Raw genomic sequence first — 56,972 nt, forward strand, 5'->3', positions numbered from 1 at the left:
GGTGCGGGAGCTTGCGCGTTAATTAGTTCTTTAGCATCAAACCAAGTATTCTTTTGGTTGATTCGTATCAATCAAACGTTTGATAATCACGGTCTCGGGTTAGTTATAGCCGTTAGTTATTCCCTGGAGGTTTTATTCATGAGTGTGCTCGTCGTGGGCATGTCCCACCAGTCAGCGCCGGTGGCGTTGCTGGAGCGCCTGAGCATGGATGACGAGAAGCGAAACGCCACCTGCCAGGCGCTGGTTGAAACCGGCGCCCTGTCGGAGGCGATGATTATCTCCACCTGCAACCGCCTCGAGGTCTACGCCGTGACCAATTCATTCCACACCGGGGTGCAGGACGTGGTCAAAACGCTGGCGCGGTTGTCCAGCGAGGACGAGGCTAAGCTGCGCGGCTTCCTCTACGTCCGCTATGCGGATGCGGCCGCCGAGCATTTGATGGCCGTGGCCGCTGGCCTGGATTCCATGGTGGTGGGCGAGCAGCAAATCATCGGTCAGGTGCGCACCGCCTACCAGATGGCGTCAGAGATTGGCACCGCCGGCCAGCGCATCCACGCCCTGGCACAGGCCGCGCTTCACGCCGGCAAGCGGGTGCACGCCGAAACTGAGATTGATTCCGCCGGCGCCTCCATGGTTTCCTTCGCCTTCGATCAGGCGCTCACGGCCATGGGGCGCGAAAACCTGGAAGGCTCCACCGCGCTGGTTTTGGGCGCGGGCGCCATGAGTTCCCTGGCCGCCACCCATGCCGGACGCCTGGGCGTGGAGAAGCTGATCATTGCTAACCGCACCCGCGAGCGTGCGGAGCGTTTGGCTAGCCACGCGATCGAGGCGGGCGTGGCCGCGGAGGTTGTGGACTTCGCCGAGCGCGCGGAGGCGTTAAAAGAGGTAGACATCGCCATTTCGGCCACAGGCGCTGACACGTTTACAATCCGCCCCGATGACCTTCCGGCTAATCACCCGCTGATGCTGGTTGATCTGTCCCTGCCGCGCGATATTGATGACGCGGTGGCCCAGGTTCCCGGCGCCGATTTGGTCAACATTGAGCGCCTGTCCAAGTCCCTCCAGGCCGCCGATACCGAGGTGGCAGCGGGCACTAACCCGCACCTGGAAGCGCGCGCCATTGTCGATGAGGAGTTGGCCGCATACGCCTCCGCCGAGCGCGTGCGGGACGTGGTCCCGGCCGTGTCGGCGCTGCGGCGGCGCGCGGCTGACCTCGTCGAGTGCGAGGTGGGCCGTTTGTCCCACAAGCGCCCCGAGCTGACCGAGGAGCAGATCGCGGACGTGGCCCAGGCCCTTAAGCGCGTGGCGGATAAGATTCTGCACGAGCCAACCGTGCGCGCCAAGAAGCTGGCGGCTGACTCCGGCACGCTAAACAATGAGACCGCCCTGCAGGAACTCTTTGGCCTGCAGCTAGAAAGCACGGGCGTGTCCGTACCGGCAGACAAACTGCCCAAGGTAGCCCCGCGCGAACGATGAGATTGAAGGATTTTCCAAGATGAAGCCTCAGATGAAGATTGGTACCCGCGGCTCCAAGCTGGCCACCACCCAGGCCGGTCATGTGCGGGACTGGATCAATGAGCAGGGATTTAATACCGAATTACACATCGTGACCACCGCGGGTGACGTCAACATGGCGCCCGTGGAGCGCATCGGCGTTGGCGTGTTTACCACCGCCCTGCGTGAGGCGCTGGCGGCCGGGGAGTGTGACATCGCGGTGCATTCCTTCAAGGACTTGCCCACCGCGCCCGACGCCCGCTTCGAGCTCATCGTCCCCACCCGTGAGGACTCCCGTGAGGCGCTCATCGCCCGTGACGGAATGACCCTGGCGCAGCTGCCGGAGGGCGCCCGCGTGGGAACCTCCGCGCCGCGCCGCATCTCCCAGCTCAAGGCCATCCGCCCCGATCTGGATATCCGCCCGCTGCGTGGCAACATCGAAACCCGCATGGGCAAGATTGATTCCGGCGAGTTGGACGCGGTCATCCTGGCCTATGCCGGCCTGGTCCGCAACGGCTACGGGGATAAGGCAACCGAGGTCTTTGACCTGGATACCTTCATGCCGGCCCCCGCGCAGGGCGCCCTGGCCGTCGAGGCGCGGATCGATGATCCGGCAATCGAGGCTATCCGCAGCGTCCAAGACGCGGCCGCCCAATCCGCGGCGAATGCGGAGCGCACCGTACTTTCCAGGCTGGAGGCCGGCTGCACCGCGCCCGTGGGCGCAACGTCCCGCATTCGGGAGACCGCCAACGGCGCCGAGCTCACCGTCCGCGGCGGCGTCTTCGCCCTGGACGGCTCCACGCAGCTCATCAAGGAGGCCACCGGCCCGCTCGACCAGGCGGTCCAGCTGGGTGAGTCAGTCTCCGAGGCCCTCTACGCCGCCGGCGCCGCGGAGATCATCGCGGCGAAATAAGGACATTTTTGGTGCCGCGCATCGGGTGACTTAAGGTGTAGATACCATACGATCATTATGCGCGAATGATCCACCCCCTCTTAAGCCGTAACGCGGCGCCCCGGGACCGCACGTGTCCTGGGGTTTTGGGTGTTTAAAACCCGGCTCCTACAACCATCCCTGTGCGCGGCAAGGATTAGAAAAGACTGTCTGTCACTATGAGCAACGCCACCACGGATGCCCAGCTTCCCATGGGCAAGGTCATTTTCGTGGGCGCTGGTCCAGGAAACCCCGACCTGCTGACCGTGCGCGCCCGTGAGGTTTTGGCGCACAACGCTACGGCCATCGTTGACCCGGAGGTCCTAAGCGGCGTCACGGACATCGTGGGATCGGCGCTGCCGGTGCCCGAGGATCGCCTGGCCGCCTACGAGGCGCTGTACGCGCAAATGTGCGCGGACGCCAAGGCGCAGGGCGCGCGCCGCAAGCCACCCCGCCCGCAGGCGCCCACAGCGGCTAACGTGCACACAGCGTCGGACAATCCCGCGACGAACGTCCAGAACCTGTGCACCGCCGTAGAGGAGGCGTATGCGCAGGCGCTTGCCGAGGATCTCCCGCAGTCCCGCGACGTTATTCGTTTGGTCGCGGGCAACCCGCTCAACCGCGAATCCATCAAGCAGGAAATTGAGCAAATCGCCGCCACCGGCCTGGAGTTCCAGGTGGTTCCCGGTATGTCCCTGCCATCGACCGTGCCGTCTTTTGCCGGCCTGGCGCTTGGCTCGACCTACACGGCGGCGGACGTCACCGGCACCGATACGGACTGGGATAAACTGGCCGCGGCCACCATGCCGCTGGTGCTGCAGGCCACCGCCGAGGATCTGGCCGCGATCTCCAAGGAACTTACGTCCCGCGGCATGGGCAAGGACACCGTGGCATACGTGACGGTCCACGGCACCACCCGCCTGCAGCGCACGCACGAGACCACGCTGGGAACCCTCGGAAAGCTCAAGGCGGAGCTGGGCGGCCCGCTGGTGGTCACCCTCGGCCGCAGCTTCGATGACCGCTCCAAGTATTCCTGGTGGGAAAATCGGCCGCTCTACGGCTGGCGCGTGCTGGTCCCGCGCACCAAGGAGCAGGCGGCGTCTATGTCCGCCCGCCTGGCCTCATACGGCGCCATCCCGCAGTCCGTGCCAACCATCTCTGTGGAACCCCCACGCAACCCACAGCAGATGGACAAGGCCATCAAGGGCATCGTGGAGGGCCGCTACACGTGGATCATCTTTACCTCCGTCAATGCGGTCAACGCGGTGTGGAAGAAGATTTCCGCCCTCGGCCTTGACGCGCGCATCTTCGCCGGCGTGCAATTGGCCGCGGTGGGCACCAAGACGGCCGATGCCATCCGCGAAAAGGGCATGGTCCCTGAACTGCTGCCTAAGCCCAATAAGCAAAACGCCGTGGGCCTGGTGGAGGTCTTCCCGGAGTTTGTGGAGGGCATTGACGGCGTCGGACGCGTTTTGCTTCCCCGCGCGGACCTAGCCGGTGACTACCTGCCGGCCGCGCTGATCCAGCTGGGGTGGGAGGTTGATGACGTGGTGGCCTACCGCACGGTGCGCGCCGCGCCGCCGTCAGCCGAGGTGCGTGACGCGATCAAGACCGGTGGGTTCGACGCCGTGGCCTTTACCTCCGGTTCCACCGTGCGCAACCTGGTGGGGATTGCTGGAAAACCGCACAAGCGCACCATCATCGCGTGCATCGGGCCCTCCACCAAGGCAGCCGCGGAGGAGATGGGCCTGCGCGTCGATGTGGTCCCGGAGGTGGCGGACGTCCCGTCACTAATCGATGCGCTGGCCGAACACGTAGCGTCCCTGCGCGCGGCCGGAAACCTCCCCGCGCCGAGGAAGAAGCGCCGCAAGCGCCGTTCTAGCGCTGCTACGCTGGCAGAAGACTAAAATTTTCAACCCTAGGAGCTAGTTACATGAGCACCTTCCCGTCCCGCCGCCCGCGCCGCCTGCGTACCAACCCCGCCATGCGTGAGCTGGTTGCGGAAACAAACCTGCGCCCAGCGGACTTTATCCTGCCGATGTTCATTGCGGACGGCATTGACGAACCGCGAGAAATCAGCTCCATGCCGGGCGTTTACCAGCACACCGCCGACTCCCTAAAGCGCGCCGCCCACGAGGCGCTGGACGCCGGCGTGCGCTGCGTGGATTTGTTCGGTGTGCCCCTGGATGAGGACAAGGACGCCACCGGCTCCCAGTCCGCCGCGCGGGACGGCGTGCTCAACCGCGGCGTGGCGTTGCTGCGCGAGGAATTCGGCGACGATCTGCTGATTATGGCGGACACGTGCCTTGATGAGTTCACCGACCACGGTCACTGCGGCGCGCTATCCACCAACGATCGCGGGCAGGCCATCGTGGACAATGACGCCACTCTGCCGCTTTATGACGCCATGGCCGTAGCCCAGGCGGAGGCCGGGGCCCACATCGTTTCCCCGTCCGGCATGATGGACGGCCAGGTTGCCTCCATCCGCCGCGCCCTGGATGAGGCCGGCTTCCAGGACGTGGCCATCATGGCCTACTCCGCCAAGTACGCCTCCGCGTTCTACGGACCGTTCCGCGAGGCGGTTGGTTCCTCGCTGCAGGGGGACCGCCGCACCTACCAGCAGGATCCGGCCAACTTCCGCGAGTCCCTCTTAGAGGTGGACCAGGACATTGAAGAGGGCGCCGACTTTGTCATGGTCAAGCCCGCCCTGCCATACCTAGACGTGCTCTCGGCCGTGGCGGAGCGTTCCTCCGTGCCGGTTGCCGCGTACCAAGTCTCCGGCGAATACGCCATGATTTCCGCCGCCGGCCGCAACGGTTGGGTGGACCGCGACGCGGTGATGATGGAATCCCTAACCTCCATCAAGCGCGCCGGGGCGGACCAAATCCTGACCTATTTCGCCACCGAGGCCGCCCGCAAGCTAGCCCGCTAAACACAACCCTCTGGAGAGAACCTGCGTGACTACCCCGCCCAACCAGCCCGATAAGAAGCCAACGCTTAAAGAGGCGTCCAAGGCATCCACGGACGCCGCCGCCAAGCGCCCTGAGGCCGTCCAGTACATGCTGCTTATGTGGCTGGCAGCGCTCATCCTAGAGGGCTTCCACCAGCTGGTGTCCATCGCGTTATCCCTGCTCAATTCCGAGCAGCTCATGGCCACCGCACGCCGCGCCGCCGGGGACAATGAGGGGCTACCGGAGGTCAGCATCAAGATTGCGGCGTACGGCTCGGTGGCCTTGTCCTCCCTCATCGCCTTCGGCATCATCGCGCTGCTGGCGTATTTCCTGTCCCAGCTGGCGCGCAATTCGAATCGCGCGGGGCTTGGCCGCCGGATGTGGTTCGCGTTCTCCCTCTACTTTGGTTTCCGCATCATGCTGGTCTTCCTCGCTCGCCCGGCCGGCGCCAATGCGGAATGGCTCTTCGCCGCCGACGGCATGCTGCAGATCCTCATCGGCGTTGTAGCGCTCATGGGCCTGATGTTTTCCGTGAAGGAGGAAACGCTCAAGCACACCGGCGAGTGGGAGGAGATGAAAAAGCTTGAGGCCGAAGCCCGCCGGAAGGCGGAGGACAAGGCCAAGGAGCGCGCCGAAGAACGCCGGCGGGAAGAGGAGCGCCGCCGCGAGGACAGGCGCCGCGATGGCGCCCGTGGCCGGGGCGCGGAGGACCCCGAACGCGCTAAGGAAAACGCCCAGGATTAAAGCGGGGGCCGCGTCACTAACACCGGATCAAACTTTTGAACCATAATGGTTCATATGTCGCGACGTAATCTGACTTCTGCCCCCATTGTTGACGCCGCATGGGGCAAGACCCCATCCCGCCCGCCAGTCTGGTTCATGCGCCAGGCTGGCCGCTCTTTGCCCGAGTACCGCCAGGTGCGCGAGGGCATCGCCATGCTGGACTCCTGCTTCATGCCGGAGCTGCTGGCGGAAATCACCCTTCAGCCGGTCCGCCGCCACGACGTGGACGCGGCCATCTTGTTTTCTGACATCGTGGTTCCGCTCAAGGCCGCCGGCGTGGGCGTGGACATTGTCCCCGGCCGCGGCCCGGTGATGGATGCCCCAATCCGCAGCGCAGAGGACGTAAAGAACCTGCCCATCCTTGATTCGGACACCCCTGAGGTCGCCGCCGGAATCGGAATCATCCTTGATGAGCTCAAGGATTCCCAAGCCCTCATTGGTTTTGTGGGCGCGCCGTTTACCCTGGCCAGTTACCTTGTGGAGGGCGGGCCCTCCAAGAACCATGAACGGACCAAGGCGCTCATGCACGCCGAGCCGCAGCTGTGGCACGCGCTCATGGAACGCCTAGTGCCCACCATCATCCAGTTCCTGCGCATCCAGGTGGAAGCCGGCATTGACGCCATGCAGCTCTTCGATTCCTGGGCCGGCTACCTCTCGGAGGAGGACTACCGCGAATTTGTCCTGCCGTATTCCGCGCAGATTTTGGCCAGCGTGGAAGGCGAAATCCCGCGCATCCACTTCGGCGTGGGCACCGGCGAGCTGCTGGCGTCCATGGCGGAGGCGGGGCCGGAGGTCATGGGCGTCGATTACCGCGTCCGCATGTCCGACGCCGCCGCGAGGATCTCCGCTCGCCTTTCGGCCTGCGGTGCCGCGCCGCGCGCGCTGCAGGGAAACCTAGACCCGGCGCTGCTTTTCGCCGGCGAGGATCCGGTCCGCGCGGCGGTGCGCCGCATCAAGGGCGAGGTTAACGCCGCCGAGGCCGCCGGACATGCGCGAGGCCACATCTGGAACCTGGGCCACGGGGTGCTGCCCACCACGGACGCCGACGCTATTACCCGCGCAGTAGCCATCATTCACGAGGAAGGTTAAACCCATGCGTATTGCCATCATTGGTGCGGGCCTGGCGGGCCTGACCGCCGCATACGAAATTCACCGCGCGAACCCAGACATCCACGTCGATGTCTTCGAGGGTTCGGACCGCATTGGCGGCAAGCTGTACACCGTGCCGTTTAATGATGGCCCTACGGACATGGGCGCTGAGGCGTTTTTGGCGCGCCGCGTGGATGCGGTGGATTTCTTCAAGGAACTGGGCCTGGGGGATTCCCTGGTGGAGCCCTCCGGCATGGCCTCCTCCCTGTATTCCGGCGGCACGCTCCGCGCCATGCCCCGCGGCGGCGTGATGGGAATTCCATTTGAGTCCGCCGGACTTGAGGATGTGCTGCCGGCGGAGGTCTGCGCGCGCATTGACGCCGAGGGCGATTCCGAGGGCATCGATTGGACCCCTGGGCAGGACGTTTCCGTGGGTCAGCTGGTGGCGCAGCGCTACGGCAAGGAGGTCTCTGACCGCGTGGTCTCCGCGCTGCTGGGCGGCGTGTATTCCTGCAACGCCGAGGACCTGGGCTTGCGCGCCACCGTTCCGTTCCTCGCGTCCGCGCTGGACCGCCTGGCCGAGGCCGGCGAAAAGGTCACCCTTTCGCGCGCCGTGCGTGAGATGGTTGGCAAGCGCCAGCACGCCGTGGTGGGTGAGGAGAAAAAGGCCGCGGTCTTTAACTCCTTCAAGGGCGGCTACGCCGAGGCCTACGAGGCTCTCGCGGAACAGTGCGGCGCGGACATTCATATCGAGTCCTTCATCTCCGCGATCGAACCCGCCACCGGCGCGTCCGGGTTCAGGATTAAGGGCGGCGGCGAGGCGGCCCAGGAGCCGTTCGACCGCGTCCTCGTGGCCACCCCGGCGCCGACCACCGCGCGCCTGTTGTCCTCCGTCGCGCCCGAGGCCGCCCAGGCGCTCAAATCCGTCAAACTCGCCAGCTCCGCCGTGGTGGGCTTCCACTTCGATTCCGAGACGGACCCGGAGGGCAATTCGCTGCCTCGAAACTCCGGTATCCTCATCGCCGCCGATGAGCCGGACATGCGCACCAAGGCGTTTACCTTGAGTTCTAACAAGTGGCCACACGTAAAACAGCGCCTGGGGGAGGGGGCCTTAGTCCGGGCTTCCTTCGGCCGTTTCGGCGATGACGCCATTGTCCGCGCCGATGAGGATGACCTGGTGGACTACGCGCTCGACGATCTCAAGAAGATCACCGGCTTCGATGGCCGCGCCGCGGGTGTCTCGGAGATCTTCGTCCAGCGCTGGTTCGGCGGCCTGCCGCGCTTCGACGAGAAGCACCTGGCGACCGTCGCCGCGGTCCGCAGCGGCCTCGCCGGCGTAGACGGCATCGACGTGGCCGGCGCCTGGGCCGCGGGCGTGGGCGTGCCCAACATCATCCAGGACACCAAGGCCGCCGTGGCCCGCCTGCTCGAGGCGTAACCCGGCCGGAAACTCGCCGACGCGTCCCATCGAAAAGGCCGCCCACCCAGGAAAGGTGGACGGCCCAAAGGCTGCGGGTAGTTACTCCGCGGTTGGCTTGTTGCGGTGGACGAAGATGGATGAGAAGTCCTGGTTGCCGCGGCCGGCGGACTGCTGGGCCTCGAAGCGGCCGATTGCGGCCTCGACCGCGGGCAGCTTGTGCATGGAGGTCTCCACCATGAGCTTGGCGTCCTTGCACAGCGCGTCCACGGTGAAGTCACCGGGGTCCGTATCGCGCTCGCCCAGGACGAACGGCGCCTTCATGTTCTTCATGAATGCCAGGCCGGTGATGTCCAGCATCTTCAGCGTTTCCTCGTCACTTAGGCCCTCTGCCTCGCCCAGGCGCAGCGCCTCGAGGACGCCCTCCGCCATGGTGGCTAGCGCCAGGTTCGCTAGCAGCTTGCCGGTTGCGGCCTTGGCCGCGGAATCCACGCCAATCAGTTTTTCCGGCGCGGCCCATGGCTCAACGATCTTCAGCGCTAAGTCGCGGCGCTCAAGGTCCGCACCGCCCACGTACACACCCAGGGTTCCCTGGCGTGCGGGCCCCAGCGTTCCGACGACGGGCGCGTGCACATAACCCTCCACCGCTTCCGCAAACTCGCGCGCCGCGGCGGGGGAGACCGTGGTGGTATCGATCCAGGTCGTGCCGCCGGGGATAAGCCCGGGCTCGATGATGGCCTCACGGACGTCATCGGGGCCAAAGAGGGAGGAGATGACCACGTCGGCGCCTTCCACGGCCTCGGCGGCGGTGGCGGCCTGGGATGCTCCCTCGTCCACTAAGGGCTTCGCGCGCTCGGGCGTGCGGTTCCATACGGTGACGTCATGGTCTCGTAGCAGGTGACGGGCGAGTTCGGTGCCCATCCTTCCGGTTCCCAAAAATGATAGCTTCATGGTGCCAGTGTGCCAGAACTTTAGCGAACACGTAGAAGGAGATATTTATGTCTTGGTTGGTTCTACTTGCCTCCGGCGCCATGGAAGCGGTGTGGGCGGTGGCCCTCGACAAATCCGCCGGATTCACGAGGCTCTGGCCCTCCGTGGTTTTCGTAGTCGCCGCCTGCGCCTCCATGGGAGGGCTCGCCTGGGCGCTCAAATCCATCCCGGTGGGTACCGGATACGCGGTCTGGGTGGGCGTGGGCGCCACGATGACCGTTATCTATTCCTTCGCCACGGGCGAGGAACCGGTAACGGTGCTCAGGCTATTGTTCCTCATCATGATCGTTGGCGGCATCGCGGGCCTTAAATTCGTCAGCTAGGAACCTCGGGGTTAGCCCACGCGGATGACAATCGGCCCGTCCCACCACGGCTCAGGCTTGGGCAGTTCCGGAAGGCGTGGCAGCGGCGCGGGCGCCGGCGGCTTAGGTGGCGCCGGCCGAGGCGCCGGCCGCGGGGCGGGCGCGGGGGCTGGTTCCGGCGCTGGTGCCGGCTGCGGAGCCGGTCGAACTGGCGCCGGCCGCGGGGCCTGCTGGACCGGAGCTTGTTGAGCCGGTGCTTGCTGAGCCGGTGCTTGTTGAACCGGTGCCGGCTGCGGGGCGGGTTGCGGCGCCGGGGTGGGGCGCGAGGTTGAGGTGGCCGGGGTAGACGCGGGCGGGGTAGACGTGGGCGGTGAAGAACTGGTGCCCGGCTCAACCGTGCGCGGTTTGGGGGAAACGGTGGGCTGCCACGCGCCGAATTGGCTGGTGGTCTCCACCGCTTGGGGCTCCGGCGGAGCCGGCGGCGAGCACGCACTTAAGACGGCCGCGGAAAGTATCACAGGTATCGCTGCAGAAAACTTCATTGGTCCCCCAATTATCCCCTCGATGCTGCAGGTGATTCTAGCCCACGCCCGCCCCGCGCGCGAGCATGTCCAACTTTTGTATAGCCCGTAAATCCGTACAATGTAGCGTATGTCTAATACCAGTCCCGTAACCTCTCAGTCCGCCCAGTGGTTTGACCGCGCAACCCACATCACTCCCGGCGGCGTGAATTCGCCGGTGCGCGCCTTTGGCTCCGTGGGCGGCCAGGCCCGCGTCGTGGCGCGCGGTAAGGGCTCCCGCCTGTGGGACGTGGACGGAAATGAGTATGTTGACCTGGTTGGCTCCTACGGCCCGATGATCCACGGCAACGCCCACCCGGAGATCGTAGAAGCCGTTAACAAGGCGGCGGTGGACGGCCTGTCTTTCGGCGCGCCAACCGTCAATGAGACGCTGCTGGCCGAGGCCGTGGCGGCGCGCACCGCCGTGGATAAGGTACGCCTGGTCAATTCCGGCACCGAGGCCACCATGACCGCGGTGCGTCTGGCCCGCGGTTACACCGGCCGCGCGAAGATCCTGAAATTCGACGGATGCTACCACGGCCACGTGGACGCGTTGCTGGCCGCCGCCGGTTCCGGCGTAGCGACCCTGGCGCTGCCCGATTCCCCGGGCGTTACCGGCGCGTCCGCCGCGGATACCATCGTGGTCCCTTACAACGATATCGAGGCGGTAAAGCAGGCGTTTGCGGACAACCCGGGCCAGATCGCCGCCATCATCACCGAGGCGGCCGCCGGCAACATGGGCACCGTCGCCCCGGCGGAAGGCTTTAATGCGGCGCTAAAGGAGATAGCGCACGCCGACGGCGCGCTGCTGATTCTCGATGAGGTGATGACCGGCTTCCGTACCTCCTACAAGGGCTGGTACGGCGTCGACGGCGTGGCCGGTGACTTGGTGACCTTCGGCAAGGTCGTCTCCGGCGGCCTGCCGGCCGCAGCCTTTGGTGGCCGGGCAGAAATCATGGATTACCTCGCGCCCTCGGGCCCCGTGTACCAGGCGGGCACCCTGTCCGGTAACCCGGTGGCCATGGCTTCCGGCCTCAAATCCCTGGAGCTGGCCACCGAGGACCTGTATCCACGCCTCGAGGCCCACGCCGACCGCCTGGCGTCGCTCATCTCCGCGTCGCTGGATGCGCAGGGCGTGGCGCATAACATTCAGCGCGCGTCCACGATGCTTTCCATCCGCTTCGCCGAGGGCCAGGGCACCAACTTCGAGGAGATGAAGGCGGCGGATACGTTCCGCTTCGCCCCGTTCTTCCATGAGCTGCTGGCCGGCGGCGTGATGGTCCCACCGTCCGCATTTGAGACGTGGTTCGTCTCCGATGCCCTAACGGACGCTGACTTCGAGGTCATCGAGGCGGCCCTGCCGGCGGCTGCTCGGGCCGCCGCTGAGGCGGCGTCGGACGAGGCGGTGCGCTAAGCATGAGCACCACCATCGTTCACCTGGTCCGCCACGGTGAGGTCCACAACCCCGACCGGATCCTCTACGGCCGCATCCCGGGCTACCACCTGTCCACGCGCGGCCACCAGATGGCGGCGCGCACGGCGGAGTCCTTCCGCGGGCATGACGTAACTTTTCTCGCGGCCTCCCCGCTCCAGCGCGTGCAGGAGACCGCGCAGCCCATCGCCAAGGTCACCGGCCTGGACGTGGTTACGGACAAGACCCTCATCGAATCCGGCAACCGCTTTGAGGGCCTGCACGTCAAGGGTTTGCGCTCCGCGCTGTGGAACCCAACCCGCTGGCCGCTGTTAAAGAACCCGCTGCAGCCGAGCTGGGGCGAACCGTTTACGGAAATAGCGGACCGCATGATGAACGCCGTGGAACGCGCGCGCGTGGCTGCGGAAGGCCATGAGGCCATCTTGGTATCCCACCAGCTGCCAATCGTGATGGTGCAGCGCACCGCGATGGGGCTGAAACTCCCGCACGCGCCATGGAACCGCGAGTGTGACCTAGCCTCCGTGACGTCCCTGCTGTTTAAGGGCGATGAACTAACTGACATCTTCTACTCTTCACCAGCTCATGAAATCTAAGCGAATCACCACCGCCGCCCTCCTCGCGTCCGCCGCTGTATTCACCGCGGCCTGCGGCCAGAGCGAAGAGGCCGCACAAAACGCCGTGGCCGTGGGCGGCACCTTTGACTTTGTCTCCCCGGGCGGGGAGACGGAAATCCGCTACGCCCCCGAGGACCGCGCGCCGCTGCCGGAGTTTTCCGGCGAGTCCCTCATGGAAGAAGGCGCCACGGTCTCCCTGTCCGATTTCGACGATCAGATAGTGGTTCTTAATTCCTGGGGCCAGTGGTGCGCGCCGTGCCGCGCGGAGGCGGATGACCTCCAGCGCATCCAGGAAAAGATGCAGGCTGATGGCTCCGGCACGGTGCTGGGCATCAACGTCAAGGACTACAACCGCCAGATCGCCCAGGACTTTGTCCTGGACAACGGCCTGGAGTACCCGTCCCTCTATGACCCGCCGTTCCGCTCGGCGGCGGCCCTGGGTGGTGTGCCTACGTCCGTGGTGCCCACCACCATCGTGCTGGACAAGCAGCACCGGCCGGCCGCGGTATTCCTGACGGAAATCACGGATACCAAGATCCTCGACGTGGTTGAGGAGTTGAAGAAGGAAGCGTGAGCCCTCAGCTAATCCTGGCGCAGGCGGACGTCGCCTCCTCCTTTGCCGACGCCGCCCTCGCCGGCCCCATCATCCTCGCCCTGCTCGCCGCCGCGGCGGCGGGCTTGGTTTCCTTCGCCTCGCCGTGCGTAGTGCCGCTGGTGCCCGGCTACATTTCCTACCTGGCCAGCGTGGTTGGCGGGGAAGTAAGCTACGACAGTGAGCTAGGCACCACCGTGGGCAAACGCCGCCAGTGGGCGGTGGTGGGCGCGGCCCTGCTGTTCATCGCGGGCTTTACCGTGGTCTTCGTGCTGGCCACGGTGTCCGTCTTCGGCGCGATTTCCGCGCTGCAGCTCAACGCCGAATTGCTCATGCGCCTCGGCGGGGTGGTGACCATCCTGATGGGCATTGTGTTCCTGGGCGCCATCCCGGCGCTGCAAAGGGATACCCGCATGGCGCCGAAGCGCTGGACCACCTGGCTGGGCGCGCCGCTGCTGGGCGGCGTGTTCGCGCTGGGCTGGACCCCGTGCCTTGGGCCTACGCTGGCGGCCATCATTTCCGTCTCGGCCGGCACCCAGGGCATGACCGCCGCGCGCGGCACCGTGCTCATCATCGCCTATTGCCTTGGCCTGGGCCTGCCGTTCCTGCTGGTGGCTTTGGGTTCGGCCCGCGCCATGCGTACCATCAGCTGGGCCCGCAAACACTCCCGCACCATCCAAATCATTGGCGGGATCGCCATGATCGCGGTGGGTATCGCCCTTCTCACCGGCGCGTGGGCGTACTTTATCAACTGGATTCAACAATGGACCGTGGAATACGGCGCAACGCTGCTCTGAGTGCCCAGGGGCACCTAGAGCTTTGAAGGAGAATCACTCATGCTTTGGCTCAAACGCGCGTGGCATTGGCTAACGTCTATGCGAACCGCTCTGGCGCTTCTATTCCTGCTGGCCCTGGCCGCCATCCCGGGCTCGCTGCTGCCGCAGCGCCAGCTCAACCAGTCCAACGTGGATGACTACATTGCCCAAAACGGCAAAGTGGCTGAGATTTATGACAAGCTTCAGCTCTTTGACGTGTTTTCCTCCACCTGGTTCACGGCCATTTTCGTGCTGCTGACCGTCTCCCTGGTGGGCTGCATCCTGCCGCGCTCGTGGGACCACTACAAGGCATGGAAGACCCCGCCCACCAAGGCCCCGCGCTTTTTGGCGAAGATGCCGCTGCACGCCACCGGCACGTCTGAGCATAGCTTCGAGGAGACCCAGGCCCGCGCCAAGCAGATTTTGGGAAAGTGGCGCGTCGCCGAGTACCAGCCCGATGAAGACCGCGCGGGAGTCTACTCAATCTCCGCCGAGCGCGGCTACGCGCGCGAGCTGATGAACCTCATCTTCCACATTGGCCTGGTGGCCATGCTGGTGGCCGTGGCCGCCGGCCGCCTCTTCTACTACGAGGGCATGGTCATCGTGGTCACGGAGTCCGGCTCCTATGAGGACGCCACCGCCGTGGAGCAGTCCACGGAGTTTTGCAATACCTCCCCGTCCAACTTTGACTCCTTCCGGGCCGGCCGCCTGGTTGATGGGACGGAGCTTAATCCGTTCTGCATCGTGGCCCACGATTTCACCGCGGACTACCTGCCTAACGGCCAGGCGGAGATGTTTACCTCCAACGTGTCCTACGCGCAAGGCGATGCCATTCTGTCCGATCCTTCCACCTGGGAGGATTACGAGCTGAAGGTCAATCACCCGCTGCGCATCGCCGGCGACCGCGTCTACCTGCAGGGCCACGGTTTCGCGCCGACGGTCACCGTTGAGTGGCCCAACGGCGAATCCCGCACCCAGACACTGCAGTTCCGCCCGGATGACTTGGTGAACTTCCTCTCCTCCGGCGCGATGCGCTTCGATCCGCCGGCCGGAATGTACCCGGACCTGTATGAGAGGCGCCAGAACCAGATCGCGATCCAGGGCCTGTTCGCACCAACCGCCCAGTGGGCCGGAGAGAACGGCGAGCTGCTCCAGTCCGGTTTCCCGGCCATGACTGACCCGGCGCTGGCCATCGACATCTACCGCGGCGACGCTGGCCTGGACACCGGTTCCCCGCAGTCCATCTTCTCCCTGGACGCGTCGCTGCTGCATTCCGGCGCGTTGCAAAAGATTGACCGCGTGAACCTGATGCAGGGCGAAAGCGTCACCCTCGATGACGGCACCACCGTCACCTTCAACGGCGCCTCCGAGTTCGCTAACTACCAGGTCTCCCACGACCCGGCCCAGCTCTGGGTGCTAGTTTCAGCGCTGGTCATGCTTTCCTCGTTGGTGGGTTCACTGCTGATTAAGCGTCGGCGCGTGTGGATCCGCCTGGAGCCTCTTAGCGACGGCCGCACGGCCGTGACCATGGGCGGGCTTGCCCGCACGGACCGCGCTGGCTGGTCCGAGGAATTCGATGAGCTCTACCGCGAACTGCTCGAATTGCCGGACCCGGACGAGGTTGAGGAAGACGAGCTCTACGTCCACGATTAGCCAGCCCGGACGCGTCCTCCGAAAGTTTGATACCCCGCTGTGGACGGAGTAGGGTGAAGGTCAACTTTAACCCTTTTAACCTCACTGTTCGGAGCGGAGACATCCATGCTGGCTATCGACCAGAACCTCTCTAACTTCTCAGACATTGCAGTGCTGACCGCCGCGGTTATCTACACCGTGGCGCTGTTTATGTCGATGGTTTATTACGTGCGCATCCAGGCCGTCATTGACGCCCGCCGAGTGCAGGTCAAGCAGAAAGAGCTCGTGGGCGCCGGCGCCCCAATAGAGACCCGCTCCGAATACGAGGAGCCCGTCGATTCCGAGGCCGTCGCGAAGCAGGAGCGCTTCGTCGAAAGGCTCGGCGGAATGCTGCAGTCGCTGATCTGGCTGGGCATCGCCATCCACGTGGCGGGCTGCGTGCTGCGTGGCCTGGCCACCGGCCGCTTCCCGTTCGGCAACCTGTATGAGTACGCGCTGATGATTACCGCCGGGGCCATGCTGGTCGCCGCTATTTTCATCCAGCGCAAGGAACACCGCACGCTGTGGCCGTGGCTGCTCGTGCCGATCCTGGCCCTGGTCTTCTACGCCTACACCGTGCTCTATGCGGAATCCGCCCCCGTGGTTCCCGCGCTGCAGTCCTACTGGCTGCCCGTGCACGTGACCACGGTGGCGCTGGGCGGGTCCATCGGCATCTTCTCCGGTATCGCCTCCGTCCTGCACCTTTTGCGTGAGAGCCAGCCGAAGGGCCGCGAGCACGGATTCCTTGGCAAGCTCGCCAAGCCTTTGCCGTCCGCCAAGAAGCTCGATCAGCTGGCGTACCGCACCGCGGTCATCACCTTGCCGACGTTGGGCCTGGGCATCGTCCTCGGTGCTATCTGGGCCGAGTCCGCCTGGGGCCGCTTCTGGGGTTGGGATCCTAAGGAAACCGTGTCCTTTGCCACCTGGATCCTCTACGCGGCGTACCTGCATGCGCGCGCCACCCCATCGTGGCGTAAGGCCGCGCCGTGGATCAACGTGATTGCGCTGGCCACGATGGTCTTCAACCTCTTCTTTATCAACATGGTCGTCTCCGGCCTGCACTCCTACGCAGGGCTCAACTAAGGGGCGGGGACGTGAGTGAGCACAACCGCACCCGAAACAAGCAGGGCAAACCGGCCGGGGACAACCCCGAACTAATCGAGATGGGCGCGGCCTTTGCCGCCCGACGCCGCGAGCTTGGAATCCTGCAGCAAGCACTGGCGGAAAACGCCGGAGTGTCCCGCTCTACCCTCCACACCATTGAGCATGGAGGCACGGGAGTGCGCTGGGAGAAGGTGGTGGCCGTCGCCGAGGCTTTAGGCCTCGAGATGACGTTCGTGCCTAAGAAGTAGGGCCCTTTTCATCCGGGTCCTGCCTGCGCTTGGCCTGCCGCCTTTTGGCTTCCTCCGCCTCGCGGGCCCGACGCTCCTTAAACCGCTGCTTCTCCAAGTTCCACAGGAATTCTTCATCATCATCAGGGCCCTTAATTTGGCGCGGCTGCTGCTGGGGGCCTACTTGGTTGGCTTTCCATGTGCCCGGCCCGAAGGCCTTCCAGAGCAAAACGGCGGCGAGGATAAACAGCGCGGCTAGAAGAATCTTTCCCATGCCCACCATGATACGGATTCCAACTTTCGTTTGAGTAGACTAGTTCGGGTGAGTGAAATTCAAGAGCCAAAAGTCGATCCTGAGCTGAAGAAGTCCTCCCGCATCGCCGTGATCAAGTACGGCCTGGCGCGGCTGGTGCTGTTCATCGCCCTGACGGTCATCATCCAGGCCATCGCCATGGCCATCGATGCGCCGATCCCGTTGCCGTTCTCCGCCTTCCTGGCGCTGTTCGTTGCGCTGCCTTTGTCCATGCTCATCTTCACCTCGTGGCGCATGGAGGCTACCTCTTCGTTGGCGGAGCTTTCCCGCCAGCGCCGTGAGCATAAAGAGTGGGTCCAGCGCGAACTGTCCGGCCGCTAGGCTCCATACCTGTGGATAGCCGTCACCCGTTCGGGGGAGCGCGGGTTGGTTATCCACAGCCGGCGTGTTGGGGTCTTTTGTTGGTGGGTGGTGGGTGTTTAGGGTGCGGGCATGGACACGTTAGAAGGCCTTTTTAGGCAATTATCGCGGGGTATAGAATTAATCAGCCTGGTCGAGGGCGCTAGCCCGGCAGATCTCGCCGCTTTGGGTGCCAGCGGTGAGGATGCTAAGGACTACGCCCACCTGTGGCAGGTTTATTTTGGGCCCACCGGCTCCACGCGCAAGCAGGCCGCCGCCCGGGACGCGGCGATAACCCGGGGCTTAAGCCTTGCCGATTTGCGCACCATTGAACGGTTCGTGCGCAGGATTAAAGACCACAACAAGGCCTGGGATCTGCGCGTAGAACTTGCCTCTATCGCCCCGGGGGAGATTGTGCGCACCGGCCGCAGGCGGGTTAAAGAACTTGTCCCGCCTAAGCGCAAGCAGCCGGGTACTAGGCTGCGCAGGTCTGCTGACGGGATGTGGGATATCCGGATTACCGGCCCGTCGGAGACGATTGCCGATATCTATTCTGGCCTCGACGGGACGTTGGAGGCGTTTACGCGGGCGTATTTCACCGGCACCGGGCATAACACTGTGGTGACTAACGTGGTAGTCCAGCTTGATGAGTTAGACAAGATCATCGCCGGTGAGGGCGATGAGGTTATCTTGCAGTTAACGAACGGGGCGACGATGACGGGTGCGCAGTTTTTGCAGCGTCGGTTGGCCGGTTATGCCTATTTCGGTCTTTTTCATCCCCTTGAAGGCCCGGTCAATGCCTACCGCACGCAGCGGTTGGCGAATTTTAAACAGCACGTCTTAGCGGCGATGGAAAACCCGGTGTGCGCGTGGCCGGGGTGTTTGCGTGGGGCCGATGAATGCCAGGCCCATCACATCGATGCGTACGGCGACGGCGGGGATACCAACTCGCCGAACCTGGCTAAATTGTGCGGCTACCACAACGGGGTTAATGAGGACGGGGTGGACATTCCTACCCGTCGCGGCAAAATCATCCGCCGGCGCGGGGCCACCTGTTGGCTGGCACCCCACGCCAGGGCCTGCATCCCCACCGGCATGTATGTGGTCTAACGGCCGAAGGCTAGCGCGATGATCAACATCACGGGCAAGGAAGCGAAGGTGGTGATAAATACGGTGTCCCTGGCCACGGTCTGGCCCTTGTCGAAGGTAGCCGCGTAGTTATACACATTCTGCGCGGTGGGCAACGCCGCCAAAATCACGGCGGTGTATACGAGGTCCTCGTCAAGCCCCATCAGCGTTGCACACGCGAATGCGGCTAGCGGCATGCCCACGAGTTTCAACGCGGTCGCGGCAAAGACCTGCGGCCGGGCGGACCTGTCGCTGAGCACGGCGGAGGTTTTCAGCGATGCCCCAAAACTCATGAGGATCATGGGGATGGAGGCACCGCCGAGCAGCGAGATGGGTTCCATGATTGGCGCCGGCACCGTCCAGCCCATCAGCGCCACGGTCAAGCCCAAGAAGGAGGCCACCACGACAGGGGACAGCAGGGCGTTTTTAAATACCGCGCCCCAGCTGCCGCTGCCCAGCGCGCCCAGGATAAAGGGCGTGAAGACAATCATCTGGATGAGCATCATCGGCACCACCCAGGTGGCCTCGCCCACAACATAGATGGAGACGGGGAAGCCGATGTTGACGGAATTGAAGAAACCGGAGGCGGCCGCACCCGTGGCCATCACGGGTACCTCGTCGCGCCTAAATATTCCGCAATAGACTGCGGCCACCGCGACGGTCGCGATGACCAACGTGATGGTCACCGGGGAGAGGATAGTGCCTGGGTCAGCGGTGGCCACGGAACTAAACAGCAACGCCGGGGTGGCGGCGTAAAACGCCACCTTGTTGAACATCAAGCGCTCGCGGTCGGAGCGGATGATTCCTTTTACCGCCAGGATCCAACCTGTGAAGATGACGGCCAGGATGATGGCAAAGCCCGTGAGAACCCCGAGCACGCTACACCAACGCCACGGCTACAGCCTCGATGACCGCCCAAAGCAGCATCGCGCGCCCGGTCAACCCCAGCACCGGAATCAGGGCGCGTCCCTGCGCGCCGCCGCCCACGATGCGCACGGCCTTTAGCGCCAGCACCAGGTAAACCAGGCCGAAGTTCGCGGCCCAGGACCCAAACGCAATGCCGAGGGTGAGCGCCACCGGCGCCATCGCCAGCGCCGTAAACACCGCCCTGGCGCGGGCATCCCCGAGCCGCACCGCCAGGGTGATTTTGCCCGCCGCCTTGTCCGAGTCAATGTCCCGGATGTTATTGACCAGGTTCACGCCGGCGCTCATGCCGCCGACGCCCACGGCCAGCGCCAGGCCGGTCCAGCTAATCCGGCCCGCCTGCGTAAACTGCGTGCCGAGCACGGCAACCAGGCCAAAGAAGACGAATACCGCAACCTCACCCAGGCCGCGATAGCCGTAGGGGTTCTTGCCGCCCGTATAAAACCACGCGCCCGCGATGCACAGCGCACCGATGAGGATGAACCACCACGCGTTCGCCCAGAGGCTGAGGGCGATTCCTGCCACGCCCGCCATGGCAAAAGCGGCAAACGCGGCCATCTTGACGTGCTCCGGCTTGGCCAAACCGCCGCCGGTGAGGCGTGCGGGGCCGGTGCGGTCATCGTCGGTGCCGCGGATGCCGTCGGAATAGTCGTTTGCGTAGTTAACTCCCACGATCAGCGCCCAGGCCACGATCAAGGCCAATAACGCGCGGCCCGCATGCGCGCCGCCCACCGCCGCCGCGGCGCCCGTGCCGGCCACAACCGGGGCGAACGCGTTAGCCCACGTGTGGGGACGCGCGCCTTCTAGCCAATTAGATGCAGAACTCATAGTGGGACATACTACCCCGCGCCCCTAGAGTCGCTGGCGTGAGAGGAAGTTCCACACCTCCTGGCTCGCATCAGGGGTTCGGTTCCAGGTGTGATCCTGCGGGTTGGTAATCAGCTGTAGCTCCTCGCGCGCACAGTTGTAGATATGGCGCTGGCCGCCGGGGATGTTGGCGATGCGCGGCGGGTAAGCGCACCCATTGCGGCGGATGTAGCTGCCCATCAAATCGGAAATCGCCAGGTAGTGGACGCCGTGGCGCCACCCACCGTTGTAGCGCATCATGGTGTCCCCGGTGCCGTGCATGATGAGGAACGGGATGGGCGAATTCTTGCAGCCCATGTTGACCGGGTCGTAGAACGCGCCGCCCACCGCCGCCGCGCCGGCAAAGACGTGCGGCAAGTGGCAGGCCACGACCGCCGTCATGCCGCCGCCGTTGGAATGGCCGGTTGCGTAGATGCGGCGGCGGTCGATGTTGTAGGTGCGGTCAACCTCGTCGATGATCTGCTGGATGAATTTCAGGTCCTCGCCCGGCGCGACTACAGCGTAGGGCGCGCCCTCCCAGCCGCGGTTGATGGACTCCGGGTAGATGCGGATGGCCTCGCGCGCGGCGCCGGTTTCATACAGGCGCGAGTAGCGGCGGAAGTTCTCCGGTGAGTCCCTCCACCCGTCGAATCCGAAGACCACCGGTGCCGGCTTAGCCGGGTTGTACTGAGTAGGCACGGAAATGAGGTAACGGCGGTTTCTTCCGGTCGATTTGGTCCAGACCTCGCCCTCCCCGCCATTGCGAAGCAGGGGCGCAGGTTTGGCGTTGTTCACGCGTGGCGCGGGCCTTGGTGCCGGGGTCTTAGGCTCGCTGGAGCCAAGGTCAGCGAGGTCCGGAAGTTTGGGAACCTGGATTTTGGGCAGTTCCGGCACGCTTGACCCAAGGTCCTGCAAATCCGGCAGCTGAGGAACCTGGATTTTGGGCAGCGTTGGCAGCTGTTGACCCATCGCGGAAGGGGCGGCCGCCAGCGTCATGACTGCTGCGAGCGCGCTGGCTACGAAACGGGATAGGGAATGTTTACGCATGAACTAAAATTAACACGGAGCGGTTATCGATTAGCCGTCCTTTGGGGTGAAATCGAGTACTATGCAGTGCCCCCAGTTCTACGGCGCTCTGAGTCAGGGGGGCGGCTCTGTGCTAATTGGGGTTAGAACAGCGCGCGCACGGCCTCACGGTCGATCTTGCCGGGGCCGGCCAGCGGCATCTCGCCTAGCCGCCGCAGCTCCTTGGGCACCTGCCAGCGGGGCACGCCGGCGTCCTCGAGCCCCACGACGATGTCAGTGACTGATGCCCATCCCGTGTAGGCTGCCACGATGGCCTGGCCGAGCCGAGGGTGGGGCATCCACGTCACGCACGCCTCGTCCACGCCGGCGACCTTGAGCATTTCCGCCTCGAGCACCTCGGGGTGCAGTTTCAGCCCGCCGGAATCGATGACGGCGTCTAGGCGGCCGGTCACGCGCAGCAACCCGCCGCTGAAGGCGCCGGCGTCGGACGTGCGGAACCAGCCGTCTTTGAACGCGTCCGGCACGGGGTTGCGGTAGCCGCGCGCGACCATGGGCCCGCCCAGCAGGATTCGCTCGCCGTCGAGCCGCACCCTCGCGCCTGGAATGGGCCGGCCGTCGTAGACGCATCCGCCCGACGTCTCCGAGGACCCATACGTCGCCACCACCTCTATATCGAGCTTCGCGGCAGACTCCGCTAGCTGCGGGTTAATCGCCGCGCCGCCCACCAGCACGGCGTCGAATCCGCGCAGGGCCTCAATACCCGCCAGGCTGTCCATGGCCTTGGCCAGCTGCATCGGCGTGAGCGCGGTGTAGGCGCGGTCACCCGTGCGCGCGAGCTCCGCGGCGGCGCGGGCGAAATCCTGGACGTTAAACCCCCCGCGCAGGTCAAGGCAGAGCGGGTCCACGCCCGCCACCAGCGAACGCACCAGCACCTGCATGCCCGCGATGTGGTGCGCCGGCATGGCCAGCAGCCATTGCCCCGGACCGCCCAGCGCCTGGTGGGTGGCATCCGCGGACGCCACCAGGTTAACGGCGGTGAGCATCGCCCCCTTGGGGACGCCGGTGGAGCCGGAGGTGCACATGACCAGAGCCACGTCGTCATCTATGTCCTCGCCCACGCGCTGCGAGTTGGCCAGCATCGTGGCGCGGGCCCTATCGCCGGCCGGGACCGGTAAAAACGAATAACGCCCCGCTATCGCCGCTTCGAGGTCATCGAGGATCGCGGCGGGGTCTTCGAGGGTGACCGGGAGCGGGGCAAGATGATGATTCACAGCGCACGATTTTACTCGTCGCGTTCCACCAGGGGCCGTTCGCCGCGCTTTCGCGCATCGCGCATGATTTTCAGCACGGCCATGCGCCCCACCAGCAGCGCTACGAGCAGCAGCGCCACGAGCGCGATGCTGAAGACTACGACGGGATCCATCAGTAGTAGTACGGGAACGCGTCCCAGTTAGGCGGGCGCTTTTCCAGGAAGGAGTCGCGGCCCTCAACGGCCTCGTCCGTCATGTACGCCAGGCGGGTGGCCTCGCCGGCGAATACCTGCTGGCCCATGAGGCCGTCGTCGGTGAGGTTGAACGCGAACTTCAACATGCGCTGGGCGGTAGGGGACTTGGTGTTGATTTCCTTCGCTATCTCAATCGCGGCGTTTTCCAGCTCGCCGTGGTCCGCCACCTCGTTGACCGCGCCCATCTCATACATGCGCTGCGCGTCATAGGTGCGGCCGAGGAAGAATATCTCGCGCGCGAACTTCTGGCCCACCATCTTGGCCAGGTAGGCGGAGCCGTAGCCGGCGTCGAAGCTGCCCACGTCGGCGTCGGTCTGCTTGAAGCGCGCCTCCTGCCGCGAGGCGACGGTCATGTCGCAGACCACGTGCAGGGAATGGCCGCCGCCCGCCGCCCAGCCGTTGACCACCGCGATGACCACCTTGGGCATGGTGCGGATGAGGCGCTGGACCTCGAGGATGTGCAGGCGCCCGCCCTCCACCTGCTCGCGCGCCGTATCCACCGTGTCCGCGGTTTCACCGTCCGCATAGCGGTACCCGGAACGCCCGCGGATCCGCTGGTCGCCGCCGGAACAAAACGCCCATCCGCCGTCCTTTTCGGAGGGGCCGTTGCCCGTCAATAGCACCGTTCCCACGTCCGGCGTGCGGCGGGCGTGGTCCAGGGCGCGGTATAGCTCATCCACCGTGTGCGGGCGGAAGGCGTTACGCACCTCCGGGCGGTCGAACGCGATGCGTACGGTGCCGTATTCGCGCCCCTGCCCGCGCAGGCGGTGGTAGGTAATGTCCGTGAGATCTTCAAAGCCCGCAACCGGTTGCCACAGTTGCGGGTTGAAGGGGTTGTCCGTTGAATAATTCGGTGAAGAAGTCATGGGCCCAATCATAATGGGCCCCAACTTTAAGCGATGAACATGAAGGAGAAAACCACGTTCAAGATGGCGGCCACAATCATCGGCACCATGGTGCGCTTGACCAAGCGGATCGGGTTGACCTTGATGGCGCCGGAGACGATCAGGACGGCGGCGTTAACCGGGGAGACCTGGCGCATCAGGTTGGACGTGCCCCAGATGGCGGTGAGCATCTGTGGGGCGTGGATGGTGGTGCCCTCGGCCAGGCCCGGCACAACCTCGGAGAAGGCGAAATATGGTGCGGTGCCGGAACCGGTCAGCGCGGCCATGGCCGCGGTGGCGCCCACGAACACTAAGACGATGAGGACCGCTGCGCCGGAGGAACCGGATGCCGCGTCCGTGAGCATATCGATGATGCCCATCTGGGTGATGCCCTCAACCAACACGGCCGCGGCAACCAGCAGGGCCACAACGCCCGCGGCGCCCTCGCCCATGCCCTTGAAGAAGGACGCAGCACCGTCAATAGCGTCATTGAGGTTACGGTGGCGGATGGACTCAACGATGATGGAAATGATGAGGGATACCACGGTCACGGGCAGGATGTCCGCCTCGAATGGAAGCACGCCGGTGCGGTTGAGCACCGCGGAGACGATGATGAGCAGCAACGGAAGCAGCGGCAGCAGCGCGTAGTAGCCCGGCAGGCCCGCGGCGCGCTTGATGGCCTCTTCCACGGCGTTGTTTTGTTCGGGAAGTTCGCCGCCGTGCGCCTCGGCGTACTTGATCGCCTCGACCTTATCGCAGCGGCGCTGCCACCACATGTGCACGAAGGCGGTGATGAGCAACGTTGGAACCGTAGCCAGCGCCACGGAACCGTAGACGAATTCCGTCACGGACATCTCGGTGAGTTCGGCGCCCTGGATGAGGCCGGCCTCAAGCGGGGTGGGGATGATGGTGGAGGAAGTTACCACGATGGCGCCCACGGTCAGCGGGGTCAGTCCGGCGGCGATCAGCGCCGGCAGGAGCGTGGCCACCAGCAGCAGGGACAGCGCGGAGGCGGAGGGGATAACCAGGGACAGCAGGTTGCCGATGACGTAGCCCACGGGAACCAGCCAGTAGGAGCCCTTGAAGCGCTGCAGCGGCGAGGACAGGGCCACGACCGTCTTGGCGTCCGCGCCAATGTGGCGCATGTAGGCCACGAAGCCGAAAAGCACCATGATGGCCATGCCAATGCCGGAGAAGCGTTCCTTGAAGAGCGCGTCTACTACCAGCAGCTGGTCGTAGAACGCGTTGCCGGTGGCTTCGATTTCCGTGGTTCTGAATTCCGCGCGGCCGGTCAGCGCGGCCAACATGAGGAGGATGACGCCCACCATGAAGATGGCGGCGGCGGCGTGGACCTTCTTATAGATGAGGTACACCACGGCGATGATCGCCAGCAGGGCGATGATGATATACAGCATGTTCTACCTTTCCCGGGGTACGGGTGATAAGGCGCTGGACCTAATTAAAGTGGCGGGTCAGCGCGTTTAACAGGTGAGAAGGTAAAACCGCGGTGTAATAAAACCTTAACATTTGTAAAGTATCAGCTTTTACACTTGTAAACGAAATCCATATATGGCCGGAAGCGTAAAGTGTAGTAAATGACACCTTCCGTAGATGATGTACTCCAACGCGCCCACGTGGTGGCGCTGCCCCTGGCCGTGAAATTCCGGGGCGTGACCACGCGCGAGGCGCTGCTCATTGACGGCCCCGCCGGCTGGGGCGAGTTCGCGCCGTTCCTGGAATACGGCGCGCAGGAATCCGCCGCGTGGCTGCGCGCCGGGCTGGAGGCCGCGTATGAGGGGTTCCCGGAGCCTAACCGCGCGTCCATCGAGGTCAACGGCACCATCCCCGCCGTGCCCGCCGCGCAGGTCGCGGAGGTCATGGCGCGCTATCCGGGCTGCCGGACGTTTAAAATCAAGGTCGCCGAGCCGGGCCAGACGCTCGCGGATGACGTGGCCCGCGTCGAGGCGGTCCGCGAGGCCGTCGCCGCTGAGGGCCGCGCGCCCGTCCTGCGCGTGGACGCCAACGGCGGCTGGAGCGTGGAGCAGGCCGTGGAGGCCGCCCGGGCGCTCATGCCGCTGGATTATATCGAGCAGCCGTGCGCCACCGTCGAGGAGCTCGCGGAGGTCCGCCGCCGCCTCATGCAGTCCGGCCTTTTCGTGCGCGTCGCCGCCGATGAATCCATCCGCAAGGCCTCAGATCCCTTCCGCGTCGCGGCGCTTTCTGCGGCCGACGTCGCCGTGGTCAAGCCCGCCCCCCTCGGCGGCGTTCGCCGCACCCTGGATCTCGCGCGCGAGCTGCGCTCCCGCCACATGGACATCACGGTGGCCTCGGCGCTGGATACCTCCGTGGGCATTTCCATGGGGCTGGCCGCGGTGGCCGCGCTGCCCACCATCATCGACGATGAGGACATTGACGTCACCCCCGCCGCGGCCGGCCTAGCCACCGGCTCGCTGTTCGTGGAGGACGTATGCACCCCGCGCCGCATCGTCGACGGGCACCTCGCCCTTGAGCATCCGGCCCCGGAGCCCGCCCGCCTCGCGGAGCTGGCCGCGCCGGCCGAGCGCCGCGACTGGTGGTTTGACCGCGTCAAGGAATGCTGGGGTCTGCTGTGATAGAAGTCCACGATGCCCACCTGCGCAACCTCAAACACGTAGACGTCTCCATCCCCCGCGGCAGCCTCGTCGCGGTCACGGGCGTGTCCGGTTCTGGCAAATCCTCACTCGCGTTTGGCACCATCCACGGTGAGGGCCAGCGCCGCTATCTAGAATCCGTGGCGCCTTTCGCCCGCCGGCTCATCGGCTCGGCGATGGATCCACAGGTCGAACGCATCGATGGCCTGCCGCCGACGGTTGCGCTGGAGCAAAACACCTCGGGCGGCGGGGCGCGATCCACCGTCGGGACGCTGTCCGCGATGGGCAACACGCTGCGCCTTTTATACTCGCGCGCCGGGGACAACCCGGAGGGGCTGTATTCGGATTCCTTCTCCCCAAACACCCCCGAGGGCATGTGCCCCCAGTGCCACGGAACCGGCACCGTCCATGAACCCACGGAGGCCTCCATGGTTCCGGACCCCACGCTGTCCATCGAGGAGGGCGCCATCGCCGCCTGGCCGGGCGCCTGGGCGGGGAAGAACTTCCATGACATCCTCCAGGAGCTGGGCTACGACCTGGACTCGCCGTGGCAAGACCTGCCCGCGGAGGACCGGGAGTGGATCCTGTTTACCGAGGAGCGCCCCGTGGTCACCGTCAAGCCCGTGCGCGGCGCGGACCAGATTCAGCGCAACTATGAGGGAACGTGGCGCTCCGTGGCCTCCTACCTGCGCAAGACGCTGGCGGAAACGGAATCGGATAACCTGCGGGCGCGCACGCTGAAGTTCATGGAATCGCGCACCTGCCCGGAGTGCGGCGGCCGGCGCCTCAACGCCGCCGCGCTGCGCGTGAGCTACGCCGGCGCGCCCATCGATGAGCTCTCCGCCCTGCCGCTGACCCGGCTTCGCGAGCGGCTGGCCGCGCGCGCCCCGGAACCCGGCGGCGCCGAGGACCTCCTGCTGCGCCAACTGCTGCCCATCCTCGAATCCTCCCTGGAACTGGGCCTGGGGCACCTGAGCCTGGACCGCCCCGCCGCGACGCTGTCCGCCGGCGAACTCCAGCGCGTGCGCCTGGCCTCGCAGCTGCGCACGGGCCTGTTCGGCGTGGCTTACGTGCTGGACGAACCGTCCGCCGGCCTGCACCCGTCCGAGCGCCGGGCCGTGCTGGAGACCTGCCGCGGATTCCTCGAGGCGGGCAATTCCGTGCTGCTGGTGGAACACGATATGGACCTGGTGGCCCAGTGCGATTGGCTGGTAGACGTGGGCCCCGGCGCGGGCGAGCGCGGCGGTGAAATCCTTTATTCGGGGCCCCTCGACGCGCAGCTGCCGGACACGCCCACCACGCGCGCGCTGGCCCAGCGCGACCTTGAGCTCAACTCTACGCCGCGCCCGGCCACCGGCGACCTCGAGCTGCGCGTTGCGGCGCACAACGTGGACGGCCTGGACGTTAAGTTCGGCCAGGGCCAATTCACCGTCCTGGCCGGGGTGTCCGGTTCCGGTAAGACCACCGTGTTGGACGCGCTCGCCGGGCAGGGGGAGCGGGTGGTGCAGATTACGCAAAAGCCCATCGGCCGAACCTCGCGTTCCACGCTGGCTACCTACACGGGCCTGTTCGATCACGTTCGCAAGCTCTTCGCGTCCGAGCCCGAGGCCAAGGCCCGCAAGTGGAACGTCTCCCGCTTTTCCTACAACGTCAAGGCCGGCCAGTGCCCCACGTGCAAGGGCGCGGGAAGCATCGAAATCGAGCTGGTCTTCATGCCGGGCGCCTACCAGGTATGCCCGGAGTGCCACGGCGCGCGCTACAACCAGGAAACCCTCGAGGTGACCTGGCGGGGCCGCACTATCGCGGACGTCCTCGCGCTCACCGTGGACCAAGCCCTCGCCGTCTTCGAAGGCCAGCCCGCCATCTACCGGGCGTTGGAGACGCTTGAGGCTATTGGCCTGGGCTACCTCCGCTTGGGCCAGGGCGCGCCCGAGTTATCCGGCGGCGAGGCCCAGCGCATCAAGCTGGCCACGGAACTCCAACGCGCGCGAACCTCCGGTTCGCGTGGCAAGTCGACGCGCGATAAGTCGACGCTCTACCTCCTCGATGAACCCACCACGGGCCTCCACCCGGCGGACACGGAGTTACTGGTCAAGGAGCTAAACCGGCTTACCGATACGGGACAGACGGTAGTCGTGGTGGAGCACAACCTGACCGTTATCGCCCAGGCGGACCGCGTCATAGAGCTGGGCCCGGGCCCCGGCGCCGAGGGAGGCCGCATCATCGCCGACGCCGCCCCCGCCGCCCTCGCCCGGCTCGATACGCCCACCGGCCGCTGCCTTGCCCAATCCCCCGCGCATTGCCAGGAAAAGTAGGTATTAGTAGAACCATGAGCAACGAAACGCAAAGCTTTGGCCGCCCCGAAGACCGCCCGCGCCAGGTCTTCCCCGAGCCCGGTCAGCCCCAGTACCAGCAGTACCAGGAGCCGCAGCCGCACTATCAACCCCAGTACCAGCCGGAGCACCGCCCCGATTTCGGCGAGGGCAAGGCCGGCAACTCCGCCGCCATCGCCCTCGGCGTGCTCGCCGCCATCGCGCTGCTGGCGGCCGGAGTGCTCTTTGCCCTGTGGCGTTCCGCCGCGGCCGACGCGGACAAGCCGGCCCCACCGCCGGTGACCTCCACCGTGACCACCACTCAATCCACCACCGTGACGGAAACCGTCACCGAGGACGGGGGCCTGGGCGACTGGCTCCCATCCGAGGTCCCATCGCTCCCATCGCTGCCGGAAGACACGAACGGCTTTGACGTCGAAGGCTGGTTCCGCGACACCTTCGGCCTCGACCAGGCCGAACCGCAGGCCGGGCAGTAGCCCGGCGTGAGATGCGAGGCCCGGCCGGGGTGGCGACTAGGATAGGCAATCATGACTAACATCTCCATGGAAACCGCCCACGCGGTTGCCGCGCAGCTCTCCCGCCACTGCCGCGAGGTAGTGATCTGCCCGGGTTCACGCAACTCCCCGCTATCCGTGGCGCTGCTCGCCCGTCGTGACATTCGCGTCCACACCCGCCTGGATGAGCGCACCGCCGCCTTCCTGGCCCTGGGCCTGGCCCGCGTCTCGGGCCGCCACGTGGCCGTGGTGATGACCTCCGGGACCGCGGTGGCCAACGCGCTGCCCGCCATGATTGAGGCCGCCCATTCCCACGTGCCGCTCGCCGTCATCAGCGCGGACCGCCCCCGCCGCCTCCAGGGCACGGGCGCGTCCCAGACCATCGAGCAGCAGGGCCTGTTCCACACCGTGGCGCAGACCGTGCAGGTCGATACCCCCGCTGACGTGCCGGCCATGGCCGAGCGTTTCACCCACGATCTCCAGGTCCACATCAACGTCTCCCTGGACAATCCGCTGCTCGAGGAGCAACTGCCTGCCCCCGCCACGGATAGCACCGCACGCCTGGCCCCGGCCCCGCGCCGGGTAAACCACGGCGAGGTCAGCGTGGATCTGACCCGCAACACGCTCGTCATCGCCGGCGATGAGGCCTGGCCGGTCGAGGGGCTCGAGGACGTGCCCACCATCGCCGAGCCCACCGCGCCCGCGCCGTACCACCCCGTGCACCCGGCAGCCGCGCATTTCTTCCGCAAAGACCAGGTCAGTGCCAACGACTATGTGGTCAACACCCGCGTGGAGCAGGTCATCATCGTGGGCCATCCCACCCTCCACCGCGGCGTGCTAGCGCTGATCAACGACCCGGACGTAGACCTCATCACCCTCTCGCGCACCAAAGACGTGACCAACCCCCGAGGCGACCAGGCCCGGGTGGGCACCACCGTCACCACCACCGGGCAACCAACGCGGGATTGGATGAAATTGACGGAAGCGGCGGCGAGGATGGCGTCGGACGCAGTGCGCGAGGCGCTGGAGAACGAGGACCACGGTTTCACCGGGCTGCACGTGGCCGCGGCGGTCGCCGATACCCTCGGCGTGGGGGACGCCTGCTTTATCGGCGCCTCCAATCCCATCCGCGACATGGCGCTCGTGGGGCTGCCCTTCGACGGCGTGGACACCTATTCGCCGCGCGGCGCCGCCGGTATTGACGGCACCGTCGCCCAGGCCGTGGGCGTAGCGCTTGCCACGCAGACCCGGGAGGCGGACGCCCTGCGCGCCCCGCGCACCATCGCGCTGGTGGGGGACGTGAGCTTCCTGCATGACGCCACCGGGCTGCTCATCGGCCCCGGCGAGGCGCACCCGGAGAACCTCACCATCGTCGTGGCCAACGATGACGGCTGCGGCATCTTCGAGCTGCTCGAAACCGGCGCCGAGGGCCTGCGCGCCAACTTTGACAAGGCGTTTGGCACCCCGCACGGCGCGGACCTCGAGCAGCTGGTCGGCGCGTTTGGCCATGACTACCGCCGCGCGGACTCCCTGCCGGAGTTGCTGGAAACACTGGGCGAGCTCGCGGAAACCGCGGCCGGGATCACCGTGGTAGAGGCCCGCACCACCCGCGCCACGCGCCGCGCGCTGGCCGCGGACATCGCGTCGAAGGCGGGCCGTTAGTGTTGACGCACCCCCGCGTCCGACGCCGCCTCCACCAGCTCATCCTCATCCTCTACGCGCTGGTGATGCTGGGGATGGCGGCTATGGTCATCGGCCCGTTCCTCAATGACCGCACCATCGAGGCGAACCCCGGCCGGGCGTTGGCTACCGTCCGTGACGTATCCACGCTGCGCACCACCGTTGATTACACCGATGAGCAGGGAGTCCTCCACACGCCCGCCGCCGGGCTGCTGTATCCCACCGGCCTGGGCGAGGGCCAACGCGTCTGGGTCCTCTACGACCGCGGCAACCCGGAACTCGTCAAGGTCGAGGGGCGCGAGTGGACCCTGGCAGTCATCCCCGCCCTCTCCTCTGCGGCAGTAGCCAGCGTGGTGGCGGCCGGTCTCTGGTGGGCGGTGGGCGCCGCCGGGCGCCGCGCCGAACCCGCGGGGACCAGGATTAACCCAGAATTAGGCCCAGATTCACCTGACCGTGACGTTAAAGAAGCACAGTAAGGCCCATGCGTGTAGCAATAGTTACAGAATCGTTCCTCCCACACGTCAATGGAGTCACCGGCTCCGTCCAAAGGGTCCTAGAGCACCTGGCGGCGGACGGGCATAAGGCCCTGGTCATCGCGCCGGGAGCCCGGCCCGGGCAGGAAGAGATCGCTAGCTACGCGGGCTTTCCCGTGCGCCGCGTGCCCACGGTGCGCGTACCTGGAATCGATTCCTTCCCGGTGGGCGTGCCCACCGTGGCGGTGGCGCGCGAATTGCGGGCCTTTGTGCCGGACGTGGTCCACCTGGCCAGCCCGTTCGTGCTGGGCGCCGCGGGGGCGTTCGCGGCCAAGGCTCTGCGCGTTCCCACCGTCGCGGTCTACCAGACGGACGTGGCGGGATTCGCCACCAAGTATTCACTCAGCCCCCTGGTGGCGGCCACGTGGGAGTGGCTGCGCACGATTCACAATTCCGCCGCGCTCACGCTGGCGCCGTCCACGCCCACCATCGCGGAGCTGGGGGCGCACGGCATTGTCAACGTGCGGCGGTGGGGGCGCGGCGTGGACGCCGAGCGCTTCCAGCCAGCCAAACGCTCCGAGTCCCTGCGCCGGTCCTGGGGCGTGCGGCCGGGGCAGAAGGTCGTGGGTTTCGTGGGGCGCCTGGCCGCGGAAAAGGGCGTCCACCGCCTGGCGGCGCTAAATGACCGTGAGGACCTGCGCCTGGTAATAGTGGGGGACGGCCCGGAGCGCCCGCTGCTCCAGGGGCAGCTGCCGGGGGCGCGCTTTACCGGCCAGCTCGGCGGTGAGGAACTCGCCGCGGCTTATGCCAGTTTCGATCTCTTCGTCCACCCCGGCGAGTTTGAGACCTTCTGCCAGGCCATCCAGGAGGCCCAGGCATCCGGGGTGCCCACTATCGGCCCCGCGGCCGGCGGGCCGCTGGATCTCATCACGCCCGGCATCAACGGCGAGCTGCTGGCCGTGGACACGTTCTATGAGGAGTTGCCCGGCGCCGTGGACCGCTGCCTGCGCCTGGATGGGGCCGCCGCGCGCGAATGCGTGCTGGGAAAGACGTGGCGAGCCCTTGGCGAACAGATAGTGGGCTACTACGCCGAGGCGATTGCGGCACGCAATGGCGCAATCCGCGCGCGCTCGCCTAAACTGGTTCGACGTGGCTAAAGGTACAAGAGCAAACCTCGACAAGAAACCGTTTGACGTAGCGTCCATGTTTGACGCGGTGGGTGAAAAGTATGACCTCGCCAATACGGTCCTAAGCTTCGGCCAGGACAAGAAGTGGCGTGAGAGCACCCGCAAGCGCCTCAACCTCAAGCCGGGGGAGAAGGTTCTAGACCTAGCGGCCGGCACGGCAGTATCCACCGTGGAGCTGGCGAAATCCGGCGCGTGGTGCGTGGCGTGTGATTTTTCCCGCGGCATGCTAGCCGCCGGGCGCGAGCGCGACGTGCCTAAAGTTGCCGGTGACGGTATGAAGCTACCGTTTCCGGACAACACCTTCGACGCGGTGACCATCTCCTACGGCCTGCGCAACATCCACGATTTCGAGCTGGGCCTGCGGGAGATGGCCCGCGTCACCAAACCGGGCGGCCGCCTGGCGGTGGCAGAGTTCTCCAAGCCCGTGGTCCCCGTATTCGGCACCGTCTACAAGGAATACCTCACGCGCCTGCTCCCGCCGGTGGCCCGGCTGGTTTCCTCCAACCCGGACGCCTACGTCTACCTCGCGGAGTCCATCCGCGCCTGGCCGGACCAGGAGGAGTTGGCCGCCGCCATCAACCGCAACGGCTGGGCCGGGGCGGGCTGGCAGAACCTCACCTTTGGCATCGTGGCGTTGCATTCCGCCACCAAACCCCTCGAGGATTAATCCCACAATGGGGCGCGCTGGTGCGCCACGCGCAGGTCAAACGCGCCGCGGCCGGCCAGCCGCCAGACGCGGGCCAGTAAGTCTTTATCCTCGTCCGTGACCAGGTTGCCCATCAGGCGCGCCGCCGCCGGCATCAGCTTGGCGCCCACCGGCCCGCGCAGCCCCAGCGGGCCCGCCACCGGCAGGAACTGTGGGTACGTCAGCGCCCGGGCCAGGGTGCGCGCGAGCACGAAGGCCTCGCCGTACTCCGCGCGCAGCCGCTGCGGCCACTCGTGGGTTAGCCCGTCCCGCCCCAGCGGCTCGCCCAGCATCGACACCGCCATCGCGGCGGTCTCCAGGCCGTAGTCGATGCCCTCGCCGTTGAGCGGGTTGACGCACGCCGCCGCGTCTCCAATCAGCGCCCAGTTCCGGCCAGCCACATGCGACACGGCGCCGCCCATCGGCAGCAGGGCGGAGGCCACATCGCGAAGCTCGCCCAGGCCCCACTCGCTGCGCTGCGTGGCGGCGTAATGCTGCAGCAGCTTCTTGGTATTAATTTTCGCCGGCCTTGCGTGCGTGCTCAGCGCGCCCAGCCCGATGTTTACCTGGCCGAGCCGCTCGCCCAGCGGGAAAATCCAGCCGTAGCCGGGCTGCACCGCCCCGGCCTCGTCCTTAAGCTCAACGTGGGAGTGCATCCAGGGCTCGCCGGCCTTTTCCGAGTCCGCGTAGCTTCGTGCGGCGATGCCATAGACCTCCCCCTTGTGCCACGTCCGGCCCAACTGCTTGCCGAAGGTGGAACGCACGCCGTCCGCAACTATCACCCATGCGGCCTTTACCTCGGCGTCTACGGAACCGCTGACGCGGAAGGAGACCAAGCGCCCGTCTTCGACGACGGGATCCGTAGCGGTGCCTTGTTCTAACACGGCGCCGGCGGTGGTGGCGGCGGTGACGAGGGCGGCGTCGAACTGAGAGCGCGGAAGGGCGGAGCCCACGGAGGATGGGTAAGACTGTGGCCACGGCGCGGTGACGGACCCGCCATACCCGTGGAGCTTCAAGCCGCGGTTGCGGTAGCTGGGGTTGACCTCAACGCCCAGCAAATCCAGCTGATGCATGGCGCGCGGGGTCAGGCCATCGCCACAGGTTTTATCGCGGGGGAACGTGGCCGCATCCAGCAATAAGACCTCATGACCGGCGCGCGCGGCATGGATCGCGGCGGCCGCCCCGGCGGGGCCGGCACCCACTACGGCAACATCAAAAAGCTTAGGCATACCCGCCATTGTTTCACGGGGGGATGGGTTAAGTGTGTTTAGACGGGGACTTTGGACTACGGTATAAGGGATTAACCTATCCACTGAAGCACTTCAAGGACGCCACTAACATGAGCAACGGCCACACAACGTCCGGTCTGGACCTGGGAGACCAGCAACTGACCGAGCGCGTCGCCGCGGGCCTCGGGGCCGTTGAGACGCTGCTGCGCGCGGAGATCGACCGCGGGCACGACTTTGTGATTGAAAAAGCGTTACACCTTGCGGAGGCGGGCGGTAAGCGCTTCCGCCCAGTCATGTCCCTGCTGGCGTCCGAGTTTGGCCAACGGCCCGGATCCGAGCGCGTGGTCAAGGCGGCAACCTCGGTGGAAATGGTGCACGTGGCCACCCTGTACCACGATGATGTGATGGATGAGGCCGAGCGCCGCCGCGGGGTCGAATCGGCCAATTCGCGCTGGAACAACTCCGTGGCGATCCTGGCCGGTGACGCGCTGCTCGCGCACGCCTCCCGCCTGATGAGCCAGCTGGATACGCACACCATGGCGCACTTCGCGGATACGTTCGAGATGCTGGTGACCGGGCAGATGCGCGAGACCATCGGCGCCGGCGAGGCCAACGCGGTGGAACACTACCTCCAGGTCATCGAGGAAAAGACGGCCGTGCTGATCGCGTCCGCGGCATACTTGGGCGCCTACCACGCCGGCGCGTCCGAGGAGACCTGCCAGGCCCTCAAGCGCATCGGCGCCGCGGTGGGCATGATTTTCCAGATCGTCGATGACGTTATTGACATTTACTCGAACGCCGCGGACTCCGGAAAGACCCCGGGAACCGATCTGCGTGAGGGAGTATTCACGCTTCCCGTGCTCTACGCTCTCGAGGAAGAGGGCGCGGTGGGAGACGAGCTGCGTGGGCTGCTCACGGGGCCCCTCAACGACGATGAGTCCGTTGAGCGCGCCCTGGAGTTGCTGGGGCGCTCCGGCGGGCGTCGCAGGGCCCTGGAGGCCGTGCGCGGCTACCTGGACGTGGTGGAGCGCGAGCTGGATGGCCTGCCCGATATTCCGGCGGCCTCGGCCCTGCGGCATCTAGCGGACTATACGTTCAAGCGCGTCGGCTAAAATGCTTCCTGGCCTGGCGATTTGGCGCCGGTTGAGGGCTTAGGTAAAGTATCTAACCGCACCACACAGTGCATGCTAGGTTGCCCGAGCGGCCAAAGGGAGCGGACTGTAAATCCGCCGGCATTGCCTTCAGAAGTTCGAATCTTCTACCTAGCACGGATAAAGCCCCGTAGCAGCTGAGACAATCGGCCGCTGCGGGGTTTACTCGTATGCGGACGAGCCCGCATCGGTGGGGCAACGTAAAAAGCCCCGGAGAGCGGGTGCTTTCCGGGGCTGGGTGGATTACGCGGAGTGGTTACATGCCGAAGTAGGCGCGCAGGTCCTCCGTAATCAGCGGCAGGCGTGCCGGGTCTGGGGATTCCAGGTAGCACTTGAGCTTTGGCTCGGTGCCGGACGGGCGGACGATGACGCGGTCATCGGCCTCGGTGAAGAAGATCGAGCCCTGGGCGAACGGGTCGGTCTCCGCGATGGGGGAACCGGCCAGCTCCGTTGGGGGCTCCTGGCTGACCTTCTCCATGCCCTTAGCAATCAGGGACAGGTCCTCTACGCGGAACGTCAGCGGGGCGGTGTAGAGGTGGCCCACGGTGGCGTAGATGTCCTCCAGGCGGTCAGTTAGGGTCTTGCCCTCCGCCTTGAGTTCCGCAGCCAGGGAGGCCAACACGACGGACGTGCCAATGCCGTCCTTGTCGCGCACCGCGGCGGGATCGCAGCAAAAACCGATGGCCTCCTCGTAGCCGAAGGAAAGATCCTCGGTGCGGGCGATCCACTTGAAACCGGTCAGCGTCTCGGCGTGCGGCAGGCCGTAGTGGGCCGCGATGCGGCTGAGCAGGCGGGAGGAAACCAGCGAGTTGGCGAACCTGCCCTTGGGGGCCTCGCCGGCCTGGCTGCGCCGCGCGAGGTAGTCGCCAAGCAGCGCGCCGGTCTCATCGCCGGAGAGCTGGGTCCAGCCGTCGGCGGACGGGACGGCAACCGCGCAGCGGTCCGCATCCGGGTCATAGGCGACGAGGATGTCCGCGCCGATCTTCTCGGCGTGGGCCTTGCCCAAGTCCAAGGCGCCGTCCTCTTCCGGATTAGGGAAGGATACGGTGGGGAAGTCCGGGTCAGGCTGGGCCTGTTCGGGCACCAGGGAGACCTTGAAGCCGGCGCTAGTGAGCAGTTCCTCGCCCAGGGCGGCGCCCACGCCATGCATCGCCGTCAGCGCCACCGTCAGGTTGCCGCGCTCCTCGGCCGTTCCGCCGGCGAGAGTGAGCGCGCGCTTCAGGTAATCCGCGCGGGTGTCCACGTTGCTGATGTTGGCGTCATCGCGCGGGACCTCATCGGCGAATGGGGCGGCGGCGATGGCCTCGGCGATTTCGGCGTCGGCGGGGGAGACCAGCTGCACGCCCTCAGCGTCGCCGGTGGCCACGCGGCCGCCGAGGTAGACCTTGTAGCCGTTGTCGGCCGGAGGGTTGTGGGAGGCGGTGACCATGATGCCGCAGTCAGCGCCGAGTGCCTTGACGGTGAAGGCGGTCAGCGGGGTTGGGTTCTTGGCCGGCAAGACCAGGGCCTTGCCGCCGGCGGCGGAGATGACCTCGGCGGCGTCGCGCTGAAATTCGGCGGAACCGTGGCGGGCATCGCAACCAATCACTACGACCGGCTGGCTGACCTGGCCCTTAAGCCAGGTCACGAGCCCGTGGGTGGTGCGGATGACCACGGCGCGGTTCATGCGGGACTCACCGGCTCCCACCGCGGCGCGCAGGCCGGCGGTGCCGAAGGCGAGCGGGCCGGCGAAGGCGGCGTCCAGGGCTTCGTGGTCCCCGGCCTCGATCCAGGACAGGACCTGCTGGGCGGTCGATGGATCCGGGTCGTGTTCTGCCCAGGTGCGGGCGTAGTCGAGGTCAGCCATTAAAGCTCACCAAGAATCTGCTCGGAGGCGGACAGGCCCAGGCGGGAGGCGCCGGCCTCAACCATGGCAACGGCCGCTTCGCCGGTGCGGATGCCACCGGAGGCCTTCACGCCCAAGCGGTCACCCACGGTCTCGCGCATGAGCTTCACAGCCTCTACGGACGCGCCGCCAGCGGGGTGGAAACCGGTGGAGGTCTTAACGTAGTCTGCGCCGGCGGCCTCGGAGGCGCGGCAGGCGTGGACGATTTCCTCGTCGGTCAAAGCGGCGGATTCGATGATGACCTTCAGCAGCGTGCCAGGAATGGCATCGCGCACGGCCTTGATATCGGCCTCCAGCGCGTCCCACTCGTGATCCTTGGCGAACGCGATGTTGATGACCATGTCCACCTCGTCAGCGCCATCCTTGACGGCCTGGGCGGCCTCGGCGGCCTTGATGGAGGACTTCACGGCGCCGGATGGGAAACCCACCACGGTGGCAACCTTGAGTCCTTCCGGGACCTCGACGGGCAGCTGGGATGGGGAGACGCAGACGGAGAACGTGCCCAGGCGGGATGCATCCTCGATAAGGGCCTTGACGTCAGCCGGGGTGGACTCTGGCTTGAGCAGAGTGTGGTCGATGAGCTTGGCGATCTTGTCTCGCATGAAAATCTTCCTTATTGGTTAGCCGCAACGTCTGCGGACTCATTCTTCGCCATGGCCTGGTCAGTTACGACGTAGATGACAAGGCCAACGATGGCGACGGCTGCCAGGATCCACAGCGTGGTGTTGAAGCCGGAGGTTACATCCAACAGCTTGAAGGTGTACGCGATGCCCAGCGGGATGGCGATGTTGATGGTCAGGTTGTAGAAACCAATGGCGATGCCGGACTTAGCGGCGGTGATGTAGCTCAGCGCGGTGTTGACCAGCGGTGCATACATGAGCGCGAAGCCGGACGCGAAGGCGACGATGGTTACGGCCAGGACCGCTACGTGAACCTGTACGAATAGCGCGGCGATGACCAGGGATGCGGCAATCATGGCGCCGCCGGTGTAGACGGTGGTGCGGGAGGACATGAACTGGCCGATCTTGCCGGAGGACACGCCCACCAGGATGGCGCAGGTGTAGCCCGGGATCATCAGCAGGGATGCCTGGTCAATGGACATGCCGTGGAGCTCGTTAGCCGCGTATGGAAGCAGGGAGATGTAGCCCATCTGGGTGGAGTAGACCAGGAAGACGAATGCCAGGGTCCATACGTAGCGGCCGTTGGTGAAAAATTCCGGCTTGACCAGTGGCTGCTTAGCGGCCTTGACGTGCCAGATAAAAGCGATGAGGCCCAGGATGGCCGGGATGAGCCACAGCCAGTTGAACCGCTGCATGAACATGGTCAGGGAGGTGGCGAACACCGCGATGAGGAACAGGCCCATGACGTCCAGGTGGCCCTCAACGGCCTCGTCCTCTGGGATCATCTTGTAGATGGCAGGAACCGTCAGCACCAGGATCAGCGGGATGAGGAACATCGCGGTCCAGGAGATGTAGGTGGAGACGAAACCGGAGGTCAGCGCGCCGATGAGCAGGCCGGCCTGGAAGGCGGCGGTGGAGAAGCCCAGGTAGGTCTTCTGGTCCTTTTCGCTCAAGTGCTTGGTGACGTAGATGACGTAGAGGGTCTCAGCGGCGGCCAGGCCGGTGGTCTGGATGAGGCGCGCGGTGAGAACCAGCGGCCAAGAGCCGGAGAATACGAAGCCCATGACGGAGCCCACAATGACCAGGATGACGCCGGTGAGCATGAGCTTGCGGATGGAGATGGAATCGGCGAGCGCCGCGTACACAACGGCGCCGATGCCGATGATCACGCCGGCCAGGGAGGCCTGCAGGGAAGCCGTGTTATCCGGGATGCCCAGGCCCTCCGCCATAGGCATGGTCATGGTCTTGAAACCGTTATCGATGACCAGTGCAAAGACAAAGACAAACAGCAGCACTGGCACGGCGCGCTTTGGATTCAGCGCGGCACCTTTGAGAGTAGACATGGTCAGAATCTTTCTGAAGTTTCAGTGAAGGATTGTTGGCTAGATGGCCGCCAGCGGGAGGGCGATTTCCATCATGGAGGTAAACGCGGTCTGGCGCTCGGCGGCGGTGGTGCGCTCGCCGGTGATCAGGTTGTCGGACGCGGTGAAGATGCCCAGGGCGTCGACGCCGTGGCGGGCGGCGATAGCGTAGAGCGCGGCGGATTCCATTTCCACGCCCAGTACGCCCATGGATGCCCAGCGGTCGTTGACGGTGTCATCCTCGTTGTAGAAGATGTCAGAGCTCAAGATGTTGCCCACGTGGTAGTTTGCGCCCTGCTTCTCGGCCTCGGCGATGGCGGCGGCGGTCAGCTTCCAGGAGGCGGTTGGGGCCCAGGTGCCAGGCAGGTTGTACTGGCTCATGAAGTTGGAGTCGTGGGACGCGGAGACGCCGATGATGACGTCATAGAGGTTGACGTGCTTTTGCATCGCGCCGCAGGAGCCAACGCGGATGACCTTCTTTACGTCGTAGAACTTGATGAGCTCCGAAGAGTAGATGCCGATGGATGGCATGCCCATGCCGGAGCCCATGACGGAGACCGGCGTGCCGTTGAACTCGCCGGTGAAACCGAACATGTTGCGGACCTCGTTGAACTGCTTGACGTTGTCGAGGTAGGTTTCCGCGATGAACTTGGCGCGCAGCGGGTCGCCGGGCAGCAGGACGGTGGGCGCAATCTCAACGCCGTTTGGGTTGATGTGCGGGGTGTTGGTGGTCATGTCAGTCAGCCTCCAAAGTGAGCGATGAAATCGATTTAAACTGGTAATAACCTCAATCTAAGGAGCTCCCGGAACTTTTGTCAATACAGTGACATTACATTTGTGCCGGTGCTCAACCCCATGAAAGGTGACCTGCGCCAAGCCCCATCCCCGTCGGGGCTTCTAGCTGGACATAACCCGTTGCGCGGTCTCGTGGTCGATGACCAGGTGAGTGGCCAAGTTCATAGTCAATGCGGTGCGGATCGCGTCCGCCTTGGCCGCACCGCCCGCGATCAGCACGCGCACGGGCCGGGCGGCAAGATCCTCTAGGGTGATGCCCACGGTGCGGGCATCGATGGAGGGGCTGGCGGGGGAGCCGTCGGAGGCGAAAAAGCGGGAGCAGACATCGCCCACGGCGCGCTCGAGCAGGCTATTAGTCTCCCCCGGCGTGAGGTAACCCAGGTTGAGCGCCAGCGATTCGCGCGTCGCCGAGCCCACGGTAAACGCCGCGATGTCCACGGTCGCGCCCAGCTCCAGCATGTGCGCGATGTGGCGGTCCTGGACCACCCACTCCTTTGCTTCCGTGGAATCGAAAATCACCGGCAGCGGCAACATGCGCATCTCCGCGTCAAAGGCGTGGGCAAACCCGGACAGCGTCTCTATGTCCTTCGTCGAGCGCTCCGAATGGGAATGCCCGCCCTTGAGCTGGACCACCTGCACGCCCACCCGCGGCTGCGGGCGCAGGTGATCCGCCACCGCGGCCATGGTCTCGCCCCAGGACACGCCGAGGGACACGTCATCGCCCACCAGCCTTTCGAGCAGCTGCGCGCCGGCGCGACCCAGTTCCTTAAGTAGCATGTCATCCCCCGGGGGGCGCACCACGTGAACCTCCCGCAGCCCGAAGGCCCGCTTGAGCTTTCCTATCAGCTCGCTCGCCTGCTCGCGGGGATCGTGTAAGGAGATGGTGACAAACCCGGATTCGCGGGCGTGGGTCAGCAGCTTGGAGACCGTGGGGCGGGAAACACCCAGCTTTGCGGCGACCTCCGCCTGGGACATCCCGCCCAGGTAGTAAAACTTGGCGGCGTCAATGGCGTGCACGTCCCGTGCGTCAAGGTTGCCGCCGGGGCTTGCTGCGCCTTCCGGGCTTACCGGGCTTACCATGCTGGTCAAACCTGCTTTCCATTGATTCCGGGACGGGTTATGTCTTTATTCTTGCACGCCGCCGCAAGGTCATTGGAAGCGGGGCTAACAAGGGGCTTAAATGAGCATTAACGGTGCCCTATTTTTGCGGCACTAGCTGGCGATTTGTGTAAAGTAAGCGTTGTGGGTTAATCTTTTCAAGGCTTCAACAGAGAGCGGCAAGCGAAAAGCGAGACGCAATCTAGAGGCTAAGCCCCCTTAGCTCAGTCGGCAGAGCGTTTCCATGGTAAGGAAAAGGTCGACAGTTCGATTCTGTCAGGGGGCTCTGTTCGTTTCTGACCCTGTCAGGAGCGGCCGTTAAGGCGGTGTAGCTCAGTGGTAGAGCAAGCGACTCATAATCGCTGTGTCGCGAGTTCAATTCTCGCCATCGCTACAGGGAACGAAAGGCGCCCTTTAATGGGCGCTTTTTTATTACCGGTTCCCCTCTGGTAGGGTGAGCGTTGTCTTCAAGACAATTCCCGCGTGACACACCTGTGTGCGCGTAGGGGCGTGGCGCAATTGGTAGCGCAACGGTCTCCAAAACCGTAGGTTGCAGGTTCGAGTCCTGTCGCCCCTGCCAAGGAAAATGGCCCAGTTACCACCCGGTGGCTGGGCCTTTTCGCATCCCAGCCCCGCGATACGGCCGGTGCGCTTTTGTCAGTGCTTGCCGCTTTGGTAGTGTTGGCAGGGCTATAGACTTTTGCGGGCGCGGACTTCGCGTGCCGCAAAACCCTAAGATCTTTCTACTGCAAGAGGAGAAGCGCTGTGAGCGATGACAAGAGGCCGGAGCAGCAGGGCGCCATCCGCCCCACCGGTAAGCGTCAGCTGACGGGTGCCTCGACCACGTCCTCCACCGCCTACGAACAGCGCCGCGTAGTCCGCGTTGACGATAACAAGGACGCCGACGGGGAAAAGAAGAGCTCGCCCGCCACCTTCATCCCCGAGGTGGCCTCCGAGATGAAGAAGGTGGTGTGGCCCACCGCCAAGGAAATGGTCCAGTACACCGCAGTGACCTTCCTCTTCCTGATCGTCTTGACCCTGCTGGTCTGGGGCGTGGACACGCTAACCGGCCTCGGAGTTGAGTGGGCGCTAGTCCGCTAGTAGACTTACACACAATAACATTTCATCCCGCAGTTACCGCAGGTTAAAAACCCAGGTGACGGCGGGATAATTTTTTACCCGCGCCCCGCGCAGATATGGAGCCACGACATGAGTGATGACAACAACCTCAACAATTCCCTAGGAGATGCGTTGGTCGAGTCCGTGCAGGATTCCGCTAACGAGGCCGCCGCTGATTCCTTCGCCGCGGACGTAGCGGAGGCCACCGAGGCGTCTGAGGCCGCCAAGGCCGAACGGGCCCGGGAGGCGGAGTCTGCCGACGAGGCGGCGTCGGAGGGGGAGGCCGCCCAGCCTGCAGAGGCCGCTGAGCCTGCCGCCGCGCCGGAGGAATCCGACGAGGACGCCGAGTACCGCTCCCGCCTGCGCAAGTTCACCCGCGAGCTGAAGAATCTGCCCGGCAAGTGGTACATCATTCAGTGCTACTCCGGCTACGAGAACAAGGTGAAGGCGAACCTGGACATGCGCGCGCAGACCCTCGAGGTGGAGGACTCCATCTTCGACGTGGTTGTCCCGGTGGAGCAGGCCGTGGAGGTCAAGGACGGCAAGAAGAAGATCGTTAAGCGCAAGCTGCTTCCCGGCTACGTGCTTGTGCGCATGGACATCAATGACGCCGCGTGGTCCGTGGTGCGTGACACCCCGGGCGTGACGTCCTTTGTGGGCAACGAGGGCAACGCCACCCCGGTCAAGATTCGCGACGTGGCCAAGTTCCTCATGCCTAAGGAAGGTGCCGCCACGGCCGGCGAAGCGGCGGCGGTCGCGGCCGAGGGCGAGCAGGTCGTTGCTCTGCCTGACGAGCCACAGGCAAAGCAGTTTAACCACGACTACCAGGTAGGCGAGGCGGTCACCATCCTCTCCGGCCCACTGGCCTCCGTGTCCGCCACGATTTCCGAGATCGACCCGGAGACCGGCAAGATGCAGGGTCTGGTCTCTATCTTCGGCCGCGAGACCCCGGTTGAGCTTTCCCCAACCGAGATTGAGCGCATCAACTAACCGAACCCATTGACACAGCTCAAGCGGCCCGCGCGAGTTGTGTTAAAGGCGCACGGTGGACTAAACTAATCCGCCGTGCGCTTTTGCGTGCATAACCAACGTAAATCCCCGGTGGCTAGGGTAAATTCTGGCATCCGGACGGGCGCAGTTATTTCATCGTGGCGGCGCACCGGTAACAAGGAATTGAGGTAATTCGATGGCTCCGAAGAAGAAGAAGGTTTCCGGCTTCATCAAGCTGCAGATCGAGGCTGGCGCCGCTAACCCGGCTCCTCCAGTTGGCCCAGCACTGGGCGCCCATGGCGTTAACATCATGGAATTCTGCAAGGCTTACAACGCCGCAACCGAGTCCCAGCGTGGCAACGTGGTTCCTGTTGAAATCACCGTCTACGAGGACCGCTCCTTCGATTTCAAGCTGAAGACCCCACCCGCTGCCAAGCTGCTGCTCAAGGCCGCTGGCATCTCCAAGGGCTCCGGCGTTCCTCACACTGACAAGGTTGGCAAGGTCACCTTCGAGCAGTGCAAGGAGATTGCTCAGACCAAGTTTGAGGACCTCAACGCTCGTGACGTTGAGAACGGTGCACGCATCATCGCCGGCACCGCTCGCTCCATGGGCATCGAGGTAGAGGGCATTCCGGCTAAGTAATTAGCCGCCCCGCCGATATATACATCACCTGTGGTAGGGCCCGCTTCGGCCCGCATGAGACCACACCAATCCAAGAAAAGGAATTGCTTAAATGAGCACCAAGTCCAAGGCTTACAAGGCCGCCGCCGAGCTGGTTGACAAGTCCCGCCTGTACCGCCCGCTCGAGGCCGCAAAGCTGGCCAAGGAGACCTCCTCCAAGAACTTCGACGCTACCGTTGACGTGGCTATCCGCCTGGGCGTTGACCCACGCAAGGCTGATCAGCTGGTTCGCGGCACCGTATCCCTGCCTAACGGCACCGGTAAGGACGTCCGCGTCGCGGTATTCGCCGAGGGCGAGAAGGCAACCGCTGCTGAGGAGGCTGGCGCTGACATCGTTGGCACCGAGAAGCTGATCGAGGAGATCAACGCAGGCAACATCAACTTCGACGTAGCTATTGCTACCCCGGACCAGATGGCTAAGGTTGGCCGCGTTGCTCGCGTCCTGGGCCCACGTGGCCTGATGCCTAACCCTAAGACCGGCACCGTTACCGCGGATGTTGCCAAGGCAATCTCTGAGGTTAAGGGCGGCAAGATCTCCTTCCGCGTTGACAAGGCTTCCAACCTGCACGCAATCATCGGCAAGGCTTCCTTCGACGCCGAGAAGCTGGCCGAGAACTACGGTGCCCTGCTCGACGAGCTGCTGCGTATCAAGCCTGCTTCCGCTAAGGGTGTTTACCTGAAGAAGGTCACCATCTCCACCACCTCTGGCCCAGGCATCCCAGTCGATGCTTCCGTTCAGAAGGGTTACGCGGAGTAAATCCGGATGGATCCGCGCGGATTCACCGTTAAGCTGATAGCTTAACTAAGTTGCCTCCTCCGGCGATGCCGGGGGAGGATTTTTAGTTTTACATGTGTGCGGGACTATTTGAGTGCCTTGATTTCAGAGTATGCCTCAAGGGCGGCCTGGCGGGATTCCTTCAGATCAACGATGGGTTCGGGCCCCAGCGGGGTGAGGGATTCGGGGGACCAACGGGCGATGTATTCACCGTCCGGGTCGAAGCGTTCCTGCTGCGTTATTGGGTTGAATATGCGGAAAAACGGCGCGGCGTCGTCGCCGGATCCGGCCACCCACTGCCAGCCGAAGGGGTTGGACGCGGGGTCTGCGTCCACTAAGGTGTCCCAGAACCACTGCTCGCCGCGCCGCCAGTGGATGCCTAGGTTCTTAGTTAGGAAACTGCCCGCGACCATACGCACCCGGTTGTGCATGTAACCGGTGGCCCACAATTCCTTCATGCCGGCATCCACGAGCGGTATGCCGGTCTCGCCGCGCTGCCACGCGCGTAACGCGTCCGAGTCCTCCTCGTCCTCCCAATCGAAATGATCGAATTGTGTTCGCACGTTCCTTATTGCCATATCGGGGAGGTGATAAAGCCGGTGCCAGGCGAAGTCACGCCAGAGGAGTTCGGAACAAAACTTGGCGGCATCCGGGCTGCCGGATTCTAACGCGGAAAGGTAGAGCTCGCGGGCGGAAATCTCCCCGAAGCGCAGGTGGGGCGATAACCGGGAGGTGGCCTGCCGGGCGGGAAAATCCCGGCCCCGGGTATAGCCGGAGATCTCCTCAAGGAACTCGCCGGCCCGTGCGCGGGCGGCCCGCTCGCCGGGGATCCAGTCAAACCCGGACGCCCACGCCGGTTGTTCCGGCTCCGGCAGCGGGGGAGGGGGCGTGCCGGCACCAGTCATAGCGGGCACCGGCAGCGGTTCATCGTCGCGCACCTGCAGGCGTGCGGCCTTGCTGTACGGGGTAAATACCTTGTATGGCTCCCCGGATTTAGTCAGCACCTCCCAGGGTTCGGTGATGGTGTGGCCGGGGAAAGAGCGGACGGGAAAGTGATCCTTTAATTGGGAGTCCACCTCCCGCAATGGCTTGTGGTAGCGGCGGGTCCAGGCTACGGCGGTAGGGGCCAATTCGGAGAGAACCTGGTGGGGATTGCCGGTGCGGCGGATCAGCGGGATGCCGCGCGCCGCCAGGTCACCAGCCAGGGCGCGGATGGACCGCTCCCGCCACCAGCTAGCTGCTGCGCCCAACGGGCGAGTGCCGGGATAGACGGGTTCATCGATCACCAGCGCCAGCAGAGGGCCCTGGGCGGCGCCCCAGGTCAGGGCGGGATTGTCGTGCAGGCGGAGGTCATCGCGAAACCACATGATGGAAGTCATGAAGACCACCGTAGCCGCAAATTTGGTAAGTGGGTATTGCGATGGTAGATTAACCAGCTGAAGTTTGAACGACCCTGGTGGGTCGAGCTCAAGTTTCACCGAAGACCGTTGGTTATCCTTTACGGATCGAAGGTTCTCTTTCCTCAAGAGACAGCCCACGCAGGAGACGCTTGTTGCACCTTATCCATTGAGATTTGTGCGCCTCGTGCTCTTGCACGGGGCTTTTTTGTTGGCCAAGCGCCAGCATTGGGCCCCGGCGGAAACAAAAGAGATGTTTTGGAAGGAGGCGAGTAAATCATGGCAAATCCAAAGAACGTTGCAGGACTGGCAGAACTGAAGGAGAAGCTGGAGGCATCCTCCAGCGTATTCCTGACCGAGTACCGCGGCCTGACCGTGGCTCAGCTGCAGGAACTGCGCAACAACTTGGGCTTTGACGTGGAGTACTCCGTCGCCAAGAACACCCTCTTCAAGATCGCTGCCAACGAAGCTGGCATCGAAGGCCTTGACGAGTACCTGACCGGCCCAACCGCTATCGCCTTCATCAAGGGCGAGGCAGTTGACGCTGCAAAGGTCATGAAGAAGTTCGCCGATGATAACAAGGCGTTCGTCGTCAAGGGTGGCTACATGGACGGCAACGCACTCGATGCCGCTCAGGTTCAGGCCATCGCAGAGCTGGACAACCGCGAGACCACCCTCGCAAAGCTGGCTGGCGCAATGAAGGGCAACTTGGCAAAGGCCGCAGGCCTGTTCAATGCCCCTGCTTCTCAGGTTGCACGCCTCGGCGCTGCACTCGCAGAGAAGAAGGAAGCTTAAAGTCGCTTCCCTTTAAGGGAAACGCACCACAAATTTCAACAACTTTGCTGGCGGCCTAGGTTGGGGCGCCACACACAGAAAGGATGGCCATCATGGCTAAGCTCACCAAGGACGAGCTCATTGAAGCTTTCAAGGAAATGACCCTCATCGAGCTCTCCGAGTTCGTTAAGGAGTTCGAAGAGGTATTCGACGTAACCGCAGCTGCTCCAGTTGCTGTTGCCGCTCCAGGCGCTGCTGGCGCTGACGCTCCTGCTGCTGAGGAGAAGGACGAGTTCGACGTTGTCCTGACCGACGCTGGCGCAAAGAAGATTGGCGTAATTAAGGTTGTCCGCGAGCTCGTTTCCGGCCTGGGCCTGAAGGAAGCTAAGGAGCTCGTTGAGTCCGCTCCTAAGGCAATCATCGAGGGCGCATCCAAGGATGACGCTGAGGCTGCAAAGGCTAAGCTCGAAGAGGCTGGCGCTTCCGTAGAGCTCAAGTAATCTAACTTGAACCTTTAAGCCGCGTGAGCGCGCTCCTCGCGAGTCGCGCTCACAATGCTTTTACAACCCGGATTCCCGCAAGGGGTCCGGGTTGTTTGGTTTTCCTGCTCGTTTCCTGCTTGCTTAGCGGGTCTGCGCGGCGGGGTCGCGGCGAGAGCCGGAATGGGAAGAGCGGCCGAACAGTCCAAATACGCCGGCCAGACCGAGGAGCGTTAGGAGGGCGCCGGCGCCAACCATGACCCATCCGATGGTGGTCAGGGCGCCCGGCACGGGCAGGTCTGCGGCTTGGGCGATGAAGGCGGCGCGGTCTTCGTCGGAAGTAGCGGCCTCAAAGATAAAGGCGTCCTCAGTGCGGTTGCCCTCGCGGTCTCCGTAATAGTCATCGATGGAGACCTCCATGGCGACCAGGGCGCCGGTGGCTTGGTCCACGAAGTAGTCGCGGGTGGCGGAGTGGTAGAGGTAGGTCTGCTCAGAATCCCCGCCTTCCGTTTCGGTGCGGGAGGTGTTGAAAGCGCCGGCGAACTTCGTGGCCACGTTGGTGGGCTCCACGGCCTGGTGGTAGCGGTAGATGGTGCGGCCGTCGATTTCTAGTTCCTCTTCGAATACCGCGTCCACCGCGTCTCGGATGTACGGGTCGAACACCGGGTAGTTGGTCTTCTCCGCGTCCGCAGGGAATTTGAGCCAGTAGCCCGGCACCTGGGCCTCGGCCGCAGGGGTGGCGATGGTGTGGTTAATGTTGGCCGGGGAGGCGGCCGCGCCGGTGACGCGGTCGATGGAGTAGGTCCAGACCTGCGCCCCGACCAGGTTGTTCACATCCGCTAGGGCGGCCTCATCCGCTGATCCCGCCCGCACGGTGGTTTCACCGATGCGTAGGGTGGCCACGTCTTTACCGGAGGGCTCCTGAACGGCCATATGTAGCTGGTATGTCAGCGGCCCCTGGTAGGGTCGCGTGCCCTCCTCGTCGTGGATCAGCGCGGTGCCGTCAGAATCCTCGAGGGTCCAGGTGGTAGTGCCGGAGTCGAGCGGCATGCGGGAATTTGCGTCCAAAAAGCGCGGGGCAATGACGCCCGCGGCAACCAGGGCAAGGCCAAGGCCTACCAGCAGCGCGGAGAAGATTCGAGACTTAGGCAGCATGATGTGTGATTCTACAGCCCATCGCGCGCAAGTCCCGCCATGCGCGCGGGCGGATGCGGCAAAAAGCTAGCCGGCTGCTAGCGGCGCCGGCGGGGTTTAAGGTTCCACGCGGGCAATACGGGGGCCGGGCAAGGATCCGGACTTGGCGGTTTTAGCCCGCGAGTCGCTCGTTGCGTCAAACCCGGGGGAGTGTAGGCTCCCTGCTGGCCTGGATCGAACATCCGTAGCAAAAGCGGCAGGCCCCTGGTTACTCCCGCTTCCAAGCGGTCCCCTAAAATCCGCCACGAGGTGGCGATTTACCCTCGGGGCGTGTGCAGTGTTAGAAATTTAGGAGTAGCCCTGGGCTGAACGCGGCGTGAAACCCGCGCGGCCGGCGCGAAGCGGGAGCGGGGGAGCCCCGTTGCGTAGAGGCGGGCAATGCCTATAGGTGCTCTTTACAAAGCTGTCAAATTGGTATAGGCTATTTCGTTGCGCTGGAACCCGGATGCCAACGCACATTTAGCCTTTCAAGATTGGTGATGGTAAAGCCAGTTTGACAAGGTGATTTTGTGCTATCTGGCCCCGGTTATTCCACAGCAGACCGAATGCTAAAATTACCAGCGGTTTTGCTGCTCGCCTGCCGGGGTGAGCCGCAATCCGCGTGAGGTGCTGGAAGGACCCATCTTGGCAGTCTCCCGCCAGACCAAGTCAGTGGCCAATATCCCCGGAGCCCCGACGCGCTACTCGTTCGCGAAGATCAGCGAACCTATCGCCGTCCCGGGCCTCCTTGATCTACAACTTAACTCCTTTGCATGGCTCGTTGGTTCGCCGGAGTGGCGCGAACAGCAGCAGGCAGAGCGCGGCGACGATGCACGCATCACGTCCGGCCTTGAGGACATCCTGGAGGAGCTTTCTCCTATCACGGATTACTCCGGCAACATGTCTCTGTCCCTGTCTGAGCCCCACTTCTGGCCGGTGAAGAACACCGTCGATGAGTGCAAGGAAAAGGACATTAACTACTCCGCGCCGTTGTACGTGACGGCGGAGTTCTTCAACAAAGAGACGCAGGAAATTAAGTCTCAGACCGTCTTCATTGGTGACTTCCCAATGATGACGGACAAGGGCACCTTCATCGTCAACGGCACCGAGCGTGTCGTGGTGTCCCAGCTGGTGCGCTCCCCAGGCGTCTACTTCGACCAGACGATTGACAAGTCCACCGAGCGCCCGCTGCACGCAGTGAAGGTCATCCCTTCCCGCGGTGCTTGGTTGGAGTTCGATGTGGACAAGCGCGATACCGTCGGCGTCCGCATCGACCGCAAGCGCCGCCAGCCGGTCACCGTGCTGCTGAAGGCCCTGGGCTGGACCGAGGAGCAGATCAAGGAGCGCTTCGGCTTCTCCGAGCTCATGATGTCCACCCTCGAGTCTGACGGTGTGGCAAACACCGATGAGGCGCTGCTGGAGATCTACCGCAAGCAGCGCCCGGGTGAGCAGCCTACCCGCGAGCTGGCGCAGTCCCTGCTGGAGAACGCCTTCTTCCGCGCCAAGCGCTACGACCTGGCCCGCGTGGGCCGCTACAAGGTCAACCGCAAGCTGGGGCTCGGCGGCGATCATGAGGGCCTGATGACCCTGACCGAGGAAGACATCGCCGTCACCCTCGAGTACCTGGTGCGCCTGCACGCAGGTGAGCGAGAGATGGAAGCGCCTAACGGCGAGATTATCCCAATCAACACCGATGACATCGACCACTTCGGTAACCGCCGCCTGCGCACCGTGGGTGAGCTCATCCAGAACCAGGTCCGCGTTGGCCTGGCGCGCATGGAGCGCGTCGTCCGTGAGCGCATGACCACCCAGGATGCTGAGTCCATCACTCCTACCTCCCTGATCAACGTGCGTCCGGTTTCCGCAGCTATCCGTGAGTTCTTCGGTACCTCCCAGCTGTCCCAGTTCATGGACCACAACAACTCCCTGTCTGGCCTGACCCACAAGCGCCGCCTGTCCGCCTTGGGCCCAGGCGGCCTGACTCGTGACCGCGCCGGCATCGAGGTTCGAGACGTTCACCCATCTCACTACGGCCGCATGTGCCCTATTGAGACCCCCGAAGGTCCAAACATTGGTCTGATTGGCTCCCTGGCTTCTTACGCCCGCGTAAACTCCTTTGGTTTCATCGAGACTCCTTACCGCAAGGTGGTTGACGGCCGCATCACGGATGAGGTTGTCTACTTCACCGCCGATGAGGAGGACCGTTACGCCATCGCGCAGGCCGAGGTTGAGCAGGACGCTGAGGGCAACATCATCGGCGACCGTATCGAGGTTCGCTTGGCTGACGGCGCCATCGGCGTGACCGACGGCAAGGGCGTTGACCTGGTCGACGTATCCCCTCGCCAGTCCGTTTCCGTGGCAACCGCCATGATTCCGTTCCTTGAGCATGACGACGCAAACCGTGCACTGATGGGTGCCAACATGCAGCGCCAGGCCGTGCCACTCGTTCGCTCCGAGGCCCCATACGTGGGCACCGGCATGGAGCAGCGTGCGGCGTATGACGCGGGCGACCTGGTTATCACCCCTAAGGCCGGCGTTGTAGAAAACGTCACCGGTGAGCTCATCACCATCATGGACGATGAGGGCCAGCGTGACACCTACATGCTGCGCAAGTTCGAGCGCACCAACCAGGGCACCAACTACAACCAGACCCCACTGGTAAACATCGGTGACCGCGTTGAGGCCGGCCAGGTCCTGGCGGACGGCCCGGGTACCCACAATGGTGAAATGTCCCTGGGCCGCAACCTGCTGGTTGCGTTTATGCCTTGGGAAGGCCACAACTACGAGGATGCGATCATCCTTAACCAGCGCATTGTGGAAGAGGACATCTTGACCTCCATCCACATCGAGGAGCACGAGATTGACGCTCGTGATACCAAGCTGGGCCCCGAGGAAATCACCCGCGAGATCCCGAACGTCTCCGATGACGTCCTGCGCGATCTTGACGAGCGCGGCATTGTCCGCGTCGGCGCCGACGTGCGCCCCGGCGACATCCTGGTGGGCAAGGTTACGCCTAAGGGCGAGACCGAGCTGACCCCGGAGGAGCGCCTGCTCCGCGCAATCTTCGGCGAGAAGGCTCGCGAGGTTCGCGATACCTCGATGAAGGTTCCACACGGCGAGACCGGCAAGGTCATCGGCACAGCCCGCTTCTCCCGCGAGGATGACGACGATCTGAACCCGGGCGTCAACGAGATGATCCGTGTTTACGTGGCCCAGAAGCGCAAGATCCAGGACGGCGACAAGCTCGCCGGCCGCCACGGCAACAAGGGCGTTGTTGGCAAGATCCTGCCGCCCGAGGACATGCCATTCATGGCCGACGGTACCCCGGTGGACGTCATCCTGAACACCCACGGCGTGCCCCGCCGTATGAACATCGGTCAGGTGCTCGAGGTTCACCTGGGCTGGCTGGCACACGCCGGCTGGAAGGTTGACACTGAGGATCCAAAGAACGCCGAGCTGCTCAAGACTCTGCCTGAGGAGCTCTACGACGTTCCGGCCGATTCGCTGACCGCAACCCCGGTATTTGACGGTGCGACCAATGAGGAAATCTCCCGCCTGCTGGCTTCCTCCAAGCCAAACCGCGACGGTGACGTACTGGTCAATGAAGAAGGCAAGGCGCAGCTGTTTGACGGCCGCTCCGGCGAACCGTACAAGTACCCGGTTTCCGTGGGCTACATGTACATGCTCAAGCTGCACCACCTGGTTGACGAGAAGATTCACGCTCGTTCCACCGGCCCTTACTCCATGATTACCCAGCAGCCTCTGGGCGGTAAGGCACAGTTCGGTGGCCAGCGCTTCGGCGAGATGGAGGTGTGGGCGATGCAGGCATACGGCGCGGCCTACACCCTCCAGGAGCTGCTCACCATCAAGTCTGATGACGTGGTTGGCCGCGTCAAGGTCTACGAGGCGATTGTTAAGGGCGAAAACATCCCGGATCCAGGCGTTCCTGAGTCCTTCAAGGTGTTGCTCAAGGAGCTTCAGTCCCTGTGCCTGAACGTGGAGGTCCTCTCCGCGGACGGCACCCCGATGGAGCTCTCCGGTACCGATGAGGATGACATGGAATCCGGTTCCTCACTGGGCATTAACCTGTCCCGTGATGAGAACTCCTCCGCAGACATCGCATAACGGTACCGCTTAACAAGCATCGCTTAAGCCTTTCAAAGGCTCGGTTCCCTTATAACTTCCCGCCTCCCGGGTGTCACCCACCCCGGAGGCGGGCGGGAACAATACGACTAATAGAACTTATAAAGCCATCAACTTCCTCCTTAGTGGGGGATGAAAGGGAGAAGTTACGTGTTTGACGTAAATCTCTTCGACGAGCTGCGCATCGGCCTGGCCACCGCGGATGACATTCGCCGCTGGTCCAAGGGCGAGGTCAAAAAGCCTGAGACCATTAACTACCGCACCCTGAAGCCGGAGAAGGACGGCCTCTTCTGCGAGCGCATCTTCGGCCCTACCCGTGACTGGGAGTGCCAGTGTGGTAAGTACAAGCGCGTGCGCTACAAGGGCATCATCTGTGAGCGCTGTGGCGTTGAGGTCACCCGTTCCAACGTTCGCCGTGAGCGCATGGGCCACATCGAGCTCGCGGCTCCTGTTACCCACATCTGGTACTTCAAGGGTGTTCCTTCCCGCCTGGGCTACCTGCTTGACCTGGCGCCGAAGGACCTTGAGCGCATCATCTACTTCGCGGCGAACATCATCACCTCCGTCGATGAAGAGGCCCGTCACAATGACCTGTCCACCCTCGAGGGCGAAATGCTGCTCGAGAAGAAGGACGTGCAGGATGACATCGAGGCTGACATTGCTGAGCGCGCCGCCAAGCTCGAGGCGGATCTGGCTGAGCTGGAGGCGGCCGGCGCCAAGGCCGACGCCCGCCGCAAGGTACAGAACGCTGCCGATAAGGAAATGAAGCACATCCGCGAGGCCGGCGAGCGCGAGATTGCCCGCCTCGAGGAAATCTGGACCACCTTCACCAAGCTGGCTCCTAAGCAGATGATCATCGATGAGACCATCTACGAGGAACTCATCGACCGCTACGAGGATTACTTCACCGGCGGCATGGGTGCCGAGGCGATCCAGACCCTGATCCGCAATTTCGATCTGGACGCCGAGGCGGAAGAGCTCCGCGAGATCATCAACAACGGCAAGGGCCAGAAGAAGGCACGCGCGCTCAAGCGCCTGAAGGTCGTCGCGGCCTTCCAGCGTTCCGGCAACGATCCGGCGGGCATGGTCCTGGACTGCATCCCGGTTATCCCGCCGGAGCTGCGCCCAATGGTTGCGCTGGACGGTGGCCGCTTTGCGACCGCCGACCTCAATGACCTCTACCGCCGCGTGATCAACCGCAACAACCGCCTGAAGCGCATGATCGATCTGGGCGCCCCAGAGATCATCGTGAACAACGAGAAGCGCATGCTTCAGGAATCCGTTGACGCGCTGTTCGATAACGGCCGCCGCGGCCGTCCGGTTACCGGCCCGGGCTCCCGCCCGCTGAAGTCCCTGTCTGACCTGCTTAAGGGTAAGCAGGGTCGCTTCCGCCAGAACCTGCTGGGTAAGCGCGTCGACTACTCCGGCCGTTCCGTAATTATCGTTGGTCCTCAGCTCAAGCTGCACGAGTGCGGCCTGCCTAAGCTGATGGCGCTGGAGCTGTTCAAGCCATTCGTGATGAAGCGTCTGGTTGAAAATGATTACGCCCAGAACATCAAGTCCGCTAAGCGCATGGTTGAGCGCCAGCGCCCCGAGGTGTGGGACGTTCTCGAAGAGGCCATTTCCGAGCACCCAGTGCTGCTCAACCGCGCACCAACCCTGCACCGCCTGGGTATTCAGGCGTTCGAGCCTAAGCTGGTTGAGGGTAAGGCAATTCAGCTGCACCCGTTGGCTTGTGAGGCGTTCAACGCTGACTTCGACGGCGACCAGATGGCAGTCCATCTTCCGCTGTCCGCCGAGGCTCAGGCCGAGGCGCGCGTGCTCATGCTTGCGTCCAATAACATCCTGTCCCCAGCGTCCGGTAAGCCACTGGCTATGCCTCGACTGGACATGGTTACCGGTCTTTACTACCTGACCATGGACAAGGGCCCGGATGAGATTGGTGGCGAGGGCCGCTACACCGAGCCTTCCGAGGACAAACCGGCCACCGGCATCTACGGTTCCTACGCCGAGGCGATCATGGCGTATGACCGTGGCGTTCTGGGTCTGCAGGCACCAATCAAGGTTCGCATTTCCCACCTGCGTCCGCCTGCCGATAAGGAAGCGGAGCTCTTCCCCGACGGCTGGAACAAGGGCGACGTTTGGTACGCAGAGACCACGCTCGGCCGCATCATGTTCAATGATTTGCTGCCATGGGACTACCCATACCTCGAGGGCGTTATGGCCCGTAAGGGTGGCTCCGGCGTCGTGCTGCTGGGCGATGTGATTAACGACTTGGCCGCCAAGTACCCAATGATCACCGTCGCCCAGACCATGGACAAGATGAAGGACGCCGGCTTTTACTGGGCTACCCGTTCCGGCGTTACCATCACCATGCATGACGTTCTGGTGCTTCCTAACAAGACTGAGATTCTTGAGTCTTACGAGAAGGAAGCTGAGCGCATTGAGCACAAGTACTGGGAGCAGGGTGCCCTGACCGAGCGCGAGCGCTACGACCGCCTGGTTGAGCTCTGGAAGGATGCTACCGATACCGTGGGTAACGCGGTTGAGGACCTCTACCCGGATGACAACCCGATCCCAATGATCGTGAAGTCCGGCGCGGCAGGTAACATGCGCCAGATCTGGACCCTGGCCGGCATGAAGGGCATGGTTGTGAACTCCAAGGGTGATTACATCACCCGTCCAATCAAGACCTCCTTCCGCGAAGGCCTGTCCGTTCTGGAGTACTTCAACAACTCCCACGGTGCCCGTAAGGGCCTGGCGGATACCGCTCTGCGTACCGCGGACTCCGGCTACCTCACCCGCCGTCTGGTCGACGTGGCTCAGGACGTCATCGTTCGCGAAGAGGACTGCGGCACCCGTCAGGGCGTCCGCGTTCCGTTCGGCACCAAGGTTGGCGAGAACACCTACGTCCTGCACGAGCTGTGGGAGACCACCGCTTCCGGCCGCGTGTTCGCGACCGACGTCACCGATGCCGATGGCAACGTACTCGTCTCCGCCGGCGAGGATGTCAACGAGGAGAACTCCCTCAAGATCGTTAACGCTGGTGTGCTCGAGGCCAAGGTTCGTTCCGTACTGACCTGCCAGACCCCAGCCGGTGTCTGCGCTAAGTGCTACGGCAAGTCCATGGCCTCCGGCAAGCTTGTCGACATCGGCGAGGCAGTGGGCATCGTGGCGGCACAGTCTATTGGTGAGCCTGGTACCCAGCTGACAATGCGTACCTTCCACCAGGGTGGTGTTGGTGGTGACATTACCGGTGGTCTGCCTCGTGTTCAGGAGCTGTTCGAGGCACGTACCCCTAAGAACCGCGCGCCGATCGCCTCCGTTGACGGCACCGTCTCCCTGTCCGATGAGGGCAACTTCTGGACGCTGACGATTACCCCGGACGATGGTTCTGACAACGTGGTCTACGAAAAGCTGTCCAAGCGCCAGGGCCTGGCTCAGGTCCGCCGCCCAATGGAGGGCAACCCTGATACCCTCATCGAGCGCACGCTGCGCGAGGGCGACCATGTCACCGTCGGCGAGCGCCTGATGCGTGGCGCTGCCGATCCTCACGATGTGCTCGAGGTTCTCGGCCGCCGTGGCGTTGAGAAGCACCTGATCGATGAGGTTCAGGCCGTTTACCGCGCCCAGGGTGTAGCCATCCACGACAAGCACATTGAGATCATCGTGCGCCAGATGCTGCGCCGCGGCACCGTCATCGATGCGGGCTCCACCGAGTTCCTGCCTGGCACCCTGGTGGATCTGACCGAGGCTAAGAAGGTTAACGCCGCTGCTCTTGCCGAGCAGGGTGAGCCGGCTCAGCTGCGTTCGGAAATCATGGGTATCACGAAGGCCTCCCTGGCTACCGAGTCTTGGCTGTCCGCAGCGTCCTTCCAGGAGA

Annotated in this window: 52 protein-coding genes and 4 tRNA genes (2 of these 56 cut by a window edge); 39 read left to right on the plus strand and 17 right to left on the minus strand. The window is 64.3% G+C overall.

Annotated elements, in window-relative coordinates:
- The 8 genes from CENDO_RS01505 to CENDO_RS01540 form a co-directional block, all read left to right on the plus strand.
- Positions 1-22: the end of a glutaredoxin family protein gene (locus tag CENDO_RS01505; RefSeq protein WP_136140460.1), read on the plus strand. 218 nt of this gene lie to the left of the window's left edge; 22 of the gene's 240 nt are visible here — the last part of the coding sequence; the start codon falls outside the window, past its left edge; it ends in the stop codon at positions 20-22.
- Positions 23-138: 116 nt separating this feature from the next.
- Entirely contained in the window at positions 139-1,476 is a 1,338-nt protein-coding gene (locus CENDO_RS01510) for a glutamyl-tRNA reductase (RefSeq protein WP_136140461.1), read from the plus strand.
- Between the two features lie 19 nt (positions 1,477-1,495).
- Entirely contained in the window at positions 1,496-2,407 is a 912-nt protein-coding gene (gene hemC / locus CENDO_RS01515) for a hydroxymethylbilane synthase (protein WP_246014329.1), read from the plus strand.
- Positions 2,408-2,604: 197 nt separating this feature from the next.
- On the plus strand, positions 2,605-4,332 hold the full coding sequence (locus tag CENDO_RS01520; RefSeq protein ID WP_136140462.1) for a uroporphyrinogen-III synthase: 1,728 nt from the start codon (positions 2,605-2,607) through the stop codon (positions 4,330-4,332).
- Between the two features lie 26 nt (positions 4,333-4,358).
- Positions 4,359-5,357 (plus strand): porphobilinogen synthase, encoded by a 999-nt coding sequence (gene hemB, locus CENDO_RS01525; protein WP_136140463.1) that lies wholly within the window; start codon positions 4,359-4,361, stop codon positions 5,355-5,357.
- 25 nt (positions 5,358-5,382) lie between these two features.
- Positions 5,383-6,120, plus strand: coding sequence for a hypothetical protein (locus tag CENDO_RS01530; RefSeq protein WP_210726554.1), 738 nt, complete (start codon positions 5,383-5,385; stop codon positions 6,118-6,120).
- Between the two features lie 54 nt (positions 6,121-6,174).
- Entirely contained in the window at positions 6,175-7,248 is a 1,074-nt protein-coding gene (hemE, locus tag CENDO_RS01535; RefSeq protein WP_136140464.1) for a uroporphyrinogen decarboxylase, read from the plus strand.
- A 4-nt stretch (positions 7,249-7,252) separates the two neighbouring features.
- A complete protein-coding gene (locus tag CENDO_RS01540; RefSeq protein ID WP_136140465.1) occupies positions 7,253-8,686 on the plus strand; it encodes a protoporphyrinogen oxidase in 1,434 nt (477 codons plus the stop codon).
- A gap of 81 nt (positions 8,687-8,767) precedes the next feature.
- On the opposite strand, the gene CENDO_RS01545 is transcribed toward CENDO_RS01540, so the two are convergent.
- A complete protein-coding gene (locus CENDO_RS01545) occupies positions 8,768-9,616 on the minus strand; it encodes an NAD(P)-dependent oxidoreductase (RefSeq protein ID WP_136140466.1) in 849 nt (282 codons plus the stop codon).
- Between the two features lie 47 nt (positions 9,617-9,663).
- On the opposite strand from CENDO_RS01545, the gene CENDO_RS01550 reads away from it, so the two are divergent.
- The 9 genes from CENDO_RS01550 to CENDO_RS01595 all read left to right on the plus strand — a co-directional run bounded on the left by CENDO_RS01550 (position 9,664) and on the right by CENDO_RS01595 (position 16,993).
- On the plus strand, positions 9,664-9,978 hold the full coding sequence (locus tag CENDO_RS01550; RefSeq protein WP_136140467.1) for a DMT family transporter: 315 nt from the start codon (positions 9,664-9,666) through the stop codon (positions 9,976-9,978).
- Positions 9,979-10,272: 294 nt separating this feature from the next.
- Complete coding sequence (locus tag CENDO_RS01560) at positions 10,273-10,590, plus strand: hypothetical protein (protein WP_136140469.1); 318 nt, start codon at positions 10,273-10,275, stop codon at positions 10,588-10,590.
- 18 nt (positions 10,591-10,608) lie between these two features.
- Positions 10,609-11,931 carry a glutamate-1-semialdehyde 2,1-aminomutase gene (hemL, locus tag CENDO_RS01565; RefSeq protein ID WP_136140470.1) on the plus strand — a complete coding sequence of 441 codons (1,323 nt, stop codon included), beginning with the start codon at positions 10,609-10,611 and terminating at the stop codon, positions 11,929-11,931.
- A 2-nt stretch (positions 11,932-11,933) separates the two neighbouring features.
- Positions 11,934-12,542, plus strand: coding sequence for a histidine phosphatase family protein (locus CENDO_RS01570; protein ID WP_136140471.1), 609 nt, complete (start codon positions 11,934-11,936; stop codon positions 12,540-12,542).
- Positions 12,532-13,137: a TlpA family protein disulfide reductase gene (locus CENDO_RS01575; protein WP_136140472.1), complete on the plus strand. Its 606-nt coding sequence runs from the start codon at positions 12,532-12,534 to the stop codon at positions 13,135-13,137. The genes CENDO_RS01570 and CENDO_RS01575 overlap by 11 nt, the downstream gene beginning before the upstream one ends.
- Positions 13,134-13,952 (plus strand): cytochrome c biogenesis CcdA family protein, encoded by an 819-nt coding sequence (locus CENDO_RS01580; RefSeq protein WP_136140473.1) that lies wholly within the window; start codon positions 13,134-13,136, stop codon positions 13,950-13,952. Before CENDO_RS01575 ends, CENDO_RS01580 begins: the two co-directional genes overlap by 4 nt.
- Positions 13,953-13,991: 39 nt before the next feature.
- Positions 13,992-15,623, plus strand: coding sequence for a cytochrome c biogenesis protein ResB (locus tag CENDO_RS01585; protein ID WP_136140474.1), 1,632 nt, complete (start codon positions 13,992-13,994; stop codon positions 15,621-15,623).
- Positions 15,624-15,731: 108 nt separating this feature from the next.
- Positions 15,732-16,724, plus strand: coding sequence for a c-type cytochrome biogenesis protein CcsB (gene ccsB, locus CENDO_RS01590; protein ID WP_136142091.1), 993 nt, complete (start codon positions 15,732-15,734; stop codon positions 16,722-16,724).
- Positions 16,725-16,804: 80 nt separating this feature from the next.
- Entirely contained in the window at positions 16,805-16,993 is a 189-nt protein-coding gene (locus CENDO_RS01595) for a helix-turn-helix domain-containing protein (RefSeq protein WP_425456207.1), read from the plus strand.
- On the opposite strand, the gene CENDO_RS01600 is transcribed toward CENDO_RS01595, so the two are convergent.
- On the minus strand, positions 16,983-17,246 hold the full coding sequence (locus CENDO_RS01600) for a hypothetical protein (RefSeq protein ID WP_136140476.1): 264 nt from the start codon (positions 17,244-17,246) through the stop codon (positions 16,983-16,985). The genes CENDO_RS01595 and CENDO_RS01600 overlap by 11 nt on opposite strands.
- A gap of 48 nt (positions 17,247-17,294) precedes the next feature.
- On the opposite strand from CENDO_RS01600, the gene CENDO_RS01605 reads away from it, so the two are divergent.
- Both CENDO_RS01605 and CENDO_RS01610 read left to right on the plus strand, forming a co-directional pair.
- Complete coding sequence (locus CENDO_RS01605) at positions 17,295-17,606, plus strand: DUF4229 domain-containing protein (RefSeq protein ID WP_246014331.1); 312 nt, start codon at positions 17,295-17,297, stop codon at positions 17,604-17,606.
- 111 nt (positions 17,607-17,717) lie between these two features.
- Positions 17,718-18,734, plus strand: a complete 1,017-nt coding sequence (locus CENDO_RS01610) for an HNH endonuclease signature motif containing protein (RefSeq protein ID WP_136140478.1) — start codon at positions 17,718-17,720, stop codon at positions 18,732-18,734.
- Here the strand turns inward: CENDO_RS01610 and CENDO_RS01615 are convergent.
- The 7 genes from CENDO_RS01615 to dcuC all read right to left on the minus strand — a co-directional run bounded on the left by CENDO_RS01615 (position 18,731) and on the right by dcuC (position 25,351).
- Positions 18,731-19,630 carry an AEC family transporter gene (locus tag CENDO_RS01615; protein ID WP_136140479.1) on the minus strand — a complete coding sequence of 300 codons (900 nt, stop codon included), beginning with the start codon at positions 19,628-19,630 and terminating at the stop codon, positions 18,731-18,733. The genes CENDO_RS01610 and CENDO_RS01615 overlap by 4 nt on opposite strands.
- A 1-nt stretch (position 19,631) precedes the next feature.
- Complete coding sequence (locus CENDO_RS01620; RefSeq protein ID WP_136140480.1) at positions 19,632-20,504, minus strand: 1,4-dihydroxy-2-naphthoate polyprenyltransferase; 873 nt, start codon at positions 20,502-20,504, stop codon at positions 19,632-19,634.
- Between the two features lie 24 nt (positions 20,505-20,528).
- Complete coding sequence (locus CENDO_RS01625; protein WP_246014333.1) at positions 20,529-21,569, minus strand: CE1 family esterase; 1,041 nt, start codon at positions 21,567-21,569, stop codon at positions 20,529-20,531.
- 122 nt (positions 21,570-21,691) lie between these two features.
- Positions 21,692-22,819: an o-succinylbenzoate--CoA ligase gene (gene menE / locus CENDO_RS01630; protein WP_136140481.1), complete on the minus strand. Its 1,128-nt coding sequence runs from the start codon at positions 22,817-22,819 to the stop codon at positions 21,692-21,694.
- A gap of 11 nt (positions 22,820-22,830) precedes the next feature.
- Positions 22,831-22,971, minus strand: a complete 141-nt coding sequence (locus CENDO_RS11115; protein WP_168707153.1) for a hypothetical protein — start codon at positions 22,969-22,971, stop codon at positions 22,831-22,833.
- Positions 22,971-23,918, minus strand: coding sequence for a 1,4-dihydroxy-2-naphthoyl-CoA synthase (locus tag CENDO_RS01635; protein ID WP_136140482.1), 948 nt, complete (start codon positions 23,916-23,918; stop codon positions 22,971-22,973). Before CENDO_RS01635 ends, CENDO_RS11115 begins: the two co-directional genes overlap by 1 nt.
- A 26-nt stretch (positions 23,919-23,944) precedes the next feature.
- On the minus strand, positions 23,945-25,351 hold the full coding sequence (gene dcuC / locus CENDO_RS01640) for a C4-dicarboxylate transporter DcuC (RefSeq protein WP_136140483.1): 1,407 nt from the start codon (positions 25,349-25,351) through the stop codon (positions 23,945-23,947).
- A gap of 180 nt (positions 25,352-25,531) precedes the next feature.
- On the opposite strand from dcuC, the gene CENDO_RS01645 reads away from it, so the two are divergent.
- The 7 genes from CENDO_RS01645 (at position 25,532) to CENDO_RS01675 (ending at position 33,400) form a co-directional block, all read left to right on the plus strand.
- Positions 25,532-26,548, plus strand: coding sequence for an o-succinylbenzoate synthase (locus CENDO_RS01645; protein WP_136140484.1), 1,017 nt, complete (start codon positions 25,532-25,534; stop codon positions 26,546-26,548).
- Entirely contained in the window at positions 26,530-28,881 is a 2,352-nt protein-coding gene (locus CENDO_RS01650; RefSeq protein WP_136140485.1) for an ATP-binding cassette domain-containing protein, read from the plus strand. Before CENDO_RS01645 ends, CENDO_RS01650 begins: the two co-directional genes overlap by 19 nt.
- Before the next feature lie 14 nt (positions 28,882-28,895).
- Entirely contained in the window at positions 28,896-29,375 is a 480-nt protein-coding gene (locus tag CENDO_RS01655; protein ID WP_136140486.1) for a hypothetical protein, read from the plus strand.
- A gap of 51 nt (positions 29,376-29,426) precedes the next feature.
- A complete protein-coding gene (gene menD, locus CENDO_RS01660; RefSeq protein WP_136140487.1) occupies positions 29,427-31,055 on the plus strand; it encodes a 2-succinyl-5-enolpyruvyl-6-hydroxy-3-cyclohexene-1-carboxylic-acid synthase in 1,629 nt (542 codons plus the stop codon).
- Positions 31,056-31,120: 65 nt separating this feature from the next.
- A complete protein-coding gene (locus CENDO_RS01665) occupies positions 31,121-31,549 on the plus strand; it encodes a DUF3592 domain-containing protein (RefSeq protein WP_425456208.1) in 429 nt (142 codons plus the stop codon).
- 5 nt (positions 31,550-31,554) lie between these two features.
- Positions 31,555-32,703, plus strand: a complete 1,149-nt coding sequence (locus tag CENDO_RS01670) for a glycosyltransferase family 4 protein (protein ID WP_136140488.1) — start codon at positions 31,555-31,557, stop codon at positions 32,701-32,703.
- Positions 32,696-33,400 carry a demethylmenaquinone methyltransferase gene (locus CENDO_RS01675; protein ID WP_281276134.1) on the plus strand — a complete coding sequence of 235 codons (705 nt, stop codon included), beginning with the start codon at positions 32,696-32,698 and terminating at the stop codon, positions 33,398-33,400. The genes CENDO_RS01670 and CENDO_RS01675 overlap by 8 nt, the downstream gene beginning before the upstream one ends.
- On the opposite strand, the gene CENDO_RS01680 is transcribed toward CENDO_RS01675, so the two are convergent.
- A complete protein-coding gene (locus CENDO_RS01680) occupies positions 33,397-34,647 on the minus strand; it encodes a geranylgeranyl reductase family protein (RefSeq protein WP_136140490.1) in 1,251 nt (416 codons plus the stop codon). The genes CENDO_RS01675 and CENDO_RS01680 overlap by 4 nt on opposite strands.
- A 110-nt stretch (positions 34,648-34,757) precedes the next feature.
- Between CENDO_RS01680 and CENDO_RS01685 the strand changes: the two genes are divergently transcribed.
- Positions 34,758-35,759, plus strand: coding sequence for a polyprenyl synthetase family protein (locus CENDO_RS01685; RefSeq protein ID WP_136140491.1), 1,002 nt, complete (start codon positions 34,758-34,760; stop codon positions 35,757-35,759).
- 74 nt (positions 35,760-35,833) lie between these two features.
- A tRNA-Tyr gene (locus CENDO_RS01690) sits at positions 35,834-35,915 on the plus strand.
- 139 nt (positions 35,916-36,054) lie between these two features.
- On the opposite strand, the gene CENDO_RS01695 is transcribed toward CENDO_RS01690, so the two are convergent.
- From CENDO_RS01695 to CENDO_RS01715, 5 genes are all read right to left on the minus strand, one after another.
- Complete coding sequence (locus CENDO_RS01695; protein ID WP_136140492.1) at positions 36,055-37,644, minus strand: phospho-sugar mutase; 1,590 nt, start codon at positions 37,642-37,644, stop codon at positions 36,055-36,057.
- Positions 37,644-38,285, minus strand: a complete 642-nt coding sequence (deoC, locus tag CENDO_RS01700; protein WP_136140493.1) for a deoxyribose-phosphate aldolase — start codon at positions 38,283-38,285, stop codon at positions 37,644-37,646. The genes CENDO_RS01695 and deoC overlap by 1 nt, the downstream gene beginning before the upstream one ends.
- Before the next feature lie 11 nt (positions 38,286-38,296).
- The gene (locus CENDO_RS01705) at positions 38,297-39,646 is read right to left on the minus strand and encodes an MFS transporter (RefSeq protein ID WP_136140494.1); all 1,350 of its coding nucleotides are present in this window, start codon (positions 39,644-39,646) and stop codon (positions 38,297-38,299) included.
- A gap of 39 nt (positions 39,647-39,685) precedes the next feature.
- Positions 39,686-40,399, minus strand: a complete 714-nt coding sequence (deoD, locus tag CENDO_RS01710) for a purine-nucleoside phosphorylase (protein ID WP_136140495.1) — start codon at positions 40,397-40,399, stop codon at positions 39,686-39,688.
- A 162-nt stretch (positions 40,400-40,561) separates the two neighbouring features.
- The gene (locus CENDO_RS01715; protein ID WP_136142093.1) at positions 40,562-41,539 is read right to left on the minus strand and encodes a sugar-binding transcriptional regulator; all 978 of its coding nucleotides are present in this window, start codon (positions 41,537-41,539) and stop codon (positions 40,562-40,564) included.
- A 231-nt stretch (positions 41,540-41,770) separates the two neighbouring features.
- On the opposite strand from CENDO_RS01715, the gene CENDO_RS01720 reads away from it, so the two are divergent.
- From CENDO_RS01720 to rplA, 7 genes are all read left to right on the plus strand, one after another.
- A tRNA-Thr gene (locus tag CENDO_RS01720) sits at positions 41,771-41,843 on the plus strand.
- A 36-nt stretch (positions 41,844-41,879) separates the two neighbouring features.
- Positions 41,880-41,951: transfer RNA gene (locus CENDO_RS01725), tRNA-Met, on the plus strand.
- A gap of 110 nt (positions 41,952-42,061) precedes the next feature.
- A tRNA-Trp gene (locus CENDO_RS01730) sits at positions 42,062-42,137 on the plus strand.
- 185 nt (positions 42,138-42,322) lie between these two features.
- Positions 42,323-42,658 (plus strand): preprotein translocase subunit SecE, encoded by a 336-nt coding sequence (gene secE, locus CENDO_RS01735; protein WP_136140496.1) that lies wholly within the window; start codon positions 42,323-42,325, stop codon positions 42,656-42,658.
- Between the two features lie 108 nt (positions 42,659-42,766).
- Positions 42,767-43,666 carry a transcription termination/antitermination protein NusG gene (gene nusG, locus CENDO_RS01740; protein ID WP_136140497.1) on the plus strand — a complete coding sequence of 300 codons (900 nt, stop codon included), beginning with the start codon at positions 42,767-42,769 and terminating at the stop codon, positions 43,664-43,666.
- Between the two features lie 196 nt (positions 43,667-43,862).
- Positions 43,863-44,309 carry a 50S ribosomal protein L11 gene (gene rplK, locus CENDO_RS01745; protein WP_136140498.1) on the plus strand — a complete coding sequence of 149 codons (447 nt, stop codon included), beginning with the start codon at positions 43,863-43,865 and terminating at the stop codon, positions 44,307-44,309.
- Positions 44,310-44,400: 91 nt separating this feature from the next.
- Positions 44,401-45,105 (plus strand): 50S ribosomal protein L1, encoded by a 705-nt coding sequence (rplA, locus tag CENDO_RS01750; RefSeq protein ID WP_136140499.1) that lies wholly within the window; start codon positions 44,401-44,403, stop codon positions 45,103-45,105.
- A 104-nt stretch (positions 45,106-45,209) separates the two neighbouring features.
- Here rplA and CENDO_RS01755 read toward each other — a convergent pair whose 3' ends face one another.
- A complete protein-coding gene (locus CENDO_RS01755) occupies positions 45,210-46,502 on the minus strand; it encodes a cryptochrome/photolyase family protein (RefSeq protein ID WP_136140500.1) in 1,293 nt (430 codons plus the stop codon).
- Between the two features lie 297 nt (positions 46,503-46,799).
- On the opposite strand from CENDO_RS01755, the gene rplJ reads away from it, so the two are divergent.
- Together rplJ and rplL are read left to right on the plus strand one after the other, a co-directional pair.
- Positions 46,800-47,315, plus strand: a complete 516-nt coding sequence (gene rplJ / locus CENDO_RS01760; protein ID WP_136140501.1) for a 50S ribosomal protein L10 — start codon at positions 46,800-46,802, stop codon at positions 47,313-47,315.
- A 92-nt stretch (positions 47,316-47,407) separates the two neighbouring features.
- Entirely contained in the window at positions 47,408-47,794 is a 387-nt protein-coding gene (rplL, locus tag CENDO_RS01765; RefSeq protein ID WP_136140502.1) for a 50S ribosomal protein L7/L12, read from the plus strand.
- 123 nt (positions 47,795-47,917) lie between these two features.
- Here rplL and pgfA read toward each other — a convergent pair whose 3' ends face one another.
- Positions 47,918-48,928 carry a cell envelope lipid trafficking protein PgfA gene (gene pgfA / locus CENDO_RS01770; protein ID WP_136140503.1) on the minus strand — a complete coding sequence of 337 codons (1,011 nt, stop codon included), beginning with the start codon at positions 48,926-48,928 and terminating at the stop codon, positions 47,918-47,920.
- Between the two features lie 645 nt (positions 48,929-49,573).
- On the opposite strand from pgfA, the gene rpoB reads away from it, so the two are divergent.
- Both rpoB and CENDO_RS01780 read left to right on the plus strand, forming a co-directional pair.
- Entirely contained in the window at positions 49,574-53,071 is a 3,498-nt protein-coding gene (gene rpoB, locus CENDO_RS01775; protein WP_136142094.1) for a DNA-directed RNA polymerase subunit beta, read from the plus strand.
- Between the two features lie 168 nt (positions 53,072-53,239).
- Positions 53,240-56,972, plus strand: partial view of a DNA-directed RNA polymerase subunit beta' gene (locus CENDO_RS01780; protein WP_136140504.1) — the 5' portion only. It continues 257 nt past the right edge of the window; the window shows 3,733 of its 3,990 coding nt (coding positions 1-3,733); the start codon lies at positions 53,240-53,242; the stop codon falls past the right edge of the window.

This window comes from Corynebacterium endometrii (genome assembly GCF_004795735.1).
In the GTDB taxonomy this organism is placed as follows: Bacteria; Actinomycetota; Actinomycetes; order Mycobacteriales; family Mycobacteriaceae; genus Corynebacterium; species Corynebacterium endometrii.

Excerpts from the sequence above, each read along its gene's own strand:
- CENDO_RS01755 (WP_136140500.1), bottom strand. The coding sequence starts at position 46,502 with ATGACTTCCATCATGTGGTTTCGCGATGACCTCCGCCTGCACGACAAT.
- CENDO_RS01655 (WP_136140486.1), top strand. The coding sequence starts at position 28,896 with ATGAGCAACGAAACGCAAAGCTTTGGCCGCCCCGAAGACCGCCCGCGC.
- CENDO_RS01695 (WP_136140492.1), bottom strand. The coding sequence starts at position 37,644 with ATGGCTGACCTCGACTACGCCCGCACCTGGGCAGAACACGACCCGGAT.
- CENDO_RS01510 (WP_136140461.1), top strand. The coding sequence starts at position 139 with ATGAGTGTGCTCGTCGTGGGCATGTCCCACCAGTCAGCGCCGGTGGCG.
- CENDO_RS11115 (WP_168707153.1), bottom strand. The coding sequence starts at position 22,971 with ATGGATCCCGTCGTAGTCTTCAGCATCGCGCTCGTGGCGCTGCTGCTC.
- dcuC (WP_136140483.1), bottom strand. The coding sequence starts at position 25,351 with ATGCTGTATATCATCATCGCCCTGCTGGCGATCATCGCCGTGGTGTAC.
- hemE (WP_136140464.1), top strand. The coding sequence starts at position 6,175 with ATGTCGCGACGTAATCTGACTTCTGCCCCCATTGTTGACGCCGCATGG.
- rplK (WP_136140498.1), top strand. The coding sequence starts at position 43,863 with ATGGCTCCGAAGAAGAAGAAGGTTTCCGGCTTCATCAAGCTGCAGATC.
- CENDO_RS01625 (WP_246014333.1), bottom strand. The coding sequence starts at position 21,569 with ATGCGTAAACATTCCCTATCCCGTTTCGTAGCCAGCGCGCTCGCAGCA.
- CENDO_RS01680 (WP_136140490.1), bottom strand. The coding sequence starts at position 34,647 with ATGCCTAAGCTTTTTGATGTTGCCGTAGTGGGTGCCGGCCCCGCCGGG.
- deoD (WP_136140495.1), bottom strand. The coding sequence starts at position 40,399 with ATGACCACCAACACCCCGCACATCAACCCAAACGGCGTTGAGATTGCG.
- CENDO_RS01670 (WP_136140488.1), top strand. The coding sequence starts at position 31,555 with ATGCGTGTAGCAATAGTTACAGAATCGTTCCTCCCACACGTCAATGGA.
- CENDO_RS01540 (WP_136140465.1), top strand. The coding sequence starts at position 7,253 with ATGCGTATTGCCATCATTGGTGCGGGCCTGGCGGGCCTGACCGCCGCA.
- CENDO_RS01685 (WP_136140491.1), top strand. The coding sequence starts at position 34,758 with ATGAGCAACGGCCACACAACGTCCGGTCTGGACCTGGGAGACCAGCAA.
- CENDO_RS01645 (WP_136140484.1), top strand. The coding sequence starts at position 25,532 with ATGACACCTTCCGTAGATGATGTACTCCAACGCGCCCACGTGGTGGCG.
- CENDO_RS01600 (WP_136140476.1), bottom strand. The coding sequence starts at position 17,246 with ATGGGAAAGATTCTTCTAGCCGCGCTGTTTATCCTCGCCGCCGTTTTG.
- CENDO_RS01610 (WP_136140478.1), top strand. The coding sequence starts at position 17,718 with ATGGACACGTTAGAAGGCCTTTTTAGGCAATTATCGCGGGGTATAGAA.
- rplA (WP_136140499.1), top strand. The coding sequence starts at position 44,401 with ATGAGCACCAAGTCCAAGGCTTACAAGGCCGCCGCCGAGCTGGTTGAC.
- CENDO_RS01545 (WP_136140466.1), bottom strand. The coding sequence starts at position 9,616 with ATGAAGCTATCATTTTTGGGAACCGGAAGGATGGGCACCGAACTCGCC.
- hemB (WP_136140463.1), top strand. The coding sequence starts at position 4,359 with ATGAGCACCTTCCCGTCCCGCCGCCCGCGCCGCCTGCGTACCAACCCC.
- CENDO_RS01715 (WP_136142093.1), bottom strand. The coding sequence starts at position 41,539 with ATGGTAAGCCCGGTAAGCCCGGAAGGCGCAGCAAGCCCCGGCGGCAAC.
- hemL (WP_136140470.1), top strand. The coding sequence starts at position 10,609 with ATGTCTAATACCAGTCCCGTAACCTCTCAGTCCGCCCAGTGGTTTGAC.
- CENDO_RS01550 (WP_136140467.1), top strand. The coding sequence starts at position 9,664 with ATGTCTTGGTTGGTTCTACTTGCCTCCGGCGCCATGGAAGCGGTGTGG.
- CENDO_RS01620 (WP_136140480.1), bottom strand. The coding sequence starts at position 20,504 with ATGAGTTCTGCATCTAATTGGCTAGAAGGCGCGCGTCCCCACACGTGG.
- CENDO_RS01705 (WP_136140494.1), bottom strand. The coding sequence starts at position 39,646 with ATGTCTACTCTCAAAGGTGCCGCGCTGAATCCAAAGCGCGCCGTGCCA.
- CENDO_RS01665 (WP_425456208.1), top strand. The coding sequence starts at position 31,121 with ATGCTGGGGATGGCGGCTATGGTCATCGGCCCGTTCCTCAATGACCGC.
- CENDO_RS01650 (WP_136140485.1), top strand. The coding sequence starts at position 26,530 with ATGCTGGGGTCTGCTGTGATAGAAGTCCACGATGCCCACCTGCGCAAC.
- CENDO_RS01570 (WP_136140471.1), top strand. The coding sequence starts at position 11,934 with ATGAGCACCACCATCGTTCACCTGGTCCGCCACGGTGAGGTCCACAAC.
- rplL (WP_136140502.1), top strand. The coding sequence starts at position 47,408 with ATGGCTAAGCTCACCAAGGACGAGCTCATTGAAGCTTTCAAGGAAATG.
- CENDO_RS01575 (WP_136140472.1), top strand. The coding sequence starts at position 12,532 with ATGAAATCTAAGCGAATCACCACCGCCGCCCTCCTCGCGTCCGCCGCT.
- rplJ (WP_136140501.1), top strand. The coding sequence starts at position 46,800 with ATGGCAAATCCAAAGAACGTTGCAGGACTGGCAGAACTGAAGGAGAAG.
- CENDO_RS01585 (WP_136140474.1), top strand. The coding sequence starts at position 13,992 with ATGCTTTGGCTCAAACGCGCGTGGCATTGGCTAACGTCTATGCGAACC.
- nusG (WP_136140497.1), top strand. The coding sequence starts at position 42,767 with ATGAGTGATGACAACAACCTCAACAATTCCCTAGGAGATGCGTTGGTC.
- deoC (WP_136140493.1), bottom strand. The coding sequence starts at position 38,285 with ATGCGAGACAAGATCGCCAAGCTCATCGACCACACTCTGCTCAAGCCA.
- CENDO_RS01595 (WP_425456207.1), top strand. The coding sequence starts at position 16,805 with ATGGGCGCGGCCTTTGCCGCCCGACGCCGCGAGCTTGGAATCCTGCAG.
- CENDO_RS01635 (WP_136140482.1), bottom strand. The coding sequence starts at position 23,918 with ATGACTTCTTCACCGAATTATTCAACGGACAACCCCTTCAACCCGCAA.
- hemC (WP_246014329.1), top strand. The coding sequence starts at position 1,496 with ATGAAGCCTCAGATGAAGATTGGTACCCGCGGCTCCAAGCTGGCCACC.
- menD (WP_136140487.1), top strand. The coding sequence starts at position 29,427 with ATGACTAACATCTCCATGGAAACCGCCCACGCGGTTGCCGCGCAGCTC.
- CENDO_RS01520 (WP_136140462.1), top strand. The coding sequence starts at position 2,605 with ATGAGCAACGCCACCACGGATGCCCAGCTTCCCATGGGCAAGGTCATT.
- pgfA (WP_136140503.1), bottom strand. The coding sequence starts at position 48,928 with ATGCTGCCTAAGTCTCGAATCTTCTCCGCGCTGCTGGTAGGCCTTGGC.